Below are 57,671 nucleotides of genomic sequence, written 5' to 3' on the forward strand. Positions count from 1 at the left end.
CAGACTTAGATCAAGTCGAATCAGAAATTGAAGCATCAATCTCGGAAGCAACTAACACATTCGAACGGTTTACAGAGGAGATAAACCAACTACGTCAGACAAAAGAAAAGGCTTACTCTTATGAGTAAGCCTTAGAGGTTATTGCGTCAATACAGACAGCTCTCGCTGGATTATACAGCGGGAGCGTTATTCACTAGAATTTCGCGAATAGACTTAAGTGTCGCTTCAGTTGAATGGTAATCCAATTCAACTTCACTAAAGATACCGTTTACCTCAAGCATTAAGGTTGGGTAAGAATGCACACCCATCGCTTCTTTGAAACCTAACTGATCATCTAACTCGCTTTCCAATAGCTTACTAGAAAGGTCATTTTCAAACTGTTGTACATTCATCCCTAGCTCTTGAGCTAACTGCAAATGCGTTTCTTGGCTATGAGGCAGCATCGCACGAAGGTAGTAAGCGTGTTGGATCGCTTCAAGCATTGCTTCGTAGTGATCTTGAAAACCAGCAGCGATCACTGCACGACACGCAGGGTAAGTGCTGCGAACTGGTTGGCATTCCGTCCAAAACTCATGATTAAATTCCGTACCCAGCTTAGCTTCAATCTGCTTCCAAATCGCTTGAAGCTTGCCTTTCATCTCTTCTGACATCGGCTCTTCAGAATCCGGAGCCAAACCACCGACTACGTAGCTAAACTCAATGCTCGCTGGCAATTGTTGTTTTAATAACTCAAGCGTTGGCTTGTAGCCCCAACACCAGCTGCACATTGGATCATGCACATAATGAAGTTTTACGTTCATTGTTCATTCCTTATCGAGTCTTTGTTGAACCATTCAAACGAAAAAAGGAGCCTAATTAAGGCCCCTTCCATTCAATATTTAAGCACCAAGGCCTAAAGCTTACTCAGCGTCGTCGCCAGCTACTTTAGCAGCGGCTTCTTTAACGATTGGCTGAAGCTCACCCTTTTGGAACATCTCAAGAATGATATCACAACCACCGATTAGCTCACCTTCAACCCAAAGTTGTGGGAAGGTTGGCCATTGTGCGTAAGCTGGAAGCTCTGCACGGATATCAGGGTTTTGTAGGATATCTACGTAAGCAAATTTTTCACCACATGCCATTAGCGCTTGAGACGCTTGAGAAGAGAAACCACAGCTAGGTAGCTTAGGAGAACCTTTCATGTACAGTAGAATAGTGTTTTCTTCAATTTGCTGTTTGATTTTATCGATAGTTTCCATTGCTTCCTCGTTAATGGATTACGGCTTTCATTGCCTTTATTCTACCCCAAACCAAAAGAATAAAAACCATATAAAAAAAGAGGTTAACCAGTTAAGCTAACAATTCACACAAAAGTGATGAATTAAGCTTTTAATAAAGTAAAAACTTGCTAAACTATATCGCAAGTCAGCAAATTGACCGTGGTTGGCAATATAGCGAGCCATGAATAATAATATCACTGGAAGCAATCGAAAGAGTTAACTCTTTCATATCAATGGAGAATTGAGCAATGGCATTTGAACTACCGGCTCTTCCTTACGCGAAAGACGCGCTAGAACCACACATCTCAGCAGAAACGCTAGATTTCCACCACGGTAAGCACCACAACACTTACGTTGTTAAGCTAAACGGTCTTATCCCAGGTACTGAGTTTGAAGGCAAAACACTAGAAGAAATCGTTAAGACTTCTACTGGTGGTGTTTTCAATAACGCTGCTCAAATCTGGAACCACACGTTCTACTGGCACTGTCTTGCTCCTAAAGCAGGCGGCGAACCAACAGGCGCGGTTGCAGAAGCGATCAACGCTGCATTCGGTTCTTTCGAAGAATTCAAAGCGAAATTCACTGATTCAGCAATCAACAACTTCGGTTCTTCTTGGACTTGGTTAGTTAAGAAAGCTGACGGTTCTCTAGACATCGTTAACACTTCTAACGCTGCGACTCCTCTAACAGAAGAAGGTGTTACTCCACTTCTAACTGTTGACCTATGGGAACACGCTTACTACATCGATTTCCGCAATGTTCGCCCTGACTACATGGCTGCATTCTGGAACCTAGTAAACTGGTCTTTCGTAGAAGAGAACCTAGCTAAGTAATTATTACTTACGCTGCGCTATTTATAGCAAGTTATCTATTGAAAGCTCATGCCTCGGCGTGAGCTTTTTTGTATCTGTCGTATTCTAATCAATGCGAACATTGCGAAACGAACTAGCAGATCGAGCCTACTTTTCAACCTATTCTTACCTTTCTCAATCGCCCTACATAAATTCGTTATTTGCCTGTAATTTAACTCTAAAGTTTGCCAACTCCATGCCGTTAAAGGTGTATCCAATGAGAGGCAGCATGCAAATACATACTTTAGACAAAGCAGGAATCATCAACGAACTGAAGTTCGGCATCGGGATCAGCCAAGCGGTTGAGCAAGGTCGCCGTGCAGATTTTGCGTTGCTGTTATCTATGTTTTCTAATGATGTTCGCGACTGTACTCCCATCGACACCATTGACGTCACTAAAACGACTGAAGATCGCCTACGTAAGCAATTTGGCGTAGCAGAACCGCAACAACTGCGTTCAAACCAATCGTCGTATGAAATTTCAGCGCAACAATCGAATCACTTTCATCAAGCTAGCCTTGCCAGCGCCAAGCTAAGCCACTACTTGAAGCCTGAAGCACTTGCTTTCATGCCAGAAGATACCGCCGACTTCCCTGAAGAGGTTTACCAAAACCTTTCTGGTCATGACAGGCGTAAACTGGCAAGTAAACAGTTACCTGATTTACCAAATGCGACACTCTACAACGAGCTGTCGACAGCTCAACGTCAGTATCAGATTCAGGCGCAAGTATAGCCGCTGCCTAGCATTCCTCTTTCTCGCTCAATATTCACGACTACTATTTGTCCGATCTCGCTTTTTGAATGATTGATGTAGGCAATATGAACCATCACCTTTGGTCATCATCAAAACCGGAGATGTCGGTTAACACTTGAAGTTACTGCAAAATGTGACCTGCCACAAAGTTCATAAAAAGTTATCAATGGGTACACCTTAGTTTGAGCCAATTCACACCCACTGTATGAAATTTAACCCATCCTTATCCAACATGGACGATTTGCTTAGGTACTGGGATGGAAATAAAAAGCTCAATTATATTGGTAACATCTGCCGGCTCGCGATTGGGAGGAACGATTGCGAACCACTTTGTTAACCTTGGAGCCACTGTCATCCTTTGTGATAAAGACGCAAAAGCACTTCAGGCGACATATTTACAATGCTCCCGATTTTCAGACTCAGTTTATCATTACACGCTCGAAGGGAGTGACAGCCAATCTATCCTCAGCGTATTTGATTTTATTCAAGCCACCTTTAACACTACACCCGATGTTCTGGTCAACAATTGGATAAGTTCCCCAATGCCTAGTCTAATTGGCGATCAGCCTGTCAGTAGCTTTATCAATGATCTCTCAGCTATGGCATCGACCCTTTTCGCATTTGGGCAAATCAGTGCAGAGAGGTTACGTGAACAGGATAAAGAAGGCGTGATTGTGAATGTAATATCTCATGATGACTTTCATGATGTGTCCGGCTTAGAGAGCGCAAACTCCATGATTACCGGCTTTACCCATAGCTGGGCGAAAGAGCTGACGCCATTTGGTATTCGAGTCGGCGGTGTTGTCCCTGCCGTTCATAACTCCGAAGGCAAACTCAATGGGTGTCACTGGGCACAACTGCAAGACGAACTGACCAGAACAACGGAATACATTGTCTCTAATGATTACTTTAGTGGACGGGTTGTAGCTGCGGAGGTTTAAGCGTCTGCATAGGTGTAAATGGATAATAAAAACAAACCTATTTCAATTCACATAAAAAAAGCCCCAACCTTTCGGTTGGGGCTTTGAATTTCCCGATAGATAAGTATCGTGCTAGCGAAAACCTATCTCAAACTAATGCTTACTTATTATGCGTTAGCTTTTTCTTTTTTAGCTTTTGGTGCTGCTTTTTCTTCAGCTGGCTTTTGGTCAGCTTTCTTCAAAATTACAGTCGTACCTTCAAAAGTTTCACCTTCAACGTATGCTTTACCGAAGTAAGACGTTGTTAGAACTTCTTTAAGCTCAGTGATTAGAGGGTAACGTGGGTTAGCACCTGTACACTGGTCATCGAACGCTTCAACAGCTAGCTCGTCTAGTTTAGCGATGAAGTCAGACTCGTTAACACCCGCAGCCTGGATAGACAGTGGGATGTCTAGGTCAACTTTAAGCTCTTCTAACCAAGTCAGTAGACGTTCAATCTTCTGAGCAGTACGGTCACCAGCTTGGCTTAGGCCTAGGTGGTCAGCAACTTCAGCATAACGACGACGTGCTTGTGGGCGGTCGTACTGAGAGAATGCAGTCTGCTTAGTTGGGTTATCGTTCGCGTTGTAACGTACAACGTTTGAGATAAGTAGTGCGTTTGCAAGACCGTGTGGTAGGTGGAACTCAGCACCAATTTTGTGAGCCATTGAGTGACATACACCTAGGAATGCGTTCGCAAAGGCAATACCAGCGATCGTTGCAGCGTTGTGTACTTTCTCACGAGCGATTGGGTCTGCTGAACCGTTTTTGTAGCTTGATGGTAGGTATTCTTTAAGCATCTTAAGAGCTTGTAGAGCTTGACCATCTGAGTATTCGTTCGCAAGAACTGATACGTAAGCTTCAAGAGCGTGAGTTACTGCATCGTAACCACCGAACGCTGTTAGAGACTTAGGCATGTTCATTACTAGGTTAGCATCAACAACAGCCATGTTTGGCGTGATTTCGTAATCCGCTAGCGGGTACTTAGCACCTGTTTTGTCGTCAGTAACAACCGCGAATGGCGTAACTTCTGAACCCGTACCTGAAGTAGTAGTGATACATACTAGCTCAGCTTTTTTACCCATTTTAGGGAACTTGTAGATACGTTTACGGATATCCATAAAGCGCATTGCTAGTTCTTCGAAGTGAGTTTCTGGGTGCTCGTACATAACCCACATGATCTTAGCAGCATCCATTGGAGAACCGCCACCTAGAGCAAGGATTACGTCAGGTTGGAAGCTCTTCATTGCTTCAGCGCCTTTCTCAACAACAGACAGTGTTGGATCCGCTTCTACATCGAAGAATACTTGAACTTCAATACCTTGCGCTTTCAGAATTTGTACTACATCGTCTGCGTAACCGTTGTTGAATAGGAAACGGTCCGTTACTAGGAATGCGCGTTTCTTACCTTCTAGGTCGCTCATAGCGATTGGAAGGCTGCCACGACGGAAGTAGATAGACTTAGGTAGTTTGTGCCACAACATATTTTCAGCTCGCTTCGCTACAGTTTTCTTGTTGATAAGGTGCTTAGGACCTACGTTCTCAGAGATAGAGTTACCACCCCATGAACCACAACCAAGAGTTAGAGAAGGTGCAACGTTAAAGTTGTACAGGTCACCGATACCACCGTGAGTAGTCGGGATGTTGATTAGGATACGAGCCGTCTTCATCTTGTCACCGAAGTAACGGATGCGATCTGCGTTTACGTCTTGGTTAGTGTAAAGACCAGATGTGTGACCGATACCACCGATTTCAACCATAGTTACTGCTTGAGCAACAGCGTCTTCGAAATCGTCTGCGCGGAATAGACCTAGAGTTGGAGACAGTTTCTCGTGAGCAAATTCGTCATCGTAAGAAACTTTACCAAGGCCTTCACCTACAAGTACTTTTGTATCAGCAGGAACTTTAACACCCGCCATTTCAGCGATTGCAGGAGCAGGTTGACCTACGATTTTAGCGTTTAGGTTGCCGTCGATAAGAAGAACTTTACGTACTTTATCTGCGTCAGCTTTAGATAAAACGTGAGCTTTGTGAGAAGCAAAACGCTCTTTAACTTCGTCATATACTTCGCTAACTACGATTGCAGCTTGCTCAGAAGCACATACAACACCGTTATCGAATGTTTTAGACATAAGGATAGATGCTACTGCACGTTTGATGTCAGCTGTTTCATCGATAACTACAGGAACGTTACCAGCACCAACACCGATAGCAGGCTTACCAGAAGAGTATGCTGCTTTAACCATGCCTGGACCACCAGTAGCAAGGATAAGTGCGATACCGTCGTGCTTCATCAGCGCGTTAGAAAGCTCTACAGATGGTTGGTCGATCCAACCGATGATGTCTTTTGGTGCACCCGCTGCTACAGCTGCGTCTAGAACAAGCTTCGCTGCGTCGTTAGTTGAGTTCTTTGCACGTGGGTGTGGCGAGAAGATGATGCCGTTACGTGTTTTAAGAGAGATTAGAGATTTGAAGATTGCTGTAGAAGTTGGGTTCGTTGTTGGAACGATACCACAGATGATACCTACAGGCTCAGCGATAGTCATTGTGCCTAGGCTTTCATCTTCATCAAGAATGCCACATGTTTTTTCGTCTTTGTATTTGTTGTAGATAAATTCAGATGCAAAGTGGTTTTTGATAACCTTATCTTCAACAATACCCATTCCAGATTCAGCAACTGCTTGTTGTGCAAGTGGGATACGAGCGTGGTTAGCAGCAAGAGAAGCTGCGCGGAAGATTGCGTCTACTTTCTCTTGAGAGAATGTTGCAAACTCTTCTTGTGCTGCTTTAACGCGTGCTACTAGAGCATCAAGTTCCGCTAAGTTAGTTACAGGCATGGTGGATCTCCTAAAATAATAAATATTAAAAACTTTTTATTAATTTCGCTGCTTGCTTTTAACCTCAAACAACAACGTTCTTAGTAAATTGCTTTCAGGACTGAGTATATTATTTCACAGTGTGAAAAAAATTGACCCAGATCAGTTACCCAAAAAGAATTAACCAAAAAGTAGTAAGGCAATCGCAAAAACACACTTAAGATGATGATTTATATAGATTAAAATCACATTTTTCGTTAGTTCAAAAAACAAGCAAACAGACAAACTTTTTCTACATAGAGTCATAAACTGTAAAAAAGTTTCATTTTTAGTCAGTTAAATTACATGTATACAGCCATATTCGTGCTACTGAGAGTATATCCATACCGTTGCACGGGCTAGATTTTGACATAATTTTTATTAAATTCGTGCAGCAGTTAACAGTTACTCGATAATAAATTACAAAATGAAACACTAACAACCAACTCGCAACACCGCCAATACAAAAGTGATATTCAATTAGTTTTTCTAAAAATAATCCCCTATTTCAGGTTAGTTTTTTTCATTCGTGCAAATCCGATTTGTCCCTTACATTACGCGCTCAGACTATTCACCGAATCAAACCTTCAACCTTAAAATTCGCTAACTGGAGATCGCTCTCATGCAAGGCTTAGAACTCGCAATTTTTATGCAATTCTTCCTTGGGCTTGTTGCTGCCGTAAACCCAATCGGCATCATGCCTGTTTTTGTTTCTCTTACTGCACATATGCCACCAGAAGAGAGGAACAGGACCGCATTACAAGCCAACATTGCTGTTGCCGTTATCCTGATTGTGTCGCTTGTCGCGGGGCAAATGCTGCTTGATATGTTTAGCATCTCGCTGGATTCATTTCGTGTTGCAGGTGGTTTGCTATTACTGAGCATCGCATTTTCGATGATGAGCGGTAAGCTCGGTGAAGATAAGCAGAATAAACAAGAGAAATCTGAATACATCAGCAAGGAGCAAATCGGTGTTGTTCCTTTGGCGATGCCGTTAATGGCGGGCCCAGGTGCAATCAGCTCGACCATTGTTTACGGATCTCGTTACCCTGCTGCTATTGATACGGTCGGCATCGGTATTAGTATCATTGCGTTTGCAACCTGCTCTTGGCTCTTGTTCCGTTCAGCGCCGGTTATCGTTCGCTTTTTAGGTCAAACGGGTATCAACGTGATCACGCGTATCATGGGCTTGATTCTTGGCGCATTGGGCATCGAGTTCATCGCCAATGGCCTACGTAATTTGTTCCCAGGTTTGGCATAACGTTTAACGGTAATCCGTTGCTCTATAAAGGGCAACAATATTGCAATATAGATGAGGCGAGTAAAGCAATTGGGCTTTCACTCGCCTCGTTATTATGAAGCTTGTATAATGACTGTTAATGCATTTAACAAAAGATGAATCTCTCCTTATGTCACGCAAGCCACTCAAGCATCATTTGTACGTCATTATCTTTGGTACTCACACGCCAGCCGGACGTGCATTTGATATTTCTCTGATCGTTGCAATCTTGGCTTCGCTATTGGTTCTGATCTTAGAGTCCATCCCTAATGTCATGACCGAATGGTCACAGCAGCTGCGTTATATTGAATACACTTTTACTGCTCTCTTCACTCTTGAGTATTTGTTAAGGCTCTATTGTTCTCCGAAACCAAAATCTTATGCCACCAGCTTTTATGGTGTCGTGGACCTATTGGCGATTCTTCCGACCTACTTAGCGATCATCTTCCCAGGCGCTTCATTTATGGGTGTGGTAAGACTGCTACGTGTGATGCGTATCTTCCGAATCCTAAAACTGGTTCGCTACCTGCAAGATTCAAACATTCTGTTACGTTCACTGTTAATGGCAAGACGAAAGATACTGATCTTTTTCAGCACAGTTGGCATCTTAGTTGTTATCTTCGGCGCGCTTATCTTTGTTATTGAAGGGCCAGAAAATGGCTTTACAAGTATTCCCCACAGTATTTATTGGGCAATCGTAACCATTACGACGGTTGGCTACGGTGACATGATCCCTCAAACCGCGTTAGGGAAAGCGATCGCTTCTCTGACCATGCTATTGGGTTACTCTATTTTAGCGGTACCGACAGGGATTATTACTGCAGAGCTCAGCAATGAGATGAACTCGCACAAAGAGTTGGTAAAGTGTCCGAACTGTAACCGCGCCGGCCATGATTCGGATGCTATGTATTGCAAACACTGTGCGAGTGAATTGGCAGACCCCGACAAGCGTGTCGTTACAGAAGAGAAATAAAAGCAGACTCGAGATGCGAAGAGGTTTAAGGGCAGTTTCGAAGGCCGAATAACGAGATATCAATAAACTAAAAAGGGTTGACGTTTATCGTCAACCCTTTCGGTTTATCAGCTAATAGAATTTAAGCAATCTTGCGGATTACGCTTTCTCAGCAAGGATAATGCGCAGAGTACGGCGTAGTGGTTCTGCAGCACCCCAAAGTAGTTGGTCACCTACCGTGAACGCATTCAGGAAATCGTTACCCATCGACATCTTACGCAGACGACCGACTGGTACAGACATTGTGCCTGTTACTTTCGCTGGTGTTAGCTCCTGCGCAGTGATGTCTCGGTCATTAGGAATCACTTTAACCCAATCATTGTGCGTCGCGATGATCTCTTCGATCTCGTCCATAGGCACGTCTTGCTTAAGCTTAATCGTTAGTGCTTGAGCATGACAACGCATTGCACCGATTCGTACACAAGTGCCATCAATTGGGATTGGCTGACCATCTAGGCCAAGAATCTTGTTCGCTTCAACGCCGGCTTTCCACTCTTCTTTGCTTTGACCGTTTTCACGCTTCACATCGATCCAAGGAATCAGTGAGCCCGCAAGCGGAGCACCGAACTGATCGGTTGGAAATGAAGATGAACGAATGGTATCAGCGACTTTCTTATCGATATCAAGAATTGAACTTGAAGGGTTCGCTAACTCAGAACTTACGCTATCGTTGATCACACCCATTTGTGAGATTAGTTCACGCATATTCTTAGCGCCCGCACCTGAAGCGGCTTGGTAAGTCATGGCACTCATCCACTCAACCATGCCTTTCTCGTATAGACCACCCAAAGCCATAAGCATTAAGCTCACAGTACAGTTACCGCCTACGAAAGTGTTAGTCCCGCCGTGGATGCCTTGTTGGATTTGAGCCAAGTTAACAGGATCAAGAGTGATAATTGAATCCGCGTCCATACGTAAGGTAGAAGCCGCATCAATCCAGTAGCCTTTCCAACCTGCTTGACGCAGTGCTGGGTATACTTTTGATGTGTAGTCTCCGCCTTGACAGGTAATCACCGCATCAAGCTGTTTTAGGCTATCAATATCAAAAGCGTCTTGAAGTAGACCCGCATCTTTACCACCCAAAACAGGGGCAGGAATACCAATCTGAGACGTACTGTAATAAACAGGTTCAATCAAGTCGAAATCTTTCTCTTCAACCATACGTTGCATCAATACAGAACCAACCATACCGCGCCAACCAACTAGACCTACTCTCATCGCTCACTCTCCATGTATAAATTAAAAATTGCTCTCCCCCATCTATAAGTTTTTCAGAAACAGAACTCAAGTGCTTTTTGTCAAAAAGTGTAACTTTTTCGTTTCTTTTAAGTGAACGCAATGAATCGTGCAGTTATCCCTGTATCGACATTTAATATCCACCTCATTGATAAAACGCCCATTATCCTCAAATTCAAACATTTGCATCGCCAAAGCAGCTTAATCCTACTCGCGTCACAAACAGTAAATCCCTCTTTTTAATCAATACTATCCAGAATAATACTTCACAAAACGAAAACAACGTGCGACAAGTTTCAACATGTAACAACCATGAATTTAACAACATTTCAGATAATGAAACCATGATTGACTGCGTTAACAGTCAAATATCACAACTTGGACGTATTTTTTCGATATAATAAACTAATTACTGTAGTGTCCGTTTTGCACCACACACCACAACGAAGCACTATAAATGCTCGAAATCACAAGAGGCTTTTATGAAGCAGAGTAAAACTCGCCTACCGAACCTATTGCAGGTATTCATCGCGTTAGGACTATTTCTATCCCTTGCTTTTTCCTTTACTGCAAAGCTTGACCTTCCAATTCAACTTGCCTTGTATATTGGCTGGTTCATTATCATGGTTCTCGGTATTCGCCTTGGCCACGAATACAAAGACTTAGAAAAAGCGGCACTCAAAGGAATATCCAATGGCTTAGGCGCGGTTTTAATACTTTTAGCCGTTGGCGCTCTTGTTGGTACTTGGATCTCAGGCGGGATCGTACCTACTATCATTTACTATGGTCTGAAAGCTATCCACCCTTCTATCTTCCTTTTAGCGACCATGATTATCTGTTCTCTAACCGCATTGGCAACTGGTACTTCTTGGGGCGCTGCGGGTACAGCAGGTATCGCGATGATGGGTATTGGCCAAGGCCTAGGTGTTCCAGCACCGATTACTGCAGGTGCAGTGCTGTCAGGTTGTTACTTCGGCGACAAGATGTCTCCACTTTCTGATTCAGTGATTCTGGCTTCTTCAATGTCTGGTGTTGAAGTGGTTGAGCACATCAAGGGCATGCTGCCAGTTGCGTTAATCAGCTACGTGATTACTGGCATCATGTTTACTGCGTTTGGTTTTCACTACGCAGGTAACGTTGACATGAGCCAAGTAGATTCTGTCATTAAAGCAATGGAAGTTCAGTTCTACATCACGCCTTACTCATTTGTCCCAGTACTGATCGTGCTTGGTCTGTTGGCTTTCCGCATGCCTTCATTCCCGGTAATCAGCTTCGGTTCTCTGCTAGGTATTATCTGGGCAGTCATGATCCAAGATATCGATTTCCTAACGGCATTCAATACTGCTTGGGCACCGTTCTCTATCTCCTCTGGCGTAGAGTTTATTGACTCGATTCTTAACCGTGGCGGCATGTCTTCAATGCTTGGTTCGGTAGCGGTAATTGTGTTTGGTTTAGGTTTTGGTGGCTTACTGGATAAAGTGGGCGTATTAGAGACGATTGCTAAGGTGTTCGAGCGCCGAGTAAATAGCGCAGGCTCTCTAGCAACAAGCACGATCGGCACGGCCTTCATGGGTAACGTATTCGGTTCTGCAATGTACGTATCGTTAATCCTAACGCCAAAAATCTGTGCGAAAAACTACGACCGTTTAGGTTACCAACGTAAAAATCTATCTCGTAACGCTGAGTTCGGTGGCACGTTAACTTCAGGCATGGTTCCTTGGAGTGACAACGGCATCTACATGGCGAGTATTCTTGGTGTCGCAACGCTCTCTTACGCTCCGTTCATGTGGTTGAGCTTCATCTGTATCCTCGTGACTATCGTAACGTCTTACATGGGTTGGTTCGTTGATAAATGTGAACCAACAGCACCAGCGCTTGAAACTGAAGAAGCCGCTGAACTGAGCAAGCAACAAGCTTAAGCTAAGGCTTTAGTGCGTAAGCACAAAAATGTTGATGATATAAATGCCAAAAGAGCGCTCTAGAGCGCTCTTTTTTGATCTACTTAATTACTGAATTTATTTGCTAGCGGTTCGTTTACCCAACCAATAACCGATGCCTAACGGTGCAAAGAACACCACCAAGATAAACAGGATGAAGTAGATAATCACACCTTTGATTAAGTCCATCAGTTTATCAATCGCGAGTACCACCACCTCTTGAGAGACGCGATCAAGATCTTGTGTAAACAGTTCCCTTTCAGAAGTCACAATGCCTGCAATTTCAATACGCTCTTTCGCAATCATCGCGACCAGAGCTTCTCTCTCTCGTGTCACCATTTTTTCTAACGCTACACGTTCTTCAGTGAGCATCGCCAATTTTTGATCTGTCTTATCACTTAGGTCGTTGAGTAAAGGCTGCATTTCTGTCGACATAATAGAAGCCAATGTTTGCATGTACTCAGGGTTATTCTCAATGAAGTCCTGCATGCTTGCTGATGTTTGACGAAGGCTTTCCAGCGTCATCGATAGGTCTTCACCCGTTAGCGAGCTATTCATCGCCACCAACTCAGCTTTCCACGTCATCAATTTCGGTGTTTGGTCAGCCATTAGGCTTAAGCGGTCTGATGCATCGCTCATGGCTTCTGGCATAGTACCTAGGCTCTGAACGATTTGAGATTCGTCTTTACCCAGATAAGCCAGCCATTCGCGATAAGCAGGCGTACTTCTGAAGGTAAGATCTTTAAAAGGATTGCTCGCGGCGAACTCTGCGACGAATGCTTTGCTGCTCTTGAAATCACTCGAGCTCAATACACCCTTTGCCAGTTTCTCTGCTTCTTGGTCAAGAGAATGAGCAGTCTCTACCGCATTATCCGTCACGAACAGATCCGCGCCATCGCCTTGGCTATAAAACTGATTCATTTGGGCTGTGAAAACCCATGAGTCAATTAATGCTGACATTGGGGAAGTTTGGTAAGCCGCTTGTTGAAGTCCCTGCTCTGCGTGGATCTTCCAAAGCAACACATAAGATTGATGTAAGGTGTCATCAGCAGGGTAAGATTGCGCAATGAGATCGGCCGAGTCTTCTACTCGTGTAAAAAACATCTTGGCGTATTCACGCGTCATGATCCGAGCCTGTAGCTCTTGCTGAGTCAGAGGCGTCGTTTGACTACCTAGCTTAACTTCCAAGAGAGAACAACCACTTAGCACAATGCTAAGCACCAACACTATCCAATTTCGACTCGAAAATCGTGACATATAAACCTCTAACAAAGACTAAGGGCGCGGATTGTATGAGCGCTTCGTCAGAGTATTGTCAAAAAACCTGTAAAAGTTAACGTTGGGTATTTAAATAGTCATGAGCAGAATCTACAGAGGCTTTTATCGCCATCTCTAGTTCGGCTAAATCGTGCTCGCTGATGGCTCTGGACTGCTTCATTGTCATTTCAATAGTCGCTGCAATGATCGCTAACCGAGACGCTTTGATGCTGCCAGCCACACCTTTTAAGCTGTGCACAATGCGAGCAGCAGAGGTTTCATCCTTGGCGAGCAGAGATTTGAATCTGGTATAGTCATCTGCGTGATCTTCGACAAACACCCCTAGCAACAATTCAACAGACTCGGTATCGCCATCAAGAGTCTCTAGCATCTCTTCAATATCAATCGCTGGCTTTGAATCCGTCACACTGGCAATGTGCTTCTCTGGCTCTTGCACTTGTTCTGGTGTTCGCTGAGTTGGGGGTTGCTGAATAGAGTTTTGCTGAACCGGAACTTGTGGAATAGGTTCTTGCAAAATCGGTTCTTGTGAAATAGCTTGCGGGCTTGTCGCACAAACACTCTGCTGAGGTTGGGTATCAGAATGTTGACTCGCTGGCGTAATATCTAATACTGATGGGGGATTACTTGGCGGCGTCACCGCGGAAGAAGCAATATCGCTGTGAGAAACAATATTATTGCGAGCAGCAGTATCGTTACGAGAAGACGTATCTTTGTTGGAAGTAGAGAGAGCATCGTCCTGACTTGAATCGATGACTGGTTCCGGTCTGAGTTCTTGGTCTACTTCTTTCATCGATTTTTGGGACCTAACACTCCACAACAGTAACGCAATCATTGCCACTAAGCTTAACCCTAGCATGATCAATAATAGGTTGTATTGACGTTCATGGAACTCAGCTTCAAGTTTAATGATCTGTTCGTTTACTGAATTCTTCTTAATTTTATCGACTAAATAATTGAGCTGAGCGTAATCACTCAGCAATGCTGAAGCATCTGCCAGTAATAGTTGGAGTGCATCTTGTTCTTCGGATTTTAATGAATAAGATTTTTCAAGAATAGAATCAAAGGCGCGATAAGTTGCTGATGAACTTTGGTTATCGGAATACATCGCTTCAAAAACGACGACACCAAATTCGTTGAGTAGCGGCTTTAACTTAGGGGAAAGTTCAGTATCTGTGCGTAACACTTTGATGTTATCGACGATATCTTGCACCTGACTTTCTATCGGAATGAATTCATCAAATTTTTCTAAAAATTGATCGGCAACGTAAAGCAGTTGGTTCACATCAGGGCGAAACAAGGCGTGTTGGAAATCAGATTCTATCTGCAGTCGGATCGAATAAACTAACTGAGCATCGAGTGCTAAATCATTAATACGAGAGACTCGCAGCGGCTCAGAGAAATAAAGCGATTGCCTCAGTTCATTAACGCGAATACCGAGCTCTTCAATTTGAGCGAGCGAGTGAGAGTAAGAACGGCTTAGATTAAGGAGTGCCAGTGAAGGAAGTAGCCACAGAGCCAAGAGTGCAACCAAAAAAGTTGCTGGTCTTTTAAAGCGATTGGGCTTTGCTACTGATTGTTCCATCGATATTCCTTGTTCATGCGAACTCTAAACCATTATGTTGCTAAACATAAACAAGCGACAACAACCTGCTGTCGCTTGCTACCTAATAACTTCGGACTATGACTTATTGCGAGTCAGTTGATCACGTAAGTTCGGTGGCGTCCCTTTAATGGTTAGCGTGTCTGTCTCTGGATCGTAGAAGATACGCTCACCTAAAAGCAGACTATCAAAACTAACATTCAAACCGCCACCAGCACCAACAAATTTTGTTAGTTTACGCATAGTTGCGCGGTCTGCTGGGAAGCTGTCTTCTAACTCGTAGCCTTGCTCACTAGTATAGTCAAAGAAGCTTGTACCATCTGTGCTTGCTGGCAATTCTCCAGAAAGTTCACGAACTTGAACTTCATCACCCGCTTTAAGCTGTTCGTTACAGTAATCCGCAACTTGTTTTTTATAGCTGATCGCTTCTTCTTTCTCTAACTTAGAGTCAGAAACAAAGTCTTCTACCGCTTGCATCAATACTTGGTTTTGCTGCTTAGCATCCAAGCCTACTTCTGCTTGAAGGAAGTCTAAGAAGAAGTCAGCGACTTTACGACCAACGCGCCCTTTAATATAAGTAAGGTAACGGTTTGACTCTTTGTCTGTGTCGTATGTTGAAAGATCAAGGCGCGCAACAATATCCATCTTCGAGATATCCAGGTAATCCGTCGCACTAATATCTAGCCCTTCGGTCACTTTCAAACTTTGGTTAGAAGGCAGTAGTCCGATGAAAAGGTAGTCTGTCGCCAGTGATTGATATTCAGCCAGTACCAAAGTGCCTTCATCAGCAAAAGGATACTTTGAAAGCTCATCTTTTAGACGTAGCGCACTTTTTTGAGAGAAATCATAAAAACTTTGTTCTCCAGCTCGAAATTCATGCAACGACTGCTGGAATTCGCTGTCGGATTTGAAAGAACCAAATCCTTTACCTGCTTTTGAATTAAAAACTCGGTGAAGTTCCGCGACTAGGTTTTCAGATGCAGTATCGTTTTCTAGAGATTCAGCACGATAGTTAACAATCAGCTCTTCCTGATCGTTCTTGCTTAGCTGGTGTAAAATTACGTTGGAAAGGTGAAGACTCATAGTGAAAATATTACCGTTCAGGTTTCAGTTGTTGTGCATAGTAGGTTATCATAAGCCGCTTTTACTATCATTATTAGAGTCCTTATGCCGATTATATCTAAATACACAGATGATCAAGTTGAAAAAATCCTAGCTGAAGTAGGTGCTGTACTGACTAAGCACAAAGCTTCACCTGAGCTTTCATTGATGATCGCTGGAAATATCGCAACCAATGTCTTAAATCAGAACGTTGCTGCTTCACAACGCAAAGGAATTGCTGAAAAATTTGCCGAAGCTTTAATTTCTTCTCTTGAAGATAAAAAGTCTCACTAAGTTTGATTGACGGAAAAAGAATTATAAATGGTAGACAGCGCAAACTCATATAGCGATCGTGTATCTCGACTGGTAGGTTGGGGCCACTGGTTTGCATTTTTCAACATCATTGCTGCGATGTTGATTGGTACTCGTTATATTACTCAATCTGCTTGGCCGGAAACCCTATTGGGTCAATTCTATTTGGCTGCATCATGGGTTGGTCATTTTGGATTTTTGGTGTTCGCGCTCTATCTATTAGTGCTGTTCCCACTCACTTTTATTCTTCCGTCGAGGAAGTTATTACGTTTGGTTGCCGTTATCTTCGCAACCATAGGTTTAACTGTCCTACTGATTGATACTCAAACGTATCAAAATATAAACCTCCACCTGACACCTGTCGTGTGGGAGGTTTTATTCAGTGGAGAGGAGTCTGCACTCACTTCTGATTTGCAGCACCTCTTCATTGTAATGCCACTAATCTTCTTATTGCAGCTAGGTCTGTCTGAGTGGGTTTGGCGTAAGCAACGTAAACTGTCTCATAAACACATTGGCCGTCCTATTACTGCGGTCTTCTTCTTGTGTTTCATCAGCAGCCACTTGACCTACATGTGGGCTGATGCGTATTTCTACAACCCAATTACAAGCCAGAAAGCGAATTTCCCACTGTCTTATCCTATGACAGCAAAAAGCTTTATGGAAAAGCATGGTCTATTAGACCGTGAAGAGTATTTACAGCGTTTAGAAGCGAACCAAGAGAACGTAAACTTAGTTAGCTACCCACTAGAAAAAATTCAATACAACCGCCGCAGTGCTGATCTTAATATTCTGCTTGTGAGTGTGAATAATCTTCGCGCTGATGCACTCAATAGCACTGCAATGCCAAGCAGCTATGCCTATGCACAACAATCGATCAACTTCACCAATCACTACAGTTCAAGTAACGACATGTTTGGTATTTTCGGATTGTTCTATGGCCTTCCTAGCAGCTACGCAAGCAGCATCAAGGCACAAGGTTCGAGCGCAGTACTGCTCGATGTGCTAGATCATCACAATTATACACTTGCCGCTTTTAGCGGTGATGACTTTGACGACGCCCTTTACCCGGAAGTCATCTTCCGAGGCCGTGATGCGCTCCCAGAGCAAGCAACAGATGATGACCAAAGCGCAATACAAGCTTGGTCTGAATGGGTTCAATCACCACAAGCAAAAAGCCCTTGGTTTAACTTTATTGAGCTAACAACGCTCGATAACTTCTCTAGTTACGAAACAGATGTGACGTTGACTACCGCTGAACGTTTTACTGCAGATTACCAAAAATCGACTCAAGCGGCTGATGTTCAGTTAACGAAAATCTACGCAGAGTTGGAGCGCCTAGATCTTCAAGACAACACAGTGGTTATCATTACCTCTAACCATGGTACTGAATTTAACGAGACGAAAACCAACAGTTGGGGCGCAAACTCCAATTACAGTCGTTACCAACTACAAGTGCCTCTGTTCATCAAATGGCCAGGTAAGTCAGCATCTGAATATACTCACCGTTCTAGTCACCTAGATGTGTCAGTCACGCTAATGCAAGAGCTATTAGGTGTATCTTCGAACCCTACAGATTTTAGTAGTGGACGTAGCCTGTTTGATGAGCGTAGAAGAAAATGGATTCTTGCAGGAGACTCACGTGAACTTGCTCTTGTTACTGACCAACAAACAACGGTGTTAGATAAGTTTGGTAACTACAAATTGTACGATCAGAATTACAAACGTCTGAAAGATGTAAGCCCTCGCTTGCCAGTGTTGATGCAAGGCCTTACTGAGTTACAGCGGTTCTATACCAAAAATGACTAAATGATCATCAAAAAGAAAAGGGAAGCCAATGGCTTCCCTTTTTTATTGCCGTGAATGATTAGAAAACAAGCAACAAAACAAAATTATGAAAATTAAGGGTTTACAAGATCCTCTGCCCCTTATATTATTCACGCCACTGGAGGGATGGCTGAGTGGTCGAAAGCACCGGTCTTGAAAACCGGCAACCGTTAATAGCGGTTCTAGGGTTCAAATCCCTATCCCTCCACCACTATTCATCAAAAAAAGCCTTTGATTATCAAAGGCTTTTTTTGTATCTGTAAGACTTGAATTTGCTTCGAACCAACGAGGTAAGTCAATGTATATACAAAAATCTCCCCACGGTGTCTATTACGCACGAATCTGTACTCCAGCACAGTTGAAAGCGTTGGGATTCCCATTCGATCTAAAAATCAGCCTTCGAACAAAAGACCCTGAGCTAGCTAAAGTCATTGGCTTAAGCCTTGTCAGTGCTGTCAAAGAGGCCTTTCGTACTACAGACTCTCTGTGCTTTTCAGAGTTTCAGTTGCATCTAAAAGGCATCTTGTCCCACCACCTGAACTTACAATCACAAAAGCAGGACGATCGCTTACATTTAGGTTGTATAACTTCCATAAGTCATACTTCTAAGCGTTTGAGTGAAGAAAAGCATTGGAGTGAAGCGTTAGAACACTTTCTAGAGTTCAAAGGGGTTCAAGGGGTCAGTGCATTGACTGTCCATCAGTTGAAACAGCGCATTACCTTTTTCTTTGAGAGCACTACGCCATCTGGTTTATCAACAATAACTGCGATGGCACTGATGGAGTACATTAAGACTCTCAATAGCTCTAGTCTTTCAGCAAAAAGCTGTAAAGATTACTACGCCGCGCTGAGTCAATTTATACGTTGGTGTGCGACCATGTCTTTGATTGAAAGAAACGTGTCTGCAGATATCAAAGCGACTTTCAAGAAGTCTATAAAAGCTGATAAGCAGCGCTCAAGGTGGTCAGAGAGTCAGCTTTCAACACTCTTCTCATCTGAGCAGTTTCAGCAAGTGGATATTGGTTTCTACTGGGTTACTTTATTGCTCACGTACATGGGGATGAGGCCGAATGAAGTGTGTCAGCTACGTACAGAAGACGTGGTCGTTAGCGGTCCAGTCCCTTACTTAAACGTAACAGATGAAGGTCACGGACAGCGGATCAAGAATCGTTATGCTCTGCGACAAGTCCCCATTCATCAGAGTCTAATCAAACATGGCTTTCTTGAGTATGTTGAGCTTCGTAAGAACAATAGCAAAACCGATCTATTCGATTACAAGCCACTGGGTCTCAACAAGGACTGGAGCCAACAATATTGCCAACAATTCGGCAGACTCCTATCTAAGATCGGATTGAAAGCAGGGCAACGCCCTACTGCGTACTCCCTCCGTCACACTTTCATTGATGTTCTTAAGCAAAAGGAAGTGGCTGAGTCTACAGTCGCTGATATCGTTGGCCATCATCACCCCTCAATGACATTTGGCCGATATGGTAAGCAAACAAAACTGAAACTTATGCTTAGTGCGGTGAACCAGTTCTCACTTCAACTGGGAGGCTCACATGAGTAAGTTCAACTATGATGAGTTGCACACGGTTTATAAGGCGTTCAAGCAAAGCTATTTTGAAGGGGATGAAACCTCGTTGCTTGCGTTATCAAAACAGTATGACTATCAAGATATCCACTGCCTCTATCAGCTTTTTGAGCGCCTCGAAGATAAGCCAAGCACAACATCTATGTCATTAATGGCATTAGGAATAGATTGGCAAACACAGCAGGCACTGTTTGGTGACTTTGAAACACTGAGAGAAATTGCAGGGCTCGTAAGCCCTCCTCCCATGTCACACGTAGAGTGTTTTGATGCCTTTGTTCTACCTTATTGGACCATTATGTCAAAGAAAGGGATTGTTCTTATTAGCACTAGAAGCCAAGAGCATTTTACTTTCGTACATCGTGTGTCAGGAGTAGAAATTCAAGTTAATATAAAGCGCTGACTCTCAATGTCATTTTGAAAAACCAAATCTCGTGAACACCTTAGAGCTCACGAGATTTACCTTTTAAATTATTATGAAGACCTTATCAATCGAACTCTCGGTCGGCACTCATTCTCCGTTTTTTGGGGGAAGCAGTGTTCAGGTTTTCCCTATTATCTAGGAGGGCGTCTTTCATCCCACATACAAGTGCCTGCTGTATTGGGTTTCCATCCAATTTTGTCATGTGAGCTGACATCCTTCTTTCTAATAAAGTCAGTAGTTCTTTCTCATCCCTTTGTTCAAAGACAAATAATTTCATCAGATCTTGAAAGATGGGAGCTAACGTCTCCATAACGGTATGAGTCAGTTTAGCAATCACCTTTTTTAGATATGAGATCGATTTCTCTAACTGTTCATTTTTTTCTTCACTGTGTAGAGCTTTTGATTCTGCCGTTTTGAGCTGTTCTTTGACTGTTGATAGATCGGTTAAGGTTGTATCCAGTTGATTGGTTGCAGTGTTTGTGGCCGATCGTAGTAAGTCTATATCTACATGTAATCTCCTTATTTTTTCTTGTTCCTCCTTTTGTTTATTTTTAACTTCGTTGATGTGTTGATTTAATTGGCTCAACTCTTCGAGCTTCAATGCGATTATTTGCTCAATTTGCAGTTGCTCGTTTTCCAGCATTCTAGTGTGATAATTATAATCCCTTTCACTTTTTTTTTGCTTTCCTTGCCGGCGCATTTCTTTTACTTTTTGTTTATCTTTCTGAAGTTCTTGATTGAACTCCATGCTCAATCCTTTTTCTATGAAGAGGTTTTTATTCATAAACCGCCGAAAACATTCCTGCAACAGCGCTCCATGCTCTGATTGCTCCCTTCTTGTAAAGCACGCTCCTTTCCTGTATTGAATTGGCGAGTGTGAGTGGTCCAAGAAGTTCTTCATCATTTGAGCTAGATTTGCTTTGGCTACTCTAAGATCCCACTCTTTAGTTCGGCTATTTTGCGCGTTAAGGAAGAGGTGGACATGTTCCCCTGTATCTTCATTGAGACTTCTTTCATCGCTATGAACAAACACTGAGATGATTTCATATTCTTTGAAGTAGAGGCGGTAATAATCCATCAGTGCTTCAGCCATTTCACGGCCACAAACAAGGTCCTGAGAAACTTCATTTCGGTGTGGGATGACAAAAATCGACTCTTCTACCAAGTTTGAGTTCAAATTTTTAGGGAACGAAACCAGTTTGTTATGAAGTGAAATGTACTTCTCAAAAGCGTTCAGCCTCTGCTTCTTGCGAGAGAAATCAATACTCCTAGCTTCATTAAGCAAAGAGTCGAGTTTAAGCGGGACATGTTCAGGGGTGCCTAAAATCTTAGCGATAAAATTAGTCCCCTCGGGATTTCCCTTTTCTGATTGTAAAGCGGCTTTTAGTTTCTTCTTATATGCTCTCTTTCTTTGTTTACATTTAGCTAGGCCTTCTTGAGGTTTCTGAGGAAGTCTTATCGATTCGATAAACTGGGATTTATCGTCATTGCTCAATTCATCAAGTTTCGTCCATTGGTTATTGATATATACTTCGTTGAGGTGACTGAGATCTGGATTCCATTCAATGGTTTCAGATTTCGCATTTTCATCTCGGATACTATGTCCTGCTGACTTCTTAAGCTTGGCCTGTTTTTCTGCTGTGCCGGAATACGGAAGCGTTGAAAAAAAACATGTGATGGCTTTATTTTTCATTGTGTAGTCCTCGGTTTGTGTGTTGTCGTGTTGGGGTTGAGGGGCGTAGCCCCCACCAAGAAGCTTTCGTTCATCTTTTACGCAGTAAAAGTGTTGCGAAAGTGTCCTTGGTTACGATGTCGTTATCTTTTTGAAAGCCGGTGTCGAGACACCGGAATGAGGCAAATTAAAGGATGGGTTTGTCGACCGAATTTGCAGCTTTCTGAAAGTGCAAATCAATCAGGTTGGGGTAGTCTTTTGCGTCTTCTTCAATCCACTTTGAGTAATGCTTATAAAGCATGTCTAGAGTGTTGTGTCCTAGTTGAGACCTTATCCAATAAAGATTTGCCCCACTCAAAATAGCTTGAGATGCGAATGTATGACGGGCCTGACTCGCACCTCGATGAGCTACGTTGGCTGCAACGAGCCAGCTTTTAAAGGTGCGATCTATTGCTTTATCTTTTTGGTAAAATTTCCCTGTATCAAGATTAGGGAATAGAGGTTTTGCGGTAAGTTTGGTTCGGGTCTTTTGATCATTTTCGGTGATATGGATTTCTTGAGTCGCTAAATCAAAGATTAAACTTAACTGGTTTTCAATTATCTTTTGGGCTGTCTTAGACAATTGAATCCTACGCTTTGATCCCGTAGTTTTTGGCCTTTTAAAGTGATTAACTACGCAAGCTCTCTCAACTTTAAGCTCTCTTTTTATTGGGTCATAATCATCAACAATTAGTGCCAACCACTCACTTTTTCTAAGCCCTGTATGGCAAGCTAGAAGGACCCCATTTTTAACACTTGAGCACGCTGCTGCTTGGTGAGTTAAACGGGTTATATCATTCAGTGTGAATGGATTACAGCTAATGGGAGCATTTTGTAAGTTATGGATACCATCAACTGGAGATTGTGTAATAAGCCGATCCCCAACAGCAAACGTGAATACTTTTCGAATAAGTGTCAGGTCTTCATTTAGCGTTTTGTTTTTAAGATCATTGTGTGCATGTAAGTAGCGAAGAATACCGCTTCGTACGATATCTCGAATGTCTAGTTCTCCGAAAAACGTTACGATACGTTTTAGCTTAGATCTCCATGCTTTTATTGTTGAGTTAGCGTAAGTTCCCTTTTCAAGTTCGAACATTGTTTCTGCTACCGTGCGAAACAAAAACTTATCTCTGCATTTCATGATGCAAACCTCATTTTTATTTGAGATCTACGCTACAGATTTACAAAAAAATCGTCAATAACACAGATGAATCATAAGTGCATGATTTTACTATAAAATAAATACACACCTCAACATTATTGCTTAAATAACAATCGCTTGAAAAAGTAATTAAGCGATATCGCACAATATAACCAATCAATCTATTTAACTTATTAGTGAATTTTAACCAGCAAAAACCACCATAATTAATTACTATGGTTAGTTAATAATGTTAATTCAGGTGTCTTTTTTGACATTATCTATTGAAATATGAAATTCATGATTTTTTGTTTATCTGAATCATTTTGATATGTAGGAAGTTGGCTCTTTTTCATGAGTTTAGCTCTTTTCGCCCAATAGCAGTGTTGTGTGCACCACCTAAAGAATGGTAGCGATTGAAGCACTTACAGAGGCAAAAAGAGCCAACAGATTAAAGCAAGAGAAGCTCTGGGAGTATGTAAAGCATTACAGAATGACAAATGTAATGATGCCCTATATGGGGGTAATAAGCTGCAATGGTTAGTCACTTACTTCAAACACGTTGTTACCTTGTTTTATAGAGTGCGAGATTGAACATCTATCACACTGGAGAAAGCGCAGCAATTGCTTCGACGGCTATATTCTCAGGACAATGACCATAACGCTCTTCCAAAGCATGGAATTGCTCAAGTGTGAAGCATGTAACCAAAGAGTTTAAGCGTTTTCCTTTTAGGGTTTCCAGAGGAAAAGCAGCGGTAGAGCAACTTATATCAGCTTCGCCCCAAACAACACGCTGACCATCGCGCTTTTTATAGCGTTCGTCTTGCTTTAGGACATTTCTGCCTTTCAAGGTATCAATTACAAATCCCAAAGGGAGGTCGTTTATCTTGGCTAAATGCAGCAATGTGTTGACCTTCGTTTTATAGCGCTTACTAAAATATCGCATAGTTTTCCTGATACAGTTTCTTGAATACTTGTGTAGTTTTACAACTAACTACAGACGATTAAACTGCAGCAGTGACATTGTTTAGTTTAAGCCCCTCGATTCTGTTTTGCTAGCTAACGTCAGGTTAACTGTTGATAGCTGCTTAGCAAATTCATATAACACAAAATTCACAAAGTATGAAAATGGGTATCATTGTGCGGTTCTTTCATAAAATGAACATGTTGATTTTTGACCTGTGAATCGCTCAAAAAGCGCCACAAACTCACAAGGGTGTGTAATTTCGTGGGGTTAAATCTAGAACCTACGATTAGATCTGCTACATTCACTCCTTCTCGCAGCTTTATGCCTAAACCTCATTTCAAAATAACCAAATGAAAGCAATACGGTCTTAACCATGCAGCCCTCAGAGTTAGTTCCACTCAGCTAAATATAGACTAGCTGAGGGGAGTGGGTTCCATAAATCGTGTTAACGTATTTACTATGTGGCTTATTTTTCAAACCCACTACACATCTACGGTGCTCAGGAAGATTAAATCTTTAACCTTATTTGCCTGCGCTCACTGAATGGCAAATACAGGCGCAATTGAGCCTGAAATAATCACCTCTTCGACAATCTCCGAGCGCTTGATATTAAAAACACTCTTGTTCAACTTGGCGATTCGCAGTGCGTAGCTAAATCGGTCTGATGAAACGATGTCGACAAGCTGCAACAACAGCTCTTTGTCTACCCCAGCCGACTTGGTGAAATAGTCGATACACGAATTGATTGAGGCATAACGAGTACCGTCGAACTCAAAGCCGCTGGTTTCGTCGTATATCTCAAGTGGGATATCATCAAGCGACAAAGGCTAGCCTTTACAATCGTCGTGTTGCTTGGCTATTTGATACATCTTCCAAGCGCTGCGCCCAAACCCGCCAAGCGTCGAGCCCGAGAAATCAGAATCAATAAGTTCTTGCTCCGTCCAGTTCTCACCGATGCCAAGGTGCTTAGCGTACCTGTCTATCAGAGTGTGTTTTATCTGATCGCGCACCGACCAAATTGCGGTCAGATTTTTTGAATAGTTAATTCTCGCACACTCATTACAAGCCGGCAGTGCTATCGGTGAATGGCCATTCTTGGCAGCTGCTTGCGCTGTCTTAGGAAATTCAACAAGGTTACGGGAAGGTTAACCACAAAACCAACAGGTGTGGTGCAGGTTGAATGGGGTATCTATGTGTGAGTATTTACCTATGGGGAATGTCTTGTTATACCACTATAGCAACCAGCGTTTTATATTCTTTGGATTCGCTAGGGTTAATTGGTACTTTTTGGGAGCTGAAGAGAGCTTCTTAGTATCTACGCAGACATCCAAACGTTTGAGCAAATACTTAATCAATGCTCGTCGACAGTCAATTGTAAATGGCGCATCATGCATCCCGTAGTCGACTTTCACTATTTGCTGTTGTGCTGGTGAAAGGTGTGGATTTGGGATGATTTCGATTATTTCTTCTGTAGCCCAATCTTTATCGTCTTCGATGTTAATCTCTGATTGGTTGAGCAGCTCAGGTTCACCTCTAAATCGGCTCAATACAAAGTCTAAGAACATCTTTCTTTCTTCGCAATATGCTCTCACGTGCCAGCGAAACCCATCAAATACGATAGTGTGCGGTACAATATTTCTGCCTCGCCCTTCAGGGTTATCCATTGATACATATTCTATATCAACTCTGCGTCTTTCTCGTGCTGCTTGAAGGAGTCTACGAACTATTATGGGGGCTATCTGCCGATCTGGGACTGAAAGGACAATAGAGTCTGCGAACCCCAGATCTTTTAAATTAAAGCCGTCTACATGGTCGTTGTTGTATTTGTGCAGCAGCGATAAGTACTCGTTTGGGGTGCCTTTCGTAAACTTTGGCGCAAAATGATCAGTAAGTCGGTAGCCTTTAATACTACGATCATGAACAAGTGGTGGAGTAGAAAAGTGCTCTTGATAAGCTTTGATGTCTCTAGAGGCTTGCTGTCGCTTAATGTTGAAAGAGTTACATAGGTGATTAGTCGTAACGCGACCCTCCCACAATGCAACAACCTCGATTAATTTGAAGCGCAGTAACTGATCCCACTTTATTGTCATAACAATTATCTAATGCCTGAAAATGATACATGTTGATGTGTACAGAATATACGTACATTTTTTACATGGGTATAGTACACACTCAACGGTTAAAATTGCCGAGTGTTACGTAACGCAATGTAAGCCAAATCATACTTTTCTAATACTAAATACAATATTTGTTTGTAAAGCGAGTAAGATAAACAATTTGCATATGGTGGCGCTGATTCATCCACTCATTCCATTTTTTTATGGTTGTAAGTACCGTTACTTTTCCGTGTTTGATACTATTTATCTCCACAAAAAAGTCCGTTTAATCAAATTTTGAAGAGATTCCTTTGAACTTAGAAAAAGCCCTCAGCATACTTTCTAAATCATCGCCCTACGCGGTAAGTACAGAAAGAGAGCAAAATCAAGATCTTCTGGCTGATTATAAAAGCCATGTGTACATCACTACAAACATCGAAGTGGACTTTAAAAAGTCGCTTTTGTCTTCTAAAAAAAGTGACATCATTTTTTTGTGTGGCAGTAGTGGTGATGGTAAATCTGAGATTCTGACTCAGTACAGCCAGAAGCATAAAGCGACACATGAATTCCATCTGGATGCGACACACAGCTTTAACCCAAATCAGACGGCAATCAATGCGTTGGATGAGCGATTCTCACAGTTCAAAGGAAATGATAAGCCACTTGTTGTTGGCATTAATATCGGAATGTTAGGCAACTATGCTGAGGAAGGTGCTGAACAACATGACGATATTAAAGCTTCGATAAAAGCGTTCTTGGAAAACAAAACGGACGATATTCCAACGAACCATATTTTCTTAGATTTCGAGCAATACCCAAAATTTACTCTGGGCCATGAAGTTAGTACCTCTGACTTTGCAGCTAAGTTTCTCGCTCGCTTAACTGAGCCAACGCTAGATAACCCGTTTTACGCACTATATGACAGTGAAGTGCAAAAGCTAGGTCACAGCAAGCTCACGGCAAACTATGCGTTGCTAGGGCTAGAATCTGTGCAGAAAAATATTATTTCCTTGCTTCTGAAAGCTCGCTTAATCAAAGATCAATTCCTAACCGCACGAGCGCTACTGGACTTTGTGTACCAGATCTTAGCGGGCGATGACTACCTGTTCGATAACCTATTCTCTGGCTCAGATAACGAGCTTTTAGAGCATATTCAAAGTTTTGATCCAAGCAACATCCACACTCGCAAAGTAGATGAGTTTGTTCTTCAGTTTGGTTTGGGAATTGAAGATGAAGGCTTTACACAACTTAAAGATCAGGTGAAAGCACTAGGTGTATTTGATGTGCTCACTGCTGCTTCATACTTGCGCATGGTTTATCTGTTGAAAGACGAAGAGCAATTTGCGAATAGTTATATCAATGAGCTGAAAGCAGATTTTGATAATTCATTGGTGGATCAATACGCAAACATTTGGCTACTCCATCGTGAATTTGATGGTTCTGGCAAGCAGAAAAAAGAGCTTAATAAATTCTATAAAGATACTCTGATTTCAGCCGTGCATCGCTACTGTAACCGCAATTCGCCATCACTTGATAAAGACCAGTTTTTTGTCTCTGAATACAACGGCTTTAAAACAGCGGCTGAACTAGAAGTGAAACCTGATTTTTCATCGATTAAAACACAAGCGGTGAGCAAGATAGGCTCATTTAACGCTCATATTCGAGTCGACGAACATTCGCTTCTGCCAATGCCGATAAGTATTAACTTGTTGGAGTTATTGGAAAAAATCAACCAAGGGTACCGTCCGAATAAGCATGACAAAAATGCGGTGCTTTTGTTGGATGAAGTAATAGAGCAGATCATCACGGTAGCGAACGAAAAGAATACTCTGTTTATTCTGAAAAACGACAAACGCTACAAGATCGTGAATGAAGATGATGAATATTTCGAAGTGAGTGGCTTATAAAATGACAATGGATAATTACACCCAACCATTTAATCAATCGTTGCCACAAACTGCGGAAGGCGTGCCGAATAAAAACAGCCTAAGCAGCTATTTACCTATTCGAACCAAGGGTAATGACTTTGATTTTGATGCTGTCATCGGCTTGGTTCTACGTGGGCTTCTGCGTAAAAAGGTAGAAGGTTATAGCTACGAACAGTTTGTGGCCGATTGCCAAAGTGCGTTTGAAGAAAAGCTTGGTGAAGAAGAGTTTTGGCAAGTGCTAAAAGAGATGTATTTTGAAAACAAAGACATCTTTACTGTGAGCCCTGAGCTCCTTCTGTTCCGTGCTCAAAAAGGTGAATTTGCAGCAGGTGATTCACGTGTTGCTTCTATGTACACCAATTTACTTCAGAACATGCGTGTAGAAGAGTTTGATGCCAAATTAAACTTTATTGAACGTGAAATGCTTTCTACGCTTCGTGGAAAAATGAAGTCTGACTCGTCATTGCAAGCGAGCGAGAAACCGTATCTACCTTATCTTTCGAAAGCATTCCGTGACGACCTGAAATTCTTGGCAAGTCGCCCTAAGTATCTGCTTAGTGAAATAGAGTCGTTCCTGTCTTTTTATGGTTTCGCATACACTGCGCAGCTGAGTTTAGCACTAACAGATTGGCGCAGTGGTCAAGAGCCAGTGGCTAAGCCTCTCTATTTCATTATGGATCATGAGCGTGCCAGTAATGAGCGTACTCATATTAAAAATCATGGCTATAAGCTGTTTAATGAGTCAGCCACTCGACTGTTCCCTATGCTGACTATGCTTGAGCTAATTCAGCCGGGTGTTGGAGATAAGAGCGCGATAAAAGTACCCCTGTGGGAGATATCGAAGGGTATTCAAGAGTCGAAATCGACGCATTTAAAAGAACAACTAGAAAACTTTGCCAGAGCGTTTAAGTCACAGCGTAATCTCGACACAGCTCTAGATGAATCTGAACTGGCGCTCGACTGGCTCGGTAACATAATGAAGCTCGCATCCGCACAGTTTAGCGTCGGCGAACGTTTCAATATCAACAAGAAGTATGTGTCAGAAGTAGAAAAGTACCTAGCGTCTCACTTCATTCAAAGTCGAGGCCGCAGCGGTCGAGTATTAGTGCTCAACCAAGACTACATCATCTTATTGACCAACCTTGTTGTTGGAGAAAAGGATAAACTCCGTTTCCACGAACTGATCACAGCCTTTGAGCAACGTGGCATTTTCGTTGATAAACAAACAGAACAAGAACTAATTAAATTCTATGAGCGCATTGGTAACGTAGAGCGCATGAGTGATAGTGGAGACGCAGTATATGTCCGTAAAACAATTTGAGACCTTTCTAGTAGAACAGTTTTTAGCGGATGCTGAAACACATATTAAGGCAGGTTTCCGCTATCAGTTTAAGTCGCCAGATAATGAAAATAGCATGCGCTTGTATCAGGCGATGACGGCTCATTCTGAAAATATTATTGATGCAACTAACGATATCAAGTTGCCATTCATTGAACTGTCAGGCTGTAAAATCGTTCCTATGATTCATAGCGAAAACCCAGCAGAGTTTGATGGTTTCACTGAAAACTACATCTCTCATCTGCGTGACGAAGTGGCGAGTCAATCAGGCTACTTAAAAGGTTGCGCACTAGTGGTGATCCACAACAGCTTGCTTGATACCTTGATTAATTCTGCAGAAGACTTGGCTCAAGTGGGACAAGTTTGGAGCGCATCAAAGATCAAAGCGGCAATGAAAGGGTTAATCGATCAGCAAGACAAAGGGCGCGATGTGTCAAACTGCCTGCTTGATGATCAATTTGATGCCATTTTAGAAGATGGCGCAACCATGTTTGGTTTTGAGTCTCTATACAAGGCCGTTGAAGACGGTGACTTGCGCTTCAATGAGTTGGGCATGTTTGAAGATCCGCTTGTAGCTGAAATGAGTGGTAACCCTAAGCAAATCAAAAAGCGTCTAGAAGACAACCGCGCGTTATACGAAGAGCTCACTTTCGAAGTTGAACACTTTGGCGGGCAGCTTCAAGATCGCTTAAAGTCATTCGGCGAGAAGTTTGTTAAAGAGAACTTCTCAGAAACGGATGCATGGAAAGACGTTGAGTTTGAAGCATTCCTACAAGAGAAAAAGCGCAATGCTCAGCAGCAGCTTGTTCTTGAAGAAGAGCAAGCTAGTGACGGTATGACCATCACGGCTCGTAACCGTGCTGAGACCAAAGCGGGCATGCGTGATCGCCACTTAATCATCGAATTAGATGAAGATGTAAATGAGTTTGAACTGAAGCTGATCTTCCAAGGTGCGAGCAATCTTGATAAAAGCCAATTCAAAATCCAGCCAGCAAAAGCGTTCAATAATGAAGAAGTGATTACCACACTGAATGGTCTAAAAACGACACGAGCTAGCTTGAAAGGTGCGTACAAGCATGAGCCACTATTTTTTAACTTGGCTCTAAAGCGTGAAAACAAATCTGAAGTTTATAACTTCCGTTGTTTAGTGGTTCGTAAAGGCGAGTTCTATATTGAACCGTTCAAGAACATCTTCTTGGTAGAACCTGCACCAGCGAAGCAGCGCTTAACCTTGAACATGGAAGAGAACAAACTGCAAATCAGAGCTAACGAAGGCAGCGCATGTTCACTACTTGATGCTAAACAGATTGTCGATGCAGCAGATTACGCCGCCGTGGATTTTGAAGCGTTAGCCAATGAAGCTGATGAAATAGATTTTGCCGTTAAATCAGGTGATAACCAGCTTAAGTTTAATGTTGAAGGTGCAGTAGCGACTGATTCATTGAGTTTGCCTTTACTGCTTAATAGAGGCCGTTATCACAAGCTTTTCAAAGATGAATATAACGGCGAGTTTTATTCTCAAAAAGGCAAAGTAGGCATCGATAACAGTGAGTTCGTTGTTCCGGGTGTTCGTTTAAAGCTACTGCGTTGGGAAGAAGAGTTCATTAACAACAAAGTAGTGTCTATTGCTGATTCAGGGGCGATCAAGCTCGATGACCTACAAGTGATTGATGATGCTATTCATGGATCTTACGTTGAGCTTTTTGATTACCTAGAACAACGCCGTAGTACGCCATCATTGGCATCTTGGGGCGATGAGTTTACAACACTTGTCCAAAACACAGTTGATGCTTGCTTAGCGTATTTTGCAGCGATCCCAACGGGTAGCATGCTGACCAAAGAGCAAAAATCAGCGTTGAAAATCGGTTTGGTACAATCTGAAGGTGAAGAGTACTACTCACCCTTCCACCCGCTGATTTTGGCTTATTACCTCAACCTAAGAAATTCGATTCGTAATGACAAGAGCTTTACTCAGCTTCCTGATGTTACGTTTGAACGCTTGTCGCCAAAAGGTTTATTGCCATATGTTTACCATCCAAAACATGAGTTCTCTTATAACCAACAGGTCAAAGAGAACGCGTTCTGGATCAAGAGTGTACCTCAAGAGAAAAGCTCTCTTACGTTCGTTCGCAAGTTAGTAAAAGAGAAAATCGATGAGTTCCAAACGGCATTCAGCCAACTGTTCACAGGCTCTGAGAGGAGCATTATCGTTAATGCGGTGAACCAAGACAGCGCTGAAGAGTTATTTATGGGGCTGGTGGATTATGTCCGCAGTAACCAAGATCAGGCAGCGTCGATTCATATTAATCTGTATGACGACAAGTTAGCGTTTAATGCGTTTGACCGATTCGCAGAAACAGCCAATTACGATGAATTGAAAGAGTGGTTAGAGCTGAACAAGGGTAAAGTTCGTGAAGTTGCCGATACTATTATCGATATTCTTCGCACGCGCCTAACTTACAGCAAGTTCACGAATGCTCAAGCCGAAAAAGATGGTCAATCTTATGCGCATCTTTCCTTTTTCCGTAATAACGACAAAGTCGATTGCTCAGACATTGCGATTGAAGACATGGCATCAGGCATAGCTTGTGACGGCCTACTAACGGGTGATGCTTCTGAAAGTAAATCTGGCTCATACTTTACGGGTTTTGGCTTGAAGGGAACGGATTACCAAGACTACCCACATTTGATGATGGCGAAGTATGTTGGTGCTTTATTAAAGCCAGCACTCAAACCGAACACTCAATATCACGGTGCGAATGCAGTTGCTCTTGCAGTCAGTGAGGATTTTAAAGGTTTGTTGGAACGTTCGTACGAGAGTTCTATCTGGACGACCATTATTGATCCTAAGGTTACGTTGGACTTCTTCCACAGTAATGAAGACGTAGTATTGATTCACTATTCAGATCAGTACACCAGCTCATCAAGCTACGATGCAATCACGGTTACTGCGCAGCGCGGTTTGTTTGAAAAGGTTATTAAGCAAGGTGATGGTGGCCAAATTAATGAGTTCAACGCGTTCAACGGCGATTGGCTCCTTAAAATGATGACTTGCGCGCCGACCATCAATAAAGAACGCAAAGGCGTGATTGGTGCCTACAAGTTTGTGACTAGTCTAGTGCATGACTCAGACATTACATGGGTGCCTCTGTCTGTCGCTGAGATGATCCGTGTATCGGGCAACATTGGCCTGAAGATGTCTGACAGTGAATTCTCTCGTAATGTTCAAGGTTATAAGAAAGGCGAAATTTCTGACGATGTATTGCTGGTTGGTTTTAAAGATCAAGACATGTATCTGCTACCTGTCGAAGTGAAAACGGGCTCGGTACCGAATTACAACAAAGCCGTTAAACAATCGAAAGAGCTATTGCGTTACTTAAGCCAAGACTTACTAGGCAAGAAAGACTTAGCGAGCAAGTTATACCGTGGTTTGTTCATGCGCCAAGTTTTGATGCAAGTTGATAAGTATCGCCTATATAAGGTATTTGCTGATGATTACTTCGACACTTTGCTGGCAAACAAAGAAGAGTGGCTAAGAGGCGACTATTCACTTGGCCAAATCGCAGATTACCCAGAAGGTTTTGTGGTTAGCCACCTTGAAGGGGCTGGCTGTTTACAACCTGACTATCAAATGATGGAAGGGGTGTTAAAAGTCGACCTACCGATGGGGCTACTTCCTGGCTTGGTGGAAACTCCGTTGCAAGAAGTGTTGAACGAATTAGATGTAGTGAAACTTTGCCACGTGCCGAGTGAGTATGTGCTGAATGGTGAAACTCGATTAGAAAAACTCCCTGAAGCTGAATCTCAGCCAGCGGTGGTAGAATCTGATGAGGTTGAAACGACAAAACCAGTGCAGCCTGAACAGCCTGTTGTTGAAGAGCAAGTCGCGCCAGCAGTTGAGCCCCTAAAGGTAGAGTCTAACAGCAACCTAAACGTGCTATTTGGCCACAATGCGCTAACACAAGCACCACTCAACTGGGAACCAACCAATACTGCTAAATTCATGAATACCAATACTGGCATTATTGGCACTATGGGTACAGGTAAAACGCAGTTTACCAAGTCGGTGATTACTCAGCTTTACCGCAACCAAGCAGACAACGTAAACGGTGCGCCAATTGGTATGCTTATTTTCGACTACAAATCTGATTATGTAGACGACAAGTTCCAACAAGCGACTGCGGGTAAGAAGTTTAACCTTCACAAACTACCATATAACCCATTGAGCTTGTTTGGTGATACTCCAATGCTGCCAGTACACACCGCACGTGGCTTCTCTGAGACCATGGGGAAAGCCTTTGGCCTAGGTCAAAAGCAACAACTGCGTTTACGTAAGTTGGTGGGTGAAGCCTATGAGTTAGCGGGTATTCGCAAAGCGGATCCAAGTACTTGGTCAAAACCAGCGCCTACAATCTCACAAGTATGGGACTTATTCATTGAAACAGACCCAGATGAAGATTCATTATATGCGGCACTTGAGAGCTTATATGAGCTAGAGATCTTCGAAGACGACAATACCAAGTGCATGAGCCTTTACGATCTTGTAGATGGCATTACAGTTGTGGAGCTAGCAGGTTACCCAGCAGAGATTCAGAACCTTGTTGTTGCACTTACGTTAGACCTTTTCTACTCACAGATGCAGAAGAAAGGTAAGCCTGAAGTGCGAGGCGATTTCCGTCAAATTACTAAGATGATCTTGGTGGATGAAGCAGATAACTTCATGTCTCAGAACTTCCCAAGCTTACGTAAGATCTTGAAGGAAGGCCGCGAGTACGGGGTAGGTGTGATCCTTTCTACACAGGACATTACCCACTTCCAAACTGGTGAGAATGACTACTCAAGCTATGTACTTACTTGGGTCATCCACCGCGTAGCGAAGATTCGCCCACAAGAGCTGAAAGCTATGTTTGGTGTAAACGAGAAAGCTGAGCAAGAGAAACTGATGGAAACCATCAACAAGCTAGAGAAGCACTACAGCTTATACATTAATGGAGCGAAGAAGATACTCCCAATGAGAGACAGAGCATTCTGGGAGCTTTTGCAGTAAGATTATGATTTTAAACGCCCTTTTAGGGCGTTTTTTTGACCATGCTAATACTAATGTATTAGGGCTTATGTATAATTAAGTGCATATAATTTGACTTGTTGGTAGTGATATGAATATTGATGAAAGAGATGAACGTCTAATAAGAATTTGTGATGATATTGAACAAGGCGAGATTCTACTCCAGCCAGACTTTCAGCGAGGAGAGGTTTGGAACTCATCTAAGAAGAAGCTACTTATAGATACAGTTTTGAGAAAGTGGCATATACCACCAGTCCACGTCGTAGTCATGAATGATGGTAGTTACGAAGTGCTAGATGGACAGCAGCGTCTTACTGCGATTCGAGATTTTGTTGAGAATAAATATACAATAGATGGAAATATACAGCCTAAAGATGACTTTATTCAGGCACTGCATGGGAAGCGTTACAGAGATTTGGATTCAGTTGTTAAAAGGGAGTTTGACCGGTATACGCTGAAAATTAATGAAATAAATAATTATAACCCAGGAGAACCTAGTGAATTATTTCACAGACTAAATCAGACTGTGAAATTAACTTCATCAGAGGCTAGAAATGCAATTTATGGTTCTGTAAGAAACTCTATTTCTCTTTTAGTTGATAAAATGGATGAAGTTGAAGTAAATAAAGATATCTTAGGCTTTAGTAACTCTCGGATGTCATACAATGATTTACTTTCTCGGATAATAGTGTTCCTCGAAACAGATACATTAAGAGCGAAAGTTAGCGAGTCTATTTTAAATAGTCGATATCGTGATGATGAAAAAGTTAATGAAGATATTATTGAATCTATTGAGTACTCTATAGATTGCTTAAGTGCTTTTAACAAAGTTAAGGGGGAGTATGAATATTTACCATCATTAACAAAAGCATCATCATTAAACTGGATATATAATTTTTGCTTTTTATATCTAGAGTATGAAAGTGTTGAACTTGATAAAATAGCAAGGTCTTTCTTTGCTTTGGAAGTTGGAAGAAGTGCTGTAAAGAGTAACGAGTCAATTCCAAGCTGGGTTATTGAACACTTTAGCTTTAGTGAAGCTACTTTAAGAGAGTTGTTATTAATATACATTGAACGCTCCTCATCTAGAGTGATGTCTATTGGTTCTATTTTAGCTAGAGACCTGATTCAGTTGATATCTTGCAGTCAGGCGAGGATTGAGCTGCCACTAGAAAGGGAAGATCAAATAACTTTGCTGAGTGTAATTGAAGAGCTGAGAGAAGGGGTTGAACCTAAGTATGTTGTTGAGAGTAAGTTAGACTATTGGAAGGCGAATGAGCGATGAGAGATGCTGCTATTCGGGATGGGTGGAGACGAGTTAATGAACAAGATAATTACCCACTAAAACTAACTGAAGTTAATTTTGAAAATGTGGTGGGCTTTCATGGAAGTTTTTCAATGGACTTTCAATCCGGTTTAACCGCTATTTGCGGGAAAAATGGAGTTGGAAAATCTACTTTGTTAAAAGTTATTTATGAATCACTTTGTAATGAATTTACCAACCCTAAAATTACTCAGGACTCTGAGGTACTCTTGTCCTTGTTGAGAAATAATGTTCAAGAAGATGAGCCAAACCTAGATGTAAATGAATTATATTATATAGACCCTTCTTTCGAATGCTCAAAAATAATAGATTTTATTACTAGCACTCAGAACTTTGAAGAGTTCCTTGAAGGAGTTGAGTCAAATGGATTTTTGAATAAGAGTAAAACTCTAAAATCAATATCCAATTGTATCGGGAAACCATACAAAAAAATTGAAGTTTATGAAATAGAAAGTGCTCTTGATGAGGAATATACATTTCCCTATTTCTTAATTGAGCTTTCTGATGGAACTAAATATAATTCACTTAGTATGGGTATGGGAGAGCATTTATGTATGTTCTTGCTATGGTACATTGATTGGATTGAGCCTTGTTCAATATTACTTCTTGAAGAACTAGAGAATTACTTAGCTGCATATAGTCAAAAAAAACTATTAGACTATCTAGTTTACAAACTATCAGAAAAAAAAGTCTGGACTATCTTAACCACACATTCAGAGCATATACTTAGTAATGTCGGTTTGAAAAATACGAGAATGCTTTATCGTAATGGCACTTGTTCGTTAGCAGTAAAGCCGGAAAGCTCTAATAGATATCTTAAAGCGCTAGGGTTGGCTTCGAATAAGCAGGGACTCTACCTTGTAGAGGACTACTTTGCGTCATTAAAGCTAAAGTCCATTGTAAATTATTTTTCTCCCGAATTATTAGATATAAGAGAAGTATTGGGCTTACGCTGTGATTCCAATATGGAAAAGATTATCAAGCATTTTGAACCATCAGAGAGACCTTTCTTTGATCTGATGGCAGTCTTTGACGCTGACCAAAGTAGGAAAATATCTAGATTAATGGGCAAAGAAGTTAATGCGATTTGTCTACCATCACAAAACTCAAAAAACCCTGAAGAAGAGTTATGGTCTACTCTTAATTGTTTCTCATTGGAAGTGGCCTCTTTGTTAAACGTTAACTCTCAGAGGTTATCAGAAGCTATCGCTGAGTATGAACTAGAGGATCATCATGAGCGTTATTATCGAATTGCAGAAGATATAAATGTTACTTTTGAACAGTTAACTGGTGCAGTTATAAAGCAGTGGTTTGAGGATGAGAACAATAGAAGTTTAGCAACTCAGTTTATAATCGCTTTGACTCTTAGAGGGAACCCAATAGACTTGGATACCATTGAGCGAACTTGCATTAGGTTTTCTAGTGAACAGTTGGTCGGTTCCATTAGAGATAAATTCGATGAGCTAGGTACAGATAAGGTTAAAGTAACATTTAATGGCGCTGGGCTAATATTGGCCTAGTGTGGAAGCAGTACAAGTCGTACTGCTTCTCTTTTGTATATGATTTTAGCTAAAATCAAGCAATCTTAGTTGCTAAGGCTGATATTAATTTGTGATTACGCACAGAAGCAATCCCATCTTCAACATGTGCTGCCCAAGCTTGTTGATACTCTTTAGTATCAAGCTCTGGGTAGTACATTTTCAGCATTAGCTCAGTCACCTCACCTGTTTCCCCGAGCCAAGTGTATTTGTCTAGTACAAGTGGCCCGTCTAACTTAGCTTCTTGGCCTTGGTATCTGAAGTCACTTTCGATAGAACGGAAGAAAGCAATACGTGCCGAAACGTTGGGAGTGACTCCAGTATAGCCCTTCAACTTTTTAAGCTGTTCTTCAGTAGAGCGTGTTAAGTTCATACGGTTAGGTAGCATTACACTGCCTCCTTAATCGATTCTTTCCAGAAGTAACCCTCTTTCAACCTTGAAGATTTGGTTGTGCCGTCGAAACAGATCTCGTAAGTACGAGCTAGATCGTCTTGGATTAGGCTTGTGTAGTTTCTGTCGATTTCGGTATCTGTCGATAAAATCACCACTTGGTGGCTTGCTGTAGGAAAGTAGTTCTCAACCAGCTTGTCACGGTGGTGCGAATCCAGTCGGCCTAATGGTGTGTCAATGATGATTGGCAACTTACGACCAGATGTGCGACCAAGAGCTTCTAGAATCGAGATAGCGTAGATCTGCTTTTCGCCTGCAGACATCGCTTTGCGGTTTATCTTAATACCGTGCTCATCAACTAACTCAACATCGAACGTAGCTGGATTGATAGAAGCGGTTAGCTGTAAATCTTCTTTACGAGCTAGTTTTTTGTATGATTGTACGAACTCATTTTCTAACTGATTTACACGCGCTTTGGTTAGCTGTTCACCAAACTTTTCTAGCAATAAGATAGAATTTTGGGCGTTGCTAACACTTTGATCTTTGTTGGATTGATCTTTGTGCTTATCGTGTAGCTTTTGAATTTGGCGAGCAGTTTCCAGTGCTAATCGAAGTTCTCGTTTAGCCTTTTCTAGCAAGTCATGGTATTCAATAATCAGTTTTTCTTTCTTCTTATCTAAAGCACGGACATCTGTAAACAACTCTTGTACCTGCTCTTGTTCGGGAGCTCGCGCGATATTGCTGGAAGCGTTGTCGATCTCTTCTTCAACTTTTTGAAGACGTACTCGTGCTTTGTCAAAACGAGAGAAAGAATCTTGTGATAAGTTTGATAGTTGGTAATCGATGGTGTTCGCTTGGCGATCAGATATATCCAAAAGAAGTTCTGTTGAATTGAACTCACCGACGTGTGCTTTAAAGCTGTCTGCGATTGCATTTTGGGCCATCTCAGTATCAAAACTAGGGTATTTTGAACATAGGGTTTCTAAGAATGAATCTAGCTCATTACCAAAGCTCTGCTTCTTCTTAACTTGTTGCTCTTGTTTGATCTGAGTTTGAAGCCTTTGCATTGCTTTCGGAGCAAGTGAAAATGGAAGGTTGGTTTCCATTTCCATACGAATCTGCTTCTCAAGCTCCACTTTCTCTTTCAGCAAGCTTTCAGCTTTTTGTTGTTCATCTTCTCTGGTTTTTGCCCAAGCACCGCCGTTTTGCGCAAGTTTGTTTTCTAAAACTTGGATATCAGAATTAATGCTAACAATCTGTTTGTAGACTTCATGGTCAGCTTCAAAACGGAGTTTCTCTGATTCTCTTTCATGTTTAATTCGAGTGTTCTCGAGGTTATCCATTTCTTCTTTTAGGGATTGATTTAAAGCTGCAGCCCCTTGCTTTTTTAGGAAGATATTCAGGTCGCTCTTAAGCTTAGCTATGACATCTAACCCTAGTAGTCGGCGAACCGCGGTTTTTAAAACTGTTCCAGATTCGTCTTCAGCTAGATCTGCGATTTTCTCGCCGTCGAAGAAGAACAGATCAGCAATACCCGTTGGAATAAGTTCATTAAGAAAGCCTTGGCACTGCTCGTAATTGAGCTCTGGTATTTGAACACCGTCTTTTTCAAGGCATAGATTATCTTTCTTACCGCGTTTCCAGCCACGAATCACTTTATAAGTGTTTTCTTCGCCGTTCTGGCTGTATTTAAACTCAAGCTCGATCGATGCATTATCTTGAACTCCACCGTGGCCGACACCTTTGTGAATCAGTTCCGATAAAGCGTCAACGTAGTCACCATTTGAAAGTAATTGGCTAAATGATTGACGCCCAAAAAGTGCTAAGCGAACTGCTGTCAGTATTGACGTTTTACCGGCACCATTTAAGCCGCCAAACAAAATGATAGGTCGTTCGGTCCCTTCAATAGGGCCACTTTTACTTAGACGAGTTGGGGCTGGGCGCAAGTCAATTTCATGCACACCGCGAAACACGCGAAAGTTGTTTAAAGTTAGTTTTGTAATCAACATTTCAGTATTTAAAACTCTTTTTGAAGCTGTTTATCTAGGTCAGCAAGCTGCTCGTTGTAGCGCTCAATTTCTTGTTGGTGGATATCAAACTCGGCTTTGCTTTGCAGTGAAGCATGCTTTTGTTTGATTTCTTCCAAGCTTCCCCAGTCTCGTTTCAAGAGCGATGCGATCTTGTTCGAAATGCCACTACGACGGCTCAAACCTTCCATAGAGACCTCTAGCTCGATGAGTTTCATGATCATTTCAGGTTCGACATCGAAGTTATTGCAAAGCTCATGAATTAGCTGTGCGTCATCTTTACCAAAACTTGCGTTATCGTCATACACCCAATCAAGGTCGTAGCCATAAACGTCTTTAAAAATAGTTGGTAGAGAATCATCCCAATCCGGCTCATTTGGATCATGGATCCACTCTTGGCGAATAGCATGCAGCTCTGGCACTGTGATTAACTCAATCTCTCGGCCTTCAGCTTTAAATTTATTATCTAGTTCTAGTAATTCACGAAGCCATTGGCGGCGGTATTTAAGCCAGTAAGGACCAGGGACGTGCTTACGTTCGCTAGCAATATCTTCGCCTTCTTTTGCGTATTGGTAACTTACGCGACCGGTACGACGTTTATGGTTTCTGAACTCTGCTTTGTTAGCAGGATCTGTCGTCATTGCTAATTTATTGCGGAACTCAAGAAGAGGTGCCATCCACTCTTCGCCATTTTGGATAAGGCTTTCCATCGCTCGGTCTTTGGTTACTACGGTACATGTCCAGCAACCAAAACGAGAGTTACCACAAGAGGGGGTAGTTTCGTCAATCACCATTGGGCATTCACCTTGGCCTGAAGAGTCTTTATATAGATTCCAAAGTACTAGGTTTTTACCGCCCCATGGGTTTTCCCATTCTAGGTCATAGTCATCTTTCCAGATGTTTCTAGTACCTAGTGGCGTTTCTTTTGTCTCTAGGTGACATAAACGCAAGATCTTCCAAACATCATCAACAGCCCATGTATCAATAGGGGTGTAAATGAATGCATTGGCTAGCGTTGTATGGCGAGCTAGACGAGAGCCATCAATTTTGTGTTTAGCGATAACCTGAGCACGCGAGGCACTTTCTTGGCTACGTGAGCCCAATACAACAATCACCTCATCAAATTGAGATACTTTGCTTTTAATGAAGTCACTAACCGGGTCGATCTTCATTCGCTCTGTACACCAGCGAAATGAACGTGTCGGTGCTGGGTAGCCTTTACCAAGAAGACTTGACCAAAACGTTTGGTCTGACTCAGGTACCACTTTGTGACAGCTGATTGGCAAGTCGTCGCGCTTGGCTCCTTTTTGTATCGCAGCTAAGGAGTCTTTAATGTGGTTAACAACAACAGGTGTCTCAACCAGTGTGTCTGATGAAACGACAAATACGGGTTTGTGGCGTTGTTCTTTTTCTAGGCCAAGTAGTGCCATATAGATCAAAGACATGATAGCGGAGGAGTCTTTACCACCACTGTAGCCAATTACCCATGGGCGGTTGTCTGCACAATAGACGCGTTGAACGTCAGCAACATAGTAGCTGAGTTTATTATTTGCGAACTCTTCAGCGTTGATGAATTCTTGGTATTCTTCGGCGAGATCTTCTGCCAATTTTAGCTCGTGTATCATGATAACTGCTTCTCTAGAGCTTTTTCTTCTGGGGTTAGTGGTAACCCAAGTTCAATTTTAAGTGCGTTTGCCGTGAGCTGAATGTTGATGTTTGATTTACTCAACTTGCCGTGGTTCATGCTGCGCTTTATCCATTCAGGGTTGGTTTTCAACCAATTAACCTTCCCTAGTAACTGAAGCTTTTCTTTCCATTGTTTTGGTTCTTGGCACAACAGGTGTTTACCCAAGACGCCAATCGCATGCAGCCCGACACCATGTGCGTGAATGTATTCTTGTCGAAGCTGTGCAGGGGATATCTGTTTGTCGATCACCATTTGCCAATCTTTAATATGGCGAGTGACCTCTTCCCAAAACTCAGACGCTAACTGCTTCTCTTCTTCAGTGAAACCATCTTTTGGCCCTTTACTTAAAAGTGCTCGTGTTGATTGTTTAATGCTGCTTAAAGTAAATAGCTTATTCGACTTTGGACTGATGTTGGATTTTTCCATTTCAGTCATTCCAATGAATGGTTTCACTTTAGCTGCTAATTCACGCGCTAATTCAGAGCTTTCGTCTCGGTGATCGTAGAGAGTGCCAAGAGATGGACTAGGTTTTACTGCGTACTTGTTTAAGTCAGCAAACATTTGTTGGCTTCTACCTAAACCTTCATCGATGAAGAACAATACTGGAATGTTGTCTTGCCCAAGGTCTGGATTTTCTCTTAGTGCTTCTTCTATCGCTTTACGACGGTGTTGGCCATCGTTAATTAGAATCTGCGCATCCATCGGGATTTGAAGCGTACCTAAATTAGGCGCACCTTCATGATCGTGGAAAGATATATCAACTCCAACCGATGCTGTTAATGCTGAGAATACGTACTCTTTAGGGTTGTCGAGTAGGTATTTGACCATTTCAGGTATACGAGTCTTGTTTAATGTTCTTTGAGCTCTAAGCTCTGGTGGAACATCATCTTCGTTATAACTGAAAATCTTAGGTATGATTCGAAGAGGACATGTCGCAATGTAAAATGGACGCCCTGCTTGAATACCTCTGACAGCTGGAAATGAATAGCAATAGCCTGAATCTTGATTTTGCATAGTGAACTCTAAGTTATGTTATTTGTCTATGACATAAACCATAGCTGGTATGTCATATTTTGACAAACTAAGCTTTTAGTTTGTTATGCTTTAGTCTTATCTATGCGAATTATCACATAGGTATGCCAAAATAGGCTGAATATTTTACAGGTATGTAGGCCAGATATCTATGGTAACCATAGGTTTTTATAGTACTAAAAAAGCGCTATTTTGAACTTAGCGTAAACCCTTTGATTTCTTTATGCTCCTTCTCTAAAAGTACCTCAAATTCTGCTCTCATCATCTGTGTTTCCTCACTTGCTTCAAACTCCATGAGCTTCGCCAATCGTTTGTCGAAGCTCTGTTGTTTCTTGTAGTTCTCGTGCTCGGTTGGCATGTAAAGGTGCTTATTCAGCAGTGGTGGCCTGCGATCTTCATTAACGTAGTCGAAGAAATCTATGTCTTGTTCTGCCATCTTGATTTTTATGCGTTCTACTAAGAAAGGCACGGATTTTTCAAAGTAATCATAGGCGGTTAGGGTGAGTTTCCCTGATGTGATATGAATTTTAATTAGGTCTATTTCTTCATCCAGCTCACCATAAATTTGCAACCCTGCGCCTACGTAGACTCGCAGCAATAATGGCAAATCACCAATAAAGTCTCGATGCAGAATCAATGAATGCCCTTTATTAAGAAGGCTTGCTGGTAACAGGCCATGTGCTTTCTCGCATTGCTGATGAATTAAGTCGGTGTCTGCAATTGCGAACAGTAATTCTGCAGCTAGGCTAATCGCGGTTTTGTAATCATCAAACAAGGCTTTGATATCGCGCTTAAGCGGCTCTGGTTGCTGCGTATAGGGTTTTCTTTTCTCAAACAGTCCCATAGCAAAGTAGAGGAGAAGATCTTCTTTTCGGTTTTTTTCTGCTTGTTCAAACTCTTTGGTATCAAACATCTCTTGCAGTAAGTTAAAGGTTTTTCTGTGTGAGCCAACCAGCTCTCTTACTTTGTCCGATTGTTCAAATTCATCGTTGGCAGGAATGCGGCCGAGTTCTAAGCAGGTATTCCAAAAGTTATTAAACAAGTCTTGATGCTGAGTGATAAGCAGTTTAGCTTTGTCTTTGGCTTCAATAGGTTCTGGTGAAGTCAGTTGTTTCCATTTATGGTGTCGTTTGTATTTACTCTGAAGGTATTGCTGCTCTTCGAGTTTGTCTTTGAAAATATAGAAAATACCGGGTGCGACGGTAATGGCGTCTTCTTGTAGGCTTCTCTCTATGTACGCTTTGATTTCTGATTGCGCATAGTATTTTTGGAAGGTGTTACGAGAGGTAATCACCCCATCTTTATAAGGTTTGAACTGAGCAATGTAGTTTTCGTTAGCCAGCATGACAGAAACCACCAGAAACTTGTCTGCTAGCTCCCATGCGCCTAGTAAGGCATCGAGTCTTTCATCTTGATCTTCTATTACGTTAAGAACAAATCCTATGTTTACGATATCAGAATTGGATTTGTCGTTGTCGGGTTGAAAGTTCGGATCCCAACCTAGAGCGTCGAGGCCATGTGCTTCGAGCTCTCTTAAATCGTCTCCGCGGCCACAGCCGTAATCGAAAATTGAGTGTTCGCCTTTTAAATAGCCATGTTTAACAAGAGTCTTCATTGGTGCGGAGAGTTCATGACGCACGATGGCCGTTCTGTGCCTATCAATCCCTGCCTGTTCTTGCGTTGTCACAGAGGAACATCGGAATAGTCGACCATCGACAAGCTCGTAGCCATGGCGTGCAATCAAATTCTCCCAAGAGCGCTTAAATCCGATCAAGCGACTGTTCTCGTAAAGCCCTGCATTTTCACCTTCTTGCGTTAGGGATATGAAATGCTCGAAGTATTCGCTGTCAGGCAGAACCATGGTCTCTTTGCGGTGCAAAATCGGAGGGTTTTCAGAGCCTTCGTAGTTCATGATTTTATGGCTGAGTTTAGAGAGGTCGACATTAAGGCTTTGTTCTAATGCGGGATAGGAATCAGTATAAAAATTAGGGTAGTGAAGAAGAGATAAGCGGAACTCTTTTTTAAACAGCTTTACGAGGTTCCAGTCTTCTTCATCTAAGTTAACGGCTTTTGCTACGGCAGGAATGAACTGTGTTAATACTTTAGGCAATGCGCTGAATGCGTCTTTATGAAGATAAATTGCATCGGGGAGTTGTTTTCCAACTTTTATTTGAGAGGTAAGTTCAGCAAATAGCTCTTCGTTCATTACTAGTCCTTAGGTGCTTTTGAAGATTATAAATCATCAAACAATGCCTGTGTGGCGCTGCCTTTTGCACTTTTTGTGTTTACGCGAAGTCCATCACTTCGGCGTTGTCGGATAAGTGCGTATTTTGAATTATCAGCCCCAACGCTAATATGCAGCGGTTTATCTTTGCCATAAAAATAGAGGCGGTCGAACTCTAAATGCGTGCAGATAAATCGAGCGACCTCATCCATACGTTGCTCATACCCTTCAACATAAATATCACACGCAGCCCCATTGCGCTTACAGATACGGCTATCCCGGGAGTTGAATTCCATAGAGGCATGTTGGTCAATATCGGGCGCCATATCTCCAGAGCTATTTTTCAATATCCACCTTAAAAGAGGATGGCTTGTATAACCATAGGTCACCGTTACCTCTCCTAGTGAGCGTTCGATAGGCTGTAAAATTTGAACCGTTAAACACTGAAGCTCAGTGGCAGAAAGTTTATTAACCTTGTTGTCTCCTAAGTAATTAGGATGCCGAGACTTATGCCAATCAATAAGCTTGTGGTGCATATTCTGTCCTTAGGGTTCTAGGTTACTACTATATTTAACGAACGACAGCAGTAAAATCAATGCAATTCGGAGGCTATGTATGTTGTTTATTCTCGCTTTACTCTGCATCTTCTTGTTGGGGTATCTTGCCCAAACTACGGGCCTTTGTATGGTGAGAGGAGTTAAAGAGGCGAAAAGCGGATCACCGATGTTCATCGTTGCGATTGTGTTTAGTGGTTCGCTTGCTTGGGTCTCTATGGCTCTGTCGTAGAAGAGCGGCTTTTATTCACTGCTTTTTGGCCGAGTCTGTTTTCTCTGTTTGGTGGTTTTCTTTTTGGTATTGGAGCGGCAATTAATAGTGGTTGCGGGGTATCTACCGTAAGCCGTTTAGCTCGTGGTGAAGTTGTGATGCTGGCGACGATATTAGGGTGGTTCGTTGCTTGGTTGTTATTTGCTCCCGTTTTACCTAACGAGTTAAAGGGAGAGCAGTTGGTATTGTCTGATTTTTCTCGCTATGCATTCCTTGGGAGCATTTCATTCATTATTGTGGTGAGTTGTTATTTCATGAATGCGGTAAGCCGTAAGTTATGGTTATCAATGCTGGGAATTGGCTTAACGGCAGGTTTTGTATTCCTTTATGAACCACACTGGACGCCAAGTGGATTGTTGAAATCTATGGGGACTTCTCTTTGGCACGATAAAGCTGAAGATTGGCCAAGCCGCGAGCGTTTTATTTTGATGCTCTCGCTGTTAATTGGAATGGTTAGCGCCGCGTTGTTTACTGGATCTTTTTCTTTGAGGTTGAGCTCTATACGTCGATTGGGTAAACACTTGGTTGCTGGTGTGCTTATGGGGTTTGGCGCTGTGATGGCTGGTGGAGGGAACGATACTCAGCTGTTAGTGGCGATGCCAGTACTTTCTCTGGCGGGCGTTTTTTCTGTGTTGAGTATCATTGTGGGTATTTATCTTGGGACTCTTGTCTTGCAGAGTCGGGATACAAAATGAAACTACTCCCAGTTTATCGATCTTTGATAGTTAACGTCGTATACATTTATTATTGAAGTAGTAAGAAGACATTAAGCTCTAACCAAAATTTATTTATGCTTAATAATCGGCGCAGTGCGCCGATTGGATATGTAATTTCAGTAAGTGTCTGTTTGACCAAGTTTCAACTATATGTGATTTAGTGTAAACGCGGCCTGTGAGGGAAGTGGTTTTAGGTCTAAAGTGAACGAATATAGGATATTTTAGAAGCGTTACTTGACGGATTTACGAATCACTAACTATAGTCAACTTAGTTAGTCAATCATTAGCAAGTTTAGTCTGCGTTATGATTAAGTTATTGATATCAGGTCATTTAATGAATGCATATCGGAGTTTCTAGGGTTCAAATCCCTATCCCTCCACCACATTTAAGAAAGCCGCTGAGAAATCAGCGGCTTTTTTGCATCTAGCGTAAAGTTAATCGAATCTAAGAGTCAGTTAGTCAACCAGTCAAAGTCCTTAACTATCGGAATCTGACTTAAACCTGTTTATCACGGCAACTTCAAGCCTATTACCGCTCTGTTGTATTTAAACATATAGCATAGGTAACTGACTCTTTACCTTTATAACCTATCGAAATTCGACGTCACTGTTGCAACAAAACATCCCTGCCAATAAACATGTAGACCTACGCCACCAATGCATGACCAAGTAACTTGAAGAATTGGGGGATGTTTATTGGAATAGTGCCCTAGGTTTCTTCAGGTTCTCATTGTGGATACATAACATAAAAAAATCCAGAGGCTTCATCGAAGTCTCTGGATTTTTAAATTTGGCTTGAGTGCAGATCTAATTAAGCGTTTTCTTGCTTAGTATCTTGCTGCTCTGCTTGTTTTTTTTGTTCAGCTTCATTTGCTTTTTCTTCGTGGTTTGAACCACCACATCCGCCACAACAGCTCATAATTATGCTCTCTTTGATTGTATTTAAGTAACTCATTAAGGTCATAATATTAAAGATGCATTTTAAATGCAACTTTAATATTAGCCAAATTGGCTGCTTGGTGTCTTGAGGTATTTAAGCCCTTGGTTTTATTAAAATTGGTAAGTACAACACAACGAAACAACTGTACGCGACAACCCACAGAGCACTCGATAAGGTGATGATAGAGACAATATTATTGGTAAAGTATCCACCAAATACTCGAACAATAAAGGCAAAAACAATGGCAATTAACGCCGCTGTCATTATTTTACCAATCACAATAGCTCGACCTGTATGTCCTAGAGAGACGCGTGAGATCATTGATAAGATCATCACCCCCATTCCACCCACGGTTAAGGCATGAATCGCTTGTGATTGTGTGACCAATGACGAAATGATCGAAACGCCATACAAGACCAATCCTAACGAAATGGTCCAGTAGCTTAAGTGTAAAGACCACACAAGAGGAGTCTTAAAAGCGACCCATATTTTCCACCTTACCGCCCTAACCGCATTTGCCAGGCCACTGACAATAAACACGCTAGCAACGATATCTTGTGGAACTGGAAGTATCTGAAAGCTCAACACAACGGCGAAAATCGTGCTCACGATGCTCAGCTTTTCAAGCCATGGTAATGCAGGGGTTCGTGGTGTCTGTGTGCCATTCGCGGTAAACATAGGAAAGACTCGTCCACCCATAATGCACATGACTAGAGTCACCAACAGCACCATGCTTGTGCTAGCTTGTGAAATTAAGATTGGCTGCTGAAATAGAACACCATAGTGCATCGCCGCATTGGCAAAAGTCATTAGCAGCAAAATGGGAACGAACAATAGATTTCGCCAAAGTTTCACACTGACAATATTGTGAGCAAGATAAATGACAGCGACAGGCAAAAACAGTAAATCGAGCCCAGCCACCAACCAAGGGCTAAAGGCATTAGGTAGGAACATGGCTATTCTCGCACACAGCCAGATAACCAGAAGTATCATTAACCCGCGTCCGTTAATACTACGGACACCCGTCCAGTTTTGTACGGCCGTCAGTAAAAAGCCAACCACGACAGTAGCTGCAAAGCCAAATAACATTTCATGAATATGCCACCACATTGCTCCGCCATAAACATTCAGAGTTGCGCTACCATTCCAAAACGCGGCCCAACCAACTAGAGCTGCAACGCTAAAAAGTGATGCAAACAAAAAAAACGGTCGAAACGCGAGCTCAAAAAATGCCGTCATTGAAACGCCATTGTTAGGGGGTTGATTTAAATCTTTCATCATCGTAAACCTAGTGAGTAAACAAAACTTACTTAAATAACGTCAACCGCCAAAAGTTGCCCTAGTTTGTAGCTGTGCCCTTCGCCGAGGAGATCTTGCAAGCTATAAGCGTCTAAGCATTTGTAAAAACACTCTTGAGCTTCAGCAAAGATTGTTTTCAATTGGCAATTTGGTGTAATAACACAGCTATTATCTTCGCCAAAACATTCAACCAAGTTACGTTTGTCTTCTAACTCTCGAACTAACGTACCGATGTTGATCTGACTTGGATGGCAACTGAGTTTCAAACCACCATTTTTTCCTCTTGTAGCGATCAGGTGCCCTTTGAGGTTGAGTTGCTGAACGATCTTCATTAAGTGGTTTTTAGAAATACCATAACTGTTAGCAATGTCGCCGATGGTGCTAAGAGATTGGTTGTTGATCGCTAAATAGATCAGAACGCGTAGGGAATAATCAGTGTAACGTGTGATATGCATGTTGGGATATTTCACTCTATAAGATGTATCTATTATGAATCTTATGAGTAATAAAGGCAAGTTAACCTAATGAGGAGTAGTGGCTAAGCACCAAGAAGCTAAGGCTGCGATCTTAATGACGTTTCTCACATCTGTTGTATGAGATCCTATCTCCATCTTCCTTTCTCAAACGAGATCTAATCCTCTAAGTCGAAGCGATCAGAAACATTTTTCGATATATTTTCACTCTAACCATATAAAAATGCACAAACTTGTTCATAAAAAAAGCAGTCAGTTGATAAGGGGATTTACAAGCCAAAGCCACCCTTATATTATACGCGCCATTGGAGGGATGGCTGAGTGGTCGAAAGCACCGGTCTTGAAAACCGGCAACCGTTAATAGCGGTTCTAGGGTTCAAATCCCTATCCCTCCACCACATTAAAGAAAGCCGCTGAGAAATCAGCGGCTTTTTTGTATCTGGAGATCACACAAGCTCACCACTCAACTGCGGACAGTAAATGCGGCCTTCAATAACTGCATGTGAATCGGCACCAGATCTTGATGTTCAGTTCGATATCCGCCACCGACTACACACGCCATTGGAATAGACTCTGATTTCGCTAATTCAATCATGAAACAGTCGCGTTCAAATATCCCTTTTGTCGAAACATTCAAATAACCCAGTTCATCGTCTTGATGGATGTCGATCCCCGCGTCATAAATAATGAGATCAGGTTGGTGATGCGCAATCGCCAACTTGGTGACTTGTTCAAAACAACGTAAGAACTCTTCATCTTCTGTTTCACGGCTTAATGGCACATCTAAATCAGATAACGGTTTACGCGCAGGGAAGTTCTTATCGCAGTGGAATGACAAAGTAATAATCTCATCGCTCTCTTGGCAAAGTGTCGCTGTACCATCGCCATGGTGAACATCACTGTCGACGATCAGCACTTTATCTATATGCTCAAAGGTTAATGCGTGCTTGGCCGCCAAGACCAGATCATTCAACAAACAGAAGCCACTGCCAAAATCTCGGTGCGCATGATGATAGCCACCGCTGAGATGAATCGCTAAACCACTCTCGATGGCCATTTCAGCGGCCAAGCAGGTTCCACCACTTGAATAGAGTGTCCTTTCTATAAGCTGTTCACTCCACGGAAAGCCGATACGTCTCATTTTTGCTGCTGGCAAATTTCCAGAAACTAGCAAATCGACATATTCACCATCGTGTACCTGCTTTACTTGTTCTACCGAAACAGGCATTGGCTGGAACATTTCGAATGCATTACCCCATTTTGGATCGCTATCCATGTGGTGCGTCACAGCACTGTGCAACAGTTGATATTTATTGATTGGATAACGATGCCCTTCTGGTAAAGGCAACTGAGAATAAATTGGATGGTAAATTAAAGGAGTCATAGATCGGGCGTATTACGTATCAATCTCAAAATCATAACAGTCTCAGACTTGGCGACAACCTTAATTAATGATAATAGTTATCATTACCTTTAATTAATTCCAGAGACAACAATGAAAAACGTAATACTCATCTGTGGTGTGATCTGTGGTTCGATGGCTGCAGTAATGATTTTTGTAGGTATGCTAATAGCCAGTTGGTGGAGCGTTGATTTTCTCGTGTTAAGCCATCAAACTTAACTAATTGAACTGAAAAGGAATCACCATGAGCGTTATTTTTATTACTGGAGCGAACCGCGGCATTGGCTTAAGTCTGACTCAACAATACTTGAAAGGTAATCACAAGGTGTACGCAACTTACCGTGACGCCAATTCAGCAAAAGAACTGCTCTCTCTCGCAGACCACAATAGCAACCTGACCTGCATTCAATTAGAGATCACCGATTACCAAGCGGTGAGCCACCTCAATTCGCAAATAGAGTCGATTGATATTTTGATCAACAACGCTGGCTACTATGGCCCTAAAGGTTATGGTCTGGGTAATACCGATGTCGAAGAGTGGCGCCGTGTATTCGAAGTCAACACCATTGCTCCATTGAAGCTTGTCGAGACTCTATTACCTCTTATAGAAAGTAGTGACGTCAAAAAGATCGCCTGTCTTTCGTCTAGAGTGGGTAGCATGTCTGAAAACACATCAGGCGGAGGCTACATCTATCGTTCATCTAAAGCGGCTCTTAACTCAGTTGTGAAGAGTTTAAGCAACGACTTGACCGATAATGGCTTTACAGTGTTAGCGTTACATCCTGGTTGGGTACAGACGGAAATGGGCGGCCCTAATGCTCTTATTGATACAGAGACTTCGGCTCAAGGCCTTGTGACTGTAATAGAGTCATCGAATACTGAAGTGAGTGGTCACTTCTTTAATTTCGATGGTAGCGAAATAGACTGGTAGCCGTCACATGGTTCGTCGCGTGATCTCAAGCTTACTCGTACGTTCAACACTGTTGTGTCTAACAATGGTGCTCACTGGATGTTTCGATGACAGCCCACAGAACTATTTCGACGACTATCAGACCAAAATCGCCAACGTGCAAGATGCTGACGAGATACAACAAGACTGGGAGCTCGACAGCTTACCGAGAAAGCGAGAACTGTTTATTGAAGTTCCTTCGCTCTCTATCGGGCTTATCGACAGCTATCAACTTCGACAATGCGGATTATTCAACCTGATTGCAGAAAGAAACTCCGTACTTGGAAAAGTCGCCGACGAGTTCCGAAATTACGATTATCAAGTCGCTCTACTGGAAGGTGTTGGTCAATGTTTATCTAATAACGAATTAGATCCAGAGATCGTAGAATTACTCAAAGAAATCGAGCAGCAGAAGCTCGCACAATTTCCACTGCACCAATGGAATCTCATCTATGCCAGTGAAGCGATGCAGTCTCAAATGCGTGGAAGTCAGTGGTTGCGTGCTGATATCGGCGAACAAGTCCGACAGACAAGGGACGCCCTAGAGCATATTAACCGAGCGTTAAACACACCGCTCGTTTCCGGCAAGACTACTGAAGTTCAAGAAGGATTAGAGAAGAGTTCGACGCTTGGGGATTTGTACTACTCACTATCTCGTGCCTCTGTTGAGCTTGATACCATTACCAAACAACTCTCAACTTTTGACGCAAACATAATTTGTGGTGAGCAGCGAGACACGACTAAGTTTCGTTACCTTAACAATGTGTTCGAACAGCAATACATTGACAAGGTTCAGCCTTACATGGCGCAATTGGATGGCTACTATCAGCAGCTAGCCCCGCAACTTGCTATGTTTGACGCACAGCCTGAGCTACACAGTTATTACTTTCCCATCAAAGAAGCGCATCAAGCCTTTCGATCATCCACTCGCCGCCATGTGGACTATTGGCAGCAGCTGTTTAAGCGCTGCGGACGCAAGGTCGGACGTTAATTCCATTTTGGCAAAGAATCAGCCATTTACTCTCAGTTCCTAGCTTTTAGCGCCTTTCTTAGCATAGGTACCTTTCTTGGCATACGTACCTTTGTTGGCATAAGACTTCGCACCACCGCCTTTACGACGTTTAAAAGCCGGTCTTTCGACTTTAGGAAGATGACGCAAAGATTCAGGGACTTCACCCGTTTTGACCTTGCCCATCAAGCCGTCGATCTTGCTTTCTAATTCTTGCATGAAGGGCTGATACGCTTGGTTTCGTTCAGCCATACCTTGTAACTGATGCTCCCAGTGAGCGGTCATATCGGGAAAGGTCGAGTCCTCAGGTAAGGCATTAATCAATCCTCTTCCCGCCGGGCTACTGTGAATGCTTTTACCCTGTCGCGTTAACAGTTGTCTCTTGAACAGAGTATCGAGAATCCCCGCACGGGTTGCTTCTGTGCCGAGGCCATCAGTCTCTTTCAAGATAGCTTTGAGGTCTTTATTTGCCACAAAGCGTGCAATACCTGTCATCGCTTGTAACAAGGTCGCTTCGGTAAAGTGTTTTGGTGGCTCGGTTTTCTTATCGCCAATCACGCCTTCACGACAGGTGAGCACAGTCCCTTTATCTAGCGGTGGAACAGTGTCAGTACCATCACCTTTATCTTCGGTGTCCGTTTTCCCCATCAACACCTTCCAACCTGGGTTAGTAAGTTGTCGCCCTTTCGCGATGAACACACCACCAGCGATATCAAAAACCAACTTAGCATCCGCAAAAACAGCCGGTGGGTAGAACTGCATCAGATATTGGCGGGCAATTTGCTGATAGATTTTCATCTCATTAGCAGATAGGCCATTCACCGCTGATTTCTTCGGCGTTGGGATTATCGCGTGGTGAGCATCGACCTTACTGTCGTTCCATGCTTTGGATTTAAGAGAAAGATCCGCGCCTTGCGCACCACTTTGCAGCTCTTTCGCATTATTGGCGATAGCATCGACTACCGACTCTCGTTGCGAATAATGATCTTTAGGTAGATAGCGGCTATCAGAACGTGGGTAAGTGATGAGTTTGTGTTTCTCATACAATGACTGACAAGTGTCGAGTACCTGTTGAGCGCTCATACCAAAACGCTTAGACGCATCAATCTGCAGAGCTGACAGCGAATAAGGGAGTGGTGCCGCTTGTTTGCTTTGCTTTTGCTCTGATTCCGTCACCGTTGCAGGCTGATTAGCAATTCGGTTAGCGACATTCTCAACCAGCTTTCGATTGAGTACGCGGCCTTCTTCATCTTGCCAAGGTTTACATGCTTCGCTTGGTTTCCAACGTGCTCGAATATCAAAGCTCTGGCCGTTGTTTTGATAAGGGATCAGCGCATGCAGAGTAAAATAATCTTTCGGAATGAAGTTTTCGATCTCTTCATCACGCCTTACGACCAAACCAAGTACAGGCGTTTGCACTCGCCCTACCGACAACACGCCTTGGTAACCCGCCTTTTGACCTAACAAGGTATACGCGCGAGTCATGTTCATGCCATACAGCCAATCGGCTCTAGAGCGCGCCAATGCAGAAATAGAAAGTGGAATAAAATCGCGGTTACTGCGCATTTGAGAGAGCGCACGCTTTACCGCTGGCAAGTTCAAGTCACTAATAAGTAACCTGTCCATCGACTCTTTCTTAGTCTTAGACACCTTGCAATAATCAATCACTTCATCAACCAGCAGCTGCCCTTCTCTATCCGGGTCACCCGCATGGACAATTTGGGTCGCGTCCTTCAATAGCTTTCGGATCACAGTAAGCTGTTTGCTGGAAGTCTTGCGCGGTCTCAGCTGCCATTGCTCCGGCACGATAGGAAGATCGGCTAAGTTCCACTTCTTATAACGGTCATCATAAGCGTCTGGCTCAACTTGCTCCAATAAGTGTCCAATACACCAAGTCACCACATCGCCATTGCCACATTTGATAAACCCTTGGTCTTTCTTTTGTGGATTAGGTAGTGCGGCGGCGATCGCGCGGCCTAGGCTTGGTTTTTCAGCAATAATAAGGCGAGACATGTTTTTCCAGATGCTACAAACAATTAGAGCCACATTATCTAATGTGGCTCCTAGAAATCAAGAAAAACTGGTTGTTTATACAGTTAACATTCAACAATTCGTTGTGTGGCTATTTTCCTGACGAGATCTACAAGAACTCAACGAACTTTGAGAAGTCACGCTCTGGCGCTTTCATTGGCGTACAGCCCGGAGTACCTAGGTATAGGAAGCCAACAATTTCATCGTCGCCTTCTAGGCCGAAAGCTTGGTGCACTTCAGGGTGGAACATCCATTTACCTGAACGCCAAAAACCTTGGAAGCCTTGTGCAACTGCGGCCATTTGCATTGCTTGCGCAGCACAACCCGCAGACAGGTGTTGTTCGAACGCAGGCACTTTCTCGTGCTCAGTTACCTTTGCGATGATAGTGATCACCATTGGAGCTCGGAACGGCGCTTTCTTTACTTTCTCGATAACCGCTTCTTCGCTTTTATCCGCTTCAGCAGCACGAACCAAAATATCAGAGAGCTTTTGTAGCCCTGAACCTTGTGCGATAACAAAGCGCCACGGTGTCAGTGCACCGTGGTCTGGAGCTCGTAAACCTGCTTTGATGATATTTTCTAACGCGACACCTTCAGGTGCCGGATCAGAGAGTTTTGCGATAGAGCGTCTGTTGAGCAATAGATCCAAAGCATCCATTTGAAGTCCTTACTAATTTTTATTGTTTGTATAGTTGAACTGTAGCACAGAATACAAACGATAATAAATCTCAACGGCTGTCCAATTGACACAATAGTTCAAACAATACTGGAAACAATAAAGGCTCCTAAATCTATGACTTAGGAGCCTTATTTATCTGTCTAGTCCAAGCTTAGTTACCCGTCTAGTTCAGCTTATTGAACTTTCTGATTCAAACTTATCAAACGAGAACATTCTGTTTGTTGTTAGAGCTTAATCGCTAACTCAACACCTTGACGAATTGCGCGCACCGCATCCAGTTCACCCGCGTAATCGGCACCACCTATAACGTGCAGTTTGCCACCAAACTCTTGCCACATGTCTTCGAATGGACGAACCGAAACTTGGCCCGCACACACAATAACGGAATCGGCATCGAGTATCTGATCTTTCTTACCAACGCTGATGTGCAGACCTTGATCGTCAATCTTGTTGTAGCTCACGCCACCAAGTAAGTTCACACCACGTTTTTCTAGAGTGCGCTTATGAATCCAGCCAGTAGTTTTACCTGGGCCTTTACCCACTCGACCGGCTTTACGCTGCATCACCCAAACCGTTTTATCACTGAACGAATCAGGGTAAGGATAAAGTCCACCTGGGTGCTCCATATTCTTATCAATGCCCCACTCATGCAGCCAGTCGTCCAAGCTATGAGAAGTCGGCTCTGTCAGCATAGTTGCCACATCAATACCAATACCACCGGCACCAACAATCGCGACTTTTTCGCCTACTGGTGTCTTTTCACGAATCAAGGTTTGGTAGTCGACTACGTTTTCTTGATCTATCCCTTCAATATCAAGCTTTCTGGGTTCAACACCAGCAGCCATCACGACTTCATCGTACTTCAACAACATCTCAAACGTCGCTTCAGTATCCAGTTTTAAGTTCACGCCTGATGCATCTATTTGGTTAGCAAAGTAACGAATCGTTTCTCTGAACTCTTCTTTACCCGGAATCTGCATTGCCAATCTAAATTGTCCACCGATGCGGTCATTTTTCTCTATCAGATCAACCTTATGCCCACGCTGTGCCAACGTTGTTGCACAAGCTAAACCTGCTGGCCCAGCACCGACGACGGCAATGGTTTTGGTTGCTTGAGCTGGTTGCACAACAATTTCAGTTTCGTAACAAGCGCGAGGGTTCACCAAGCAGCTCGCTCGTTTGCCTTTGAATACGTTATCAAGACACGCTTGGTTACAACCGATACAGGTGTTAATGAACTGCGCTTGGTCTTGAGCGGCTTTATTAACAAAGTCAGGGTCAGCCAAGAATGGACGAGCCATTGATACCATGTCGGCCTGTCCTGAACTGAGGATACGTTCGGCCTCTTCTGGCGTGTTGATTCGGTTACACGTCACCACTGGGATCGACACGTATGGTTTTACTTTTTCCGTCACCCAAGAGAATGCCCCTCTTGGAACTTGTGTCGCAATAGTTGGGACACGAGCTTCATGCCAACCAATACCGGTATTAATAATGGTCACGCCCGCTTCTTCTAGCTTCTGAGCCAGAAGTACAACATCTTCGAATGTGCTGCCTTGCTCAACCAAATCCAGCATCGATAAGCGGAAAATAATGATGAAATCTTTACCCACCGCTTCGCGAATCGATTTAACGATCTCTAGTGGGAAACGCATACGCTTCTCGTAAGAACCGCCCCATTCGTCATAACGCATGTTGGTACGTTTACAGATAAATTGGTTAATCAAGTAACCTTCGGAGCCCATGATCTCTATGCCGTCATAGCCAGCAACCTGAGCTAGCTCTGCACTGTTGGCAAAAGCACCGATGGTCTTTTTAATTTGACGAGGGCTCATCTCACTCGGTGCAAACTTAGCGATTGGCGCTTTGATGCCCGAAGCACTTTGCGCGAATGGGTGCATGGCATAGCGGCCAGCATGTAGCAACTGAAGGGCAATTTTACCGCCATGCTTATGCACGGCCTCGGTAACAACTTGGTGAGCTTTAGCGTGCTTAACTTTACTGAACTCAGCACTAAATGGGGTCAATCTGCCACGTAAATTAGGAGAGAAACCACCGGTAACAATAAGGCCAACGCCTCCTTTTGCTCGCTCTTCATAAAACGCGGCAAGCTTGTGGAGGCCTTCTTTATTTTCTTCTAAACCCGTGTGCATTGATCCCATCAATACACGGTTACGTAATTGAGTAAATCCAAGATCGAGTGGTTCGAGTAAATGTGGGTACATGGCAGACATCACTTCTATTATTATATCCTTGTGGTCAGACCACAATATAACTCAATCACCAAAAGTTCAAACAACCGTTTACATTTTTGTAACACCGATCATAATGCAGGACGTATTAATCGTTCAGAAACCCCTAATATGACTACACTTAATGAGAATATATATCGATTAGCAATTCTTGGTGTAGTTTGAGCTAGGGAATTATCGTAGGATATCAAGCAGTTCATATTATTGAGATTAATGGTACTACAGCTTGTTAAAGCGACGTGATCTCACTGCGGAGACAGAATGAAAAAAATATTCAAATTTATAGGCATGATCTTTAAAGGGATTTGGAAGCTCATCACGTTTGTGCGTCTTGCGCTGGTTAACCTTTTCTTTTTA

At 42.6% G+C, this 57,671-nt stretch carries 43 protein-coding genes, 2 tRNA genes and 4 pseudogenes (2 of these 49 cut by a window edge); 23 read left to right on the forward strand and 26 right to left on the reverse strand.

All coding sequences use genetic code 11. The features are described 5' to 3' along the window. A protein-coding gene (locus ACED25_RS00960) for a transporter substrate-binding domain-containing protein (RefSeq protein WP_371694434.1) crosses the window boundary here: on the forward strand, positions 1 to 128 show its 3' portion. 4,258 nt of this gene lie to the left of the window's left edge; only the last 128 of its 4,386 coding nucleotides appear in the window; its start codon lies off the left edge, out of view; the stop codon is at positions 126 to 128. 42 nt (positions 129 to 170) lie between these two features. On the opposite strand, the gene ACED25_RS00965 is transcribed toward ACED25_RS00960, so the two are convergent. Then, positions 171 to 800, reverse strand: a complete 630-nt coding sequence (locus ACED25_RS00965; RefSeq protein ID WP_009848714.1) for a DsbA family protein — start codon at positions 798 to 800, stop codon at positions 171 to 173. 99 nt (positions 801 to 899) lie between these two features. Continuing rightward, complete coding sequence (locus ACED25_RS00970; protein ID WP_009848715.1) at positions 900 to 1,238, reverse strand: Grx4 family monothiol glutaredoxin; 339 nt, start codon at positions 1,236 to 1,238, stop codon at positions 900 to 902. Between the two features lie 269 nt (positions 1,239 to 1,507). On the opposite strand from ACED25_RS00970, the gene sodB reads away from it, so the two are divergent. The 3 genes from sodB (at position 1,508) to ACED25_RS00985 (ending at position 3,805) form a co-directional block, all read left to right on the forward strand. Beyond that, positions 1,508 to 2,092, forward strand: coding sequence for a superoxide dismutase [Fe] (gene sodB, locus ACED25_RS00975; protein WP_004734050.1), 585 nt, complete (start codon positions 1,508 to 1,510; stop codon positions 2,090 to 2,092). 247 nt (positions 2,093 to 2,339) lie between these two features. Further along, the gene (locus ACED25_RS00980) at positions 2,340 to 2,843 is read left to right on the forward strand and encodes a VC2046/SO_2500 family protein (protein ID WP_009848716.1); all 504 of its coding nucleotides are present in this window, start codon (positions 2,340 to 2,342) and stop codon (positions 2,841 to 2,843) included. Positions 2,844 to 3,121: 278 nt separating this feature from the next. Continuing rightward, positions 3,122 to 3,805 carry an SDR family oxidoreductase gene (locus tag ACED25_RS00985; RefSeq protein WP_371694435.1) on the forward strand — a complete coding sequence of 228 codons (684 nt, stop codon included), beginning with the start codon at positions 3,122 to 3,124 and terminating at the stop codon, positions 3,803 to 3,805. Between the two features lie 146 nt (positions 3,806 to 3,951). On the opposite strand, the gene adhE is transcribed toward ACED25_RS00985, so the two are convergent. After that, complete coding sequence (gene adhE / locus ACED25_RS00990) at positions 3,952 to 6,660, reverse strand: bifunctional acetaldehyde-CoA/alcohol dehydrogenase (protein ID WP_017098217.1); 2,709 nt, start codon at positions 6,658 to 6,660, stop codon at positions 3,952 to 3,954. Between the two features lie 640 nt (positions 6,661 to 7,300). Here adhE and ACED25_RS00995 point away from each other — a divergent pair. Both ACED25_RS00995 and ACED25_RS01000 read left to right on the forward strand, forming a co-directional pair. Further along, a complete protein-coding gene (locus ACED25_RS00995; RefSeq protein ID WP_004734056.1) occupies positions 7,301 to 7,939 on the forward strand; it encodes a YchE family NAAT transporter in 639 nt (212 codons plus the stop codon). Positions 7,940 to 8,087: 148 nt separating this feature from the next. Next, on the forward strand, positions 8,088 to 8,930 hold the full coding sequence (locus ACED25_RS01000) for an ion transporter (protein ID WP_032500845.1): 843 nt from the start codon (positions 8,088 to 8,090) through the stop codon (positions 8,928 to 8,930). A gap of 138 nt (positions 8,931 to 9,068) precedes the next feature. On the opposite strand, the gene asd is transcribed toward ACED25_RS01000, so the two are convergent. After that, positions 9,069 to 10,187, reverse strand: coding sequence for an aspartate-semialdehyde dehydrogenase (gene asd / locus ACED25_RS01005; protein WP_012603520.1), 1,119 nt, complete (start codon positions 10,185 to 10,187; stop codon positions 9,069 to 9,071). 497 nt (positions 10,188 to 10,684) lie between these two features. Between asd and nhaC the strand changes: the two are divergent. Continuing rightward, positions 10,685 to 12,124, forward strand: a pseudogene (gene nhaC / locus ACED25_RS01010) (Na+/H+ antiporter NhaC); the annotation flags it as partial. A gap of 96 nt (positions 12,125 to 12,220) precedes the next feature. Here nhaC and ACED25_RS01015 read toward each other — a convergent pair. The 4 genes and pseudogenes from ACED25_RS01015 to yejK all read right to left on the reverse strand — a co-directional run bounded on the left by ACED25_RS01015 (position 12,221) and on the right by yejK (position 16,103). After that, positions 12,221 to 13,399, reverse strand: a complete 1,179-nt coding sequence (locus ACED25_RS01015; RefSeq protein ID WP_371694436.1) for a chemotaxis protein — start codon at positions 13,397 to 13,399, stop codon at positions 12,221 to 12,223. A 76-nt stretch (positions 13,400 to 13,475) separates the two neighbouring features. Further along, positions 13,476 to 13,847, reverse strand: a pseudogene (locus tag ACED25_RS01020) (Hpt domain-containing protein); the annotation flags it as partial. Between the two features lie 368 nt (positions 13,848 to 14,215). Beyond that, positions 14,216 to 15,002 (reverse strand): annotated as a pseudogene (locus ACED25_RS01025) (Hpt domain-containing protein); the annotation flags it as partial. A 96-nt stretch (positions 15,003 to 15,098) separates the two neighbouring features. Continuing rightward, positions 15,099 to 16,103: a nucleoid-associated protein YejK gene (gene yejK / locus ACED25_RS01030; RefSeq protein WP_009848690.1), complete on the reverse strand. Its 1,005-nt coding sequence runs from the start codon at positions 16,101 to 16,103 to the stop codon at positions 15,099 to 15,101. An 84-nt stretch (positions 16,104 to 16,187) separates the two neighbouring features. Here yejK and ACED25_RS01035 point away from each other — a divergent pair, with 84 nt between their 5' ends. The 5 genes from ACED25_RS01035 to ACED25_RS01055 all read left to right on the forward strand — a co-directional run bounded on the left by ACED25_RS01035 (position 16,188) and on the right by ACED25_RS01055 (position 20,248). Further along, entirely contained in the window at positions 16,188 to 16,415 is a 228-nt protein-coding gene (locus tag ACED25_RS01035) for a YejL family protein (RefSeq protein ID WP_004734063.1), read from the forward strand. 27 nt (positions 16,416 to 16,442) lie between these two features. Continuing rightward, positions 16,443 to 18,239 (forward strand): DUF3413 domain-containing protein, encoded by a 1,797-nt coding sequence (locus tag ACED25_RS01040; RefSeq protein ID WP_009848691.1) that lies wholly within the window; start codon positions 16,443 to 16,445, stop codon positions 18,237 to 18,239. A gap of 138 nt (positions 18,240 to 18,377) precedes the next feature. Then, a tRNA-Ser gene (locus tag ACED25_RS01045) sits at positions 18,378 to 18,468 on the forward strand. A gap of 87 nt (positions 18,469 to 18,555) precedes the next feature. Beyond that, entirely contained in the window at positions 18,556 to 19,824 is a 1,269-nt protein-coding gene (locus tag ACED25_RS01050; protein WP_371694437.1) for a tyrosine-type recombinase/integrase, read from the forward strand. Beyond that, positions 19,817 to 20,248: a hypothetical protein gene (locus ACED25_RS01055; protein WP_017633219.1), complete on the forward strand. Its 432-nt coding sequence runs from the start codon at positions 19,817 to 19,819 to the stop codon at positions 20,246 to 20,248. The genes ACED25_RS01050 and ACED25_RS01055 overlap by 8 nt, the downstream gene beginning before the upstream one ends. 85 nt (positions 20,249 to 20,333) lie before the next feature. Here the strand turns inward: ACED25_RS01055 and ACED25_RS01060 are convergent, their stop codons facing one another. From ACED25_RS01060 to ACED25_RS01080, 5 genes and pseudogenes are all read right to left on the reverse strand, one after another. Beyond that, positions 20,334 to 21,962: a coiled-coil domain-containing protein gene (locus tag ACED25_RS01060; RefSeq protein ID WP_371694438.1), complete on the reverse strand. Its 1,629-nt coding sequence runs from the start codon at positions 21,960 to 21,962 to the stop codon at positions 20,334 to 20,336. A 166-nt stretch (positions 21,963 to 22,128) separates the two neighbouring features. Continuing rightward, the gene (locus ACED25_RS01065; protein ID WP_371694439.1) at positions 22,129 to 23,121 is read right to left on the reverse strand and encodes a tyrosine-type recombinase/integrase; all 993 of its coding nucleotides are present in this window, start codon (positions 23,119 to 23,121) and stop codon (positions 22,129 to 22,131) included. Between the two features lie 601 nt (positions 23,122 to 23,722). Further along, a complete protein-coding gene (locus ACED25_RS01070; RefSeq protein ID WP_102488391.1) occupies positions 23,723 to 24,067 on the reverse strand; it encodes a hypothetical protein in 345 nt (114 codons plus the stop codon). A 560-nt stretch (positions 24,068 to 24,627) separates the two neighbouring features. Further along, a pseudogene (locus tag ACED25_RS01075) lies at positions 24,628 to 25,299 on the reverse strand (hypothetical protein); the annotation flags it as partial. A 21-nt stretch (positions 25,300 to 25,320) separates the two neighbouring features. Beyond that, the gene (locus tag ACED25_RS01080) at positions 25,321 to 26,178 is read right to left on the reverse strand and encodes a YafY family protein (protein ID WP_102488390.1); all 858 of its coding nucleotides are present in this window, start codon (positions 26,176 to 26,178) and stop codon (positions 25,321 to 25,323) included. Positions 26,179 to 26,495: 317 nt separating this feature from the next. Between ACED25_RS01080 and dptF the strand changes: the two genes are divergently transcribed. From dptF to ACED25_RS01105, 5 genes are all read left to right on the forward strand, one after another. Beyond that, the gene (gene dptF, locus ACED25_RS01085) at positions 26,496 to 28,091 is read left to right on the forward strand and encodes a DNA phosphorothioation-dependent restriction protein DptF (protein WP_102488389.1); all 1,596 of its coding nucleotides are present in this window, start codon (positions 26,496 to 26,498) and stop codon (positions 28,089 to 28,091) included. A 1-nt stretch (position 28,092) separates the two neighbouring features. Then, positions 28,093 to 29,433: a DNA phosphorothioation-dependent restriction protein DptG gene (gene dptG / locus ACED25_RS01090; protein WP_102488388.1), complete on the forward strand. Its 1,341-nt coding sequence runs from the start codon at positions 28,093 to 28,095 to the stop codon at positions 29,431 to 29,433. Then, entirely contained in the window at positions 29,414 to 34,498 is a 5,085-nt protein-coding gene (dptH, locus tag ACED25_RS01095) for a DNA phosphorothioation-dependent restriction protein DptH (protein WP_371694440.1), read from the forward strand. The genes dptG and dptH overlap by 20 nt, the downstream gene beginning before the upstream one ends. A 109-nt stretch (positions 34,499 to 34,607) precedes the next feature. Beyond that, positions 34,608 to 35,801: a DUF262 domain-containing protein gene (locus tag ACED25_RS01100; protein WP_371694441.1), complete on the forward strand. Its 1,194-nt coding sequence runs from the start codon at positions 34,608 to 34,610 to the stop codon at positions 35,799 to 35,801. After that, positions 35,798 to 37,360, forward strand: a complete 1,563-nt coding sequence (locus ACED25_RS01105; RefSeq protein ID WP_371694442.1) for an ATP-dependent endonuclease — start codon at positions 35,798 to 35,800, stop codon at positions 37,358 to 37,360. Before ACED25_RS01100 ends, ACED25_RS01105 begins: the two co-directional genes overlap by 4 nt. Positions 37,361 to 37,415: 55 nt before the next feature. Here the strand turns inward: ACED25_RS01105 and dndE are convergent, their stop codons facing one another. The 6 genes from dndE to ACED25_RS01135 form a co-directional block, all read right to left on the reverse strand. Continuing rightward, on the reverse strand, positions 37,416 to 37,766 hold the full coding sequence (gene dndE / locus ACED25_RS01110) for a DNA sulfur modification protein DndE (protein ID WP_102382456.1): 351 nt from the start codon (positions 37,764 to 37,766) through the stop codon (positions 37,416 to 37,418). Continuing rightward, positions 37,766 to 39,778, reverse strand: a complete 2,013-nt coding sequence (dndD, locus tag ACED25_RS01115; protein ID WP_371694443.1) for a DNA sulfur modification protein DndD — start codon at positions 39,776 to 39,778, stop codon at positions 37,766 to 37,768. Before dndD ends, dndE begins: the two co-directional genes overlap by 1 nt. An 8-nt stretch (positions 39,779 to 39,786) precedes the next feature. Then, a complete protein-coding gene (locus ACED25_RS01120; protein ID WP_016794127.1) occupies positions 39,787 to 41,421 on the reverse strand; it encodes a DNA phosphorothioation system sulfurtransferase DndC in 1,635 nt (544 codons plus the stop codon). Continuing rightward, positions 41,418 to 42,497 carry a DNA sulfur modification protein DndB gene (dndB, locus tag ACED25_RS01125; protein WP_102488382.1) on the reverse strand — a complete coding sequence of 360 codons (1,080 nt, stop codon included), beginning with the start codon at positions 42,495 to 42,497 and terminating at the stop codon, positions 41,418 to 41,420. The genes ACED25_RS01120 and dndB overlap by 4 nt, the downstream gene beginning before the upstream one ends. 205 nt (positions 42,498 to 42,702) lie before the next feature. Then, complete coding sequence (locus ACED25_RS01130; protein ID WP_248367314.1) at positions 42,703 to 44,721, reverse strand: DNA phosphorothioation-associated putative methyltransferase; 2,019 nt, start codon at positions 44,719 to 44,721, stop codon at positions 42,703 to 42,705. 26 nt (positions 44,722 to 44,747) lie between these two features. Continuing rightward, a complete protein-coding gene (locus ACED25_RS01135) occupies positions 44,748 to 45,275 on the reverse strand; it encodes a hypothetical protein (protein ID WP_102488380.1) in 528 nt (175 codons plus the stop codon). Between the two features lie 225 nt (positions 45,276 to 45,500). On the opposite strand from ACED25_RS01135, the gene ACED25_RS01140 reads away from it, so the two are divergent. Next, a complete protein-coding gene (locus ACED25_RS01140; protein ID WP_371694444.1) occupies positions 45,501 to 46,259 on the forward strand; it encodes a YeeE/YedE thiosulfate transporter family protein in 759 nt (252 codons plus the stop codon). Positions 46,260 to 47,091: 832 nt separating this feature from the next. On the opposite strand, the gene ACED25_RS01145 is transcribed toward ACED25_RS01140, so the two are convergent. The 3 genes from ACED25_RS01145 to ACED25_RS01155 form a co-directional block, all read right to left on the reverse strand. After that, positions 47,092 to 47,235: a hypothetical protein gene (locus tag ACED25_RS01145; protein WP_157044877.1), complete on the reverse strand. Its 144-nt coding sequence runs from the start codon at positions 47,233 to 47,235 to the stop codon at positions 47,092 to 47,094. A gap of 78 nt (positions 47,236 to 47,313) precedes the next feature. Continuing rightward, a complete protein-coding gene (locus ACED25_RS01150) occupies positions 47,314 to 48,498 on the reverse strand; it encodes an NnrS family protein (protein ID WP_371694459.1) in 1,185 nt (394 codons plus the stop codon). 32 nt (positions 48,499 to 48,530) lie between these two features. Then, positions 48,531 to 48,974 carry an Rrf2 family transcriptional regulator gene (locus tag ACED25_RS01155; protein ID WP_009848694.1) on the reverse strand — a complete coding sequence of 148 codons (444 nt, stop codon included), beginning with the start codon at positions 48,972 to 48,974 and terminating at the stop codon, positions 48,531 to 48,533. A 325-nt stretch (positions 48,975 to 49,299) separates the two neighbouring features. On the opposite strand from ACED25_RS01155, the gene ACED25_RS01160 reads away from it, so the two are divergent. Further along, positions 49,300 to 49,390: transfer RNA gene (locus ACED25_RS01160), tRNA-Ser, on the forward strand. 65 nt (positions 49,391 to 49,455) lie between these two features. Here ACED25_RS01160 and ACED25_RS01165 read toward each other — a convergent pair. Beyond that, a complete protein-coding gene (locus ACED25_RS01165; protein ID WP_371694445.1) occupies positions 49,456 to 50,376 on the reverse strand; it encodes a histone deacetylase in 921 nt (306 codons plus the stop codon). 111 nt (positions 50,377 to 50,487) lie between these two features. Between ACED25_RS01165 and ACED25_RS01170 the strand changes: the two genes are divergently transcribed. The 3 genes from ACED25_RS01170 to ACED25_RS01180 are packed head-to-tail and all read left to right on the forward strand — an operon-like array spanning position 50,488 to position 52,334. Next, complete coding sequence (locus ACED25_RS01170) at positions 50,488 to 50,613, forward strand: hypothetical protein (protein WP_258957299.1); 126 nt, start codon at positions 50,488 to 50,490, stop codon at positions 50,611 to 50,613. A gap of 25 nt (positions 50,614 to 50,638) precedes the next feature. Beyond that, entirely contained in the window at positions 50,639 to 51,325 is a 687-nt protein-coding gene (locus tag ACED25_RS01175) for an SDR family oxidoreductase (protein WP_102257909.1), read from the forward strand. A gap of 7 nt (positions 51,326 to 51,332) precedes the next feature. Next, on the forward strand, positions 51,333 to 52,334 hold the full coding sequence (locus ACED25_RS01180; protein WP_371694446.1) for a DUF3080 domain-containing protein: 1,002 nt from the start codon (positions 51,333 to 51,335) through the stop codon (positions 52,332 to 52,334). Positions 52,335 to 52,373: 39 nt separating this feature from the next. Here the strand turns inward: ACED25_RS01180 and ACED25_RS01185 are convergent, their stop codons facing one another. The 3 genes from ACED25_RS01185 to ACED25_RS01195 all read right to left on the reverse strand — a co-directional run bounded on the left by ACED25_RS01185 (position 52,374) and on the right by ACED25_RS01195 (position 57,296). Next, positions 52,374 to 54,365: a DNA topoisomerase III gene (locus ACED25_RS01185; RefSeq protein WP_371694447.1), complete on the reverse strand. Its 1,992-nt coding sequence runs from the start codon at positions 54,363 to 54,365 to the stop codon at positions 52,374 to 52,376. Between the two features lie 127 nt (positions 54,366 to 54,492). Further along, complete coding sequence (locus ACED25_RS01190; RefSeq protein ID WP_371694448.1) at positions 54,493 to 55,041, reverse strand: NAD(P)H nitroreductase; 549 nt, start codon at positions 55,039 to 55,041, stop codon at positions 54,493 to 54,495. A 245-nt stretch (positions 55,042 to 55,286) separates the two neighbouring features. Beyond that, positions 55,287 to 57,296: an NADPH-dependent 2,4-dienoyl-CoA reductase gene (locus ACED25_RS01195; RefSeq protein WP_198592247.1), complete on the reverse strand. Its 2,010-nt coding sequence runs from the start codon at positions 57,294 to 57,296 to the stop codon at positions 55,287 to 55,289. A gap of 279 nt (positions 57,297 to 57,575) precedes the next feature. Here ACED25_RS01195 and sppA point away from each other — a divergent pair, with 279 nt between their 5' ends. After that, a protein-coding gene (gene sppA / locus ACED25_RS01200) for a signal peptide peptidase SppA (RefSeq protein WP_012603508.1) crosses the window boundary here: on the forward strand, positions 57,576 to 57,671 show its start. It continues 1,755 nt past the right edge of the window; the window shows 96 of its 1,851 coding nt (coding positions 1–96); its start codon is at positions 57,576 to 57,578; its stop codon lies beyond the right edge, outside the window.

Source organism: Vibrio sp. 1F263 (genome assembly GCF_041439035.1).
GTDB lineage: Bacteria > Pseudomonadota > Gammaproteobacteria > Enterobacterales > Vibrionaceae > Vibrio > Vibrio tasmaniensis_A.

Coding starts and splice junctions, on each gene's coding strand:
- ACED25_RS01015 (WP_371694436.1), bottom strand. CDS start 13,399: ATGTCACGATTTTCGAGTCGAAATTGGATAGTGTTGGTGCTTAGCATT.
- dndD (WP_371694443.1), bottom strand. CDS start 39,778: ATGTTGATTACAAAACTAACTTTAAACAACTTTCGCGTGTTTCGCGGT.
- ACED25_RS01170 (WP_258957299.1), top strand. CDS start 50,488: ATGAAAAACGTAATACTCATCTGTGGTGTGATCTGTGGTTCGATGGCT.
- ACED25_RS00985 (WP_371694435.1), top strand. CDS start 3,122: ATGGAAATAAAAAGCTCAATTATATTGGTAACATCTGCCGGCTCGCGA.
- ACED25_RS01155 (WP_009848694.1), bottom strand. CDS start 48,974: ATGCATATCACACGTTACACTGATTATTCCCTACGCGTTCTGATCTAT.
- ACED25_RS01120 (WP_016794127.1), bottom strand. CDS start 41,421: ATGATACACGAGCTAAAATTGGCAGAAGATCTCGCCGAAGAATACCAA.
- dptG (WP_102488388.1), top strand. CDS start 28,093: ATGACAATGGATAATTACACCCAACCATTTAATCAATCGTTGCCACAA.
- ACED25_RS01195 (WP_198592247.1), bottom strand. CDS start 57,296: ATGTCTGCCATGTACCCACATTTACTCGAACCACTCGATCTTGGATTT.
- yejK (WP_009848690.1), bottom strand. CDS start 16,103: ATGAGTCTTCACCTTTCCAACGTAATTTTACACCAGCTAAGCAAGAAC.
- ACED25_RS01100 (WP_371694441.1), top strand. CDS start 34,608: ATGAATATTGATGAAAGAGATGAACGTCTAATAAGAATTTGTGATGAT.
- ACED25_RS01165 (WP_371694445.1), bottom strand. CDS start 50,376: ATGACTCCTTTAATTTACCATCCAATTTATTCTCAGTTGCCTTTACCA.
- ACED25_RS00965 (WP_009848714.1), bottom strand. CDS start 800: ATGAACGTAAAACTTCATTATGTGCATGATCCAATGTGCAGCTGGTGT.
- ACED25_RS00995 (WP_004734056.1), top strand. CDS start 7,301: ATGCAAGGCTTAGAACTCGCAATTTTTATGCAATTCTTCCTTGGGCTT.
- ACED25_RS01060 (WP_371694438.1), bottom strand. CDS start 21,962: ATGAAAAATAAAGCCATCACATGTTTTTTTTCAACGCTTCCGTATTCC.
- ACED25_RS01180 (WP_371694446.1), top strand. CDS start 51,333: ATGGTTCGTCGCGTGATCTCAAGCTTACTCGTACGTTCAACACTGTTG.
- ACED25_RS01150 (WP_371694459.1), bottom strand. CDS start 48,498: ATGAAAGATTTAAATCAACCCCCTAACAATGGCGTTTCAATGACGGCA.
- ACED25_RS01050 (WP_371694437.1), top strand. CDS start 18,556: ATGTATATACAAAAATCTCCCCACGGTGTCTATTACGCACGAATCTGT.
- ACED25_RS01055 (WP_017633219.1), top strand. CDS start 19,817: ATGAGTAAGTTCAACTATGATGAGTTGCACACGGTTTATAAGGCGTTC.
- ACED25_RS00970 (WP_009848715.1), bottom strand. CDS start 1,238: ATGGAAACTATCGATAAAATCAAACAGCAAATTGAAGAAAACACTATT.
- dptH (WP_371694440.1), top strand. CDS start 29,414: ATGTCCGTAAAACAATTTGAGACCTTTCTAGTAGAACAGTTTTTAGCG.
- ACED25_RS01105 (WP_371694442.1), top strand. CDS start 35,798: ATGAGAGATGCTGCTATTCGGGATGGGTGGAGACGAGTTAATGAACAA.
- ACED25_RS01040 (WP_009848691.1), top strand. CDS start 16,443: ATGGTAGACAGCGCAAACTCATATAGCGATCGTGTATCTCGACTGGTA.
- ACED25_RS01000 (WP_032500845.1), top strand. CDS start 8,088: ATGTCACGCAAGCCACTCAAGCATCATTTGTACGTCATTATCTTTGGT.
- adhE (WP_017098217.1), bottom strand. CDS start 6,660: ATGCCTGTAACTAACTTAGCGGAACTTGATGCTCTAGTAGCACGCGTT.
- ACED25_RS01035 (WP_004734063.1), top strand. CDS start 16,188: ATGCCGATTATATCTAAATACACAGATGATCAAGTTGAAAAAATCCTA.
- ACED25_RS01130 (WP_248367314.1), bottom strand. CDS start 44,721: ATGAACGAAGAGCTATTTGCTGAACTTACCTCTCAAATAAAAGTTGGA.
- dndB (WP_102488382.1), bottom strand. CDS start 42,497: ATGCAAAATCAAGATTCAGGCTATTGCTATTCATTTCCAGCTGTCAGA.
- ACED25_RS01065 (WP_371694439.1), bottom strand. CDS start 23,121: ATGAAATGCAGAGATAAGTTTTTGTTTCGCACGGTAGCAGAAACAATG.
- ACED25_RS00980 (WP_009848716.1), top strand. CDS start 2,340: ATGCAAATACATACTTTAGACAAAGCAGGAATCATCAACGAACTGAAG.
- ACED25_RS01080 (WP_102488390.1), bottom strand. CDS start 26,178: ATGACAATAAAGTGGGATCAGTTACTGCGCTTCAAATTAATCGAGGTT.
- ACED25_RS01175 (WP_102257909.1), top strand. CDS start 50,639: ATGAGCGTTATTTTTATTACTGGAGCGAACCGCGGCATTGGCTTAAGT.
- asd (WP_012603520.1), bottom strand. CDS start 10,187: ATGAGAGTAGGTCTAGTTGGTTGGCGCGGTATGGTTGGTTCTGTATTG.
- ACED25_RS01135 (WP_102488380.1), bottom strand. CDS start 45,275: ATGCACCACAAGCTTATTGATTGGCATAAGTCTCGGCATCCTAATTAC.
- ACED25_RS01190 (WP_371694448.1), bottom strand. CDS start 55,041: ATGGATGCTTTGGATCTATTGCTCAACAGACGCTCTATCGCAAAACTC.
- dndE (WP_102382456.1), bottom strand. CDS start 37,766: ATGCTACCTAACCGTATGAACTTAACACGCTCTACTGAAGAACAGCTT.
- ACED25_RS01070 (WP_102488391.1), bottom strand. CDS start 24,067: ATGCGATATTTTAGTAAGCGCTATAAAACGAAGGTCAACACATTGCTG.
- ACED25_RS01145 (WP_157044877.1), bottom strand. CDS start 47,235: ATGAGTTACTTAAATACAATCAAAGAGAGCATAATTATGAGCTGTTGT.
- sodB (WP_004734050.1), top strand. CDS start 1,508: ATGGCATTTGAACTACCGGCTCTTCCTTACGCGAAAGACGCGCTAGAA.
- ACED25_RS01185 (WP_371694447.1), bottom strand. CDS start 54,365: ATGTCTCGCCTTATTATTGCTGAAAAACCAAGCCTAGGCCGCGCGATC.